Origin of the sequence: Bradyrhizobium sp. HKCCYLRH3099 (assembly GCF_051167855.1) — a bacterium.
GTDB lineage: Bacteria > Pseudomonadota > Alphaproteobacteria > Rhizobiales > Xanthobacteraceae > Bradyrhizobium.
Genome location: NZ_JBNPTW010000011.1, coordinates 115,344 through 171,771, shown reverse-complemented (window position 1 = coordinate 171,771; position 56,428 = coordinate 115,344). Strand labels below are relative to the sequence as shown.

The 56,428-nt window shown below is 66.6% G+C and carries 50 protein-coding genes (2 of these 50 only partly in view); 30 read left to right on the top strand and 20 right to left on the bottom strand.

The features are described 5' to 3' along the window. From ACQR1Y_RS21380 to ACQR1Y_RS21350, 7 genes are all read left to right on the top strand, one after another. Positions 1-1,489: the 3' end of an AAA family ATPase gene (locus ACQR1Y_RS21380; RefSeq protein ID WP_434875185.1), read on the top strand. It extends 3,827 nt beyond the left edge of the window; only the last 1,489 of its 5,316 coding nucleotides appear in the window; its start codon lies beyond the left edge, outside the window; the stop codon is at positions 1,487-1,489. 34 nt (positions 1,490-1,523) lie between these two features. Then, positions 1,524-2,984 carry an SUMF1/EgtB/PvdO family nonheme iron enzyme gene (locus tag ACQR1Y_RS21375; protein WP_434875186.1) on the top strand — a complete coding sequence of 487 codons (1,461 nt, stop codon included), beginning with the start codon at positions 1,524-1,526 and terminating at the stop codon, positions 2,982-2,984. A 9-nt stretch (positions 2,985-2,993) separates the two neighbouring features. Beyond that, positions 2,994-3,605 (top strand): DUF4399 domain-containing protein, encoded by a 612-nt coding sequence (locus ACQR1Y_RS21370; RefSeq protein WP_434875187.1) that lies wholly within the window; start codon positions 2,994-2,996, stop codon positions 3,603-3,605. 856 nt (positions 3,606-4,461) lie between these two features. Continuing rightward, entirely contained in the window at positions 4,462-4,740 is a 279-nt protein-coding gene (locus ACQR1Y_RS21365) for a PepSY domain-containing protein (RefSeq protein ID WP_434861099.1), read from the top strand. Positions 4,741-4,744: 4 nt separating this feature from the next. Beyond that, the gene (locus tag ACQR1Y_RS21360) at positions 4,745-5,530 is read left to right on the top strand and encodes a cytochrome b/b6 domain-containing protein (protein WP_434875188.1); all 786 of its coding nucleotides are present in this window, start codon (positions 4,745-4,747) and stop codon (positions 5,528-5,530) included. A gap of 558 nt (positions 5,531-6,088) precedes the next feature. Then, positions 6,089-6,430: a cupredoxin domain-containing protein gene (locus ACQR1Y_RS21355; protein ID WP_434875189.1), complete on the top strand. Its 342-nt coding sequence runs from the start codon at positions 6,089-6,091 to the stop codon at positions 6,428-6,430. A gap of 100 nt (positions 6,431-6,530) precedes the next feature. Next, a complete protein-coding gene (locus ACQR1Y_RS21350; protein WP_434875190.1) occupies positions 6,531-8,384 on the top strand; it encodes an outer membrane beta-barrel protein in 1,854 nt (617 codons plus the stop codon). Positions 8,385-8,798: 414 nt separating this feature from the next. On the opposite strand, the gene ACQR1Y_RS21345 is transcribed toward ACQR1Y_RS21350, so the two are convergent. The 7 genes from ACQR1Y_RS21345 to ACQR1Y_RS21315 all read right to left on the bottom strand — a co-directional run bounded on the left by ACQR1Y_RS21345 (position 8,799) and on the right by ACQR1Y_RS21315 (position 19,658). Beyond that, positions 8,799-9,587, bottom strand: a complete 789-nt coding sequence (locus ACQR1Y_RS21345) for an energy transducer TonB family protein (protein ID WP_434875191.1) — start codon at positions 9,585-9,587, stop codon at positions 8,799-8,801. Between the two features lie 25 nt (positions 9,588-9,612). Next, positions 9,613-10,062: a TonB system transport protein ExbD gene (exbD, locus tag ACQR1Y_RS21340; protein ID WP_434861094.1), complete on the bottom strand. Its 450-nt coding sequence runs from the start codon at positions 10,060-10,062 to the stop codon at positions 9,613-9,615. 5 nt (positions 10,063-10,067) lie between these two features. Continuing rightward, entirely contained in the window at positions 10,068-11,309 is a 1,242-nt protein-coding gene (exbB, locus tag ACQR1Y_RS21335) for a tonB-system energizer ExbB (RefSeq protein WP_434875192.1), read from the bottom strand. 666 nt (positions 11,310-11,975) lie between these two features. Continuing rightward, entirely contained in the window at positions 11,976-12,665 is a 690-nt protein-coding gene (locus tag ACQR1Y_RS21330; protein ID WP_434861092.1) for a Fe2+-dependent dioxygenase, read from the bottom strand. A gap of 42 nt (positions 12,666-12,707) precedes the next feature. Further along, positions 12,708-15,239, bottom strand: a complete 2,532-nt coding sequence (locus ACQR1Y_RS21325; protein WP_434861091.1) for a TonB-dependent receptor — start codon at positions 15,237-15,239, stop codon at positions 12,708-12,710. 427 nt (positions 15,240-15,666) lie between these two features. After that, positions 15,667-18,060 (bottom strand): TonB-dependent receptor, encoded by a 2,394-nt coding sequence (locus ACQR1Y_RS21320; protein WP_434875193.1) that lies wholly within the window; start codon positions 18,058-18,060, stop codon positions 15,667-15,669. 476 nt (positions 18,061-18,536) lie between these two features. Beyond that, entirely contained in the window at positions 18,537-19,658 is a 1,122-nt protein-coding gene (locus ACQR1Y_RS21315) for a ring-opening amidohydrolase (RefSeq protein ID WP_434875194.1), read from the bottom strand. 118 nt (positions 19,659-19,776) lie between these two features. Between ACQR1Y_RS21315 and ACQR1Y_RS21310 the strand changes: the two genes are divergently transcribed. The 4 genes from ACQR1Y_RS21310 to ACQR1Y_RS21295 all read left to right on the top strand — a co-directional run bounded on the left by ACQR1Y_RS21310 (position 19,777) and on the right by ACQR1Y_RS21295 (position 23,627). Beyond that, on the top strand, positions 19,777-20,580 hold the full coding sequence (locus tag ACQR1Y_RS21310) for an MBL fold metallo-hydrolase (protein ID WP_434875195.1): 804 nt from the start codon (positions 19,777-19,779) through the stop codon (positions 20,578-20,580). Between the two features lie 119 nt (positions 20,581-20,699). Next, complete coding sequence (locus ACQR1Y_RS21305; protein WP_434875196.1) at positions 20,700-22,406, top strand: hypothetical protein; 1,707 nt, start codon at positions 20,700-20,702, stop codon at positions 22,404-22,406. 90 nt (positions 22,407-22,496) lie between these two features. Then, complete coding sequence (locus ACQR1Y_RS21300) at positions 22,497-22,985, top strand: DUF427 domain-containing protein (protein WP_434875197.1); 489 nt, start codon at positions 22,497-22,499, stop codon at positions 22,983-22,985. Between the two features lie 159 nt (positions 22,986-23,144). Beyond that, entirely contained in the window at positions 23,145-23,627 is a 483-nt protein-coding gene (locus ACQR1Y_RS21295) for a hypothetical protein (RefSeq protein ID WP_434861085.1), read from the top strand. Positions 23,628-24,505: 878 nt separating this feature from the next. Here the strand turns inward: ACQR1Y_RS21295 and ACQR1Y_RS21290 are convergent. After that, positions 24,506-24,916 (bottom strand): hypothetical protein, encoded by a 411-nt coding sequence (locus ACQR1Y_RS21290; RefSeq protein ID WP_434875198.1) that lies wholly within the window; start codon positions 24,914-24,916, stop codon positions 24,506-24,508. A gap of 126 nt (positions 24,917-25,042) precedes the next feature. Next, positions 25,043-25,696, bottom strand: a complete 654-nt coding sequence (locus tag ACQR1Y_RS21285) for a hypothetical protein (protein WP_434875199.1) — start codon at positions 25,694-25,696, stop codon at positions 25,043-25,045. 622 nt (positions 25,697-26,318) lie between these two features. Between ACQR1Y_RS21285 and htpG the strand changes: the two genes are divergently transcribed. Further along, the gene (gene htpG, locus ACQR1Y_RS21280) at positions 26,319-28,196 is read left to right on the top strand and encodes a molecular chaperone HtpG (RefSeq protein WP_434875200.1); all 1,878 of its coding nucleotides are present in this window, start codon (positions 26,319-26,321) and stop codon (positions 28,194-28,196) included. 24 nt (positions 28,197-28,220) lie between these two features. Here the strand turns inward: htpG and ACQR1Y_RS21275 are convergent, their stop codons facing one another. Further along, the gene (locus ACQR1Y_RS21275) at positions 28,221-29,210 is read right to left on the bottom strand and encodes a tripartite tricarboxylate transporter substrate binding protein (protein ID WP_434875201.1); all 990 of its coding nucleotides are present in this window, start codon (positions 29,208-29,210) and stop codon (positions 28,221-28,223) included. A gap of 177 nt (positions 29,211-29,387) precedes the next feature. Between ACQR1Y_RS21275 and ACQR1Y_RS21270 the strand changes: the two genes are divergently transcribed. The 5 genes from ACQR1Y_RS21270 to ACQR1Y_RS21250 all read left to right on the top strand — a co-directional run bounded on the left by ACQR1Y_RS21270 (position 29,388) and on the right by ACQR1Y_RS21250 (position 36,030). Continuing rightward, positions 29,388-31,187, top strand: coding sequence for a long-chain-acyl-CoA synthetase (locus ACQR1Y_RS21270; RefSeq protein WP_434875202.1), 1,800 nt, complete (start codon positions 29,388-29,390; stop codon positions 31,185-31,187). Between the two features lie 128 nt (positions 31,188-31,315). Next, positions 31,316-31,561 (top strand): phosphopantetheine-binding protein, encoded by a 246-nt coding sequence (locus ACQR1Y_RS21265; protein ID WP_434861079.1) that lies wholly within the window; start codon positions 31,316-31,318, stop codon positions 31,559-31,561. Continuing rightward, positions 31,548-32,936: a class I adenylate-forming enzyme family protein gene (locus ACQR1Y_RS21260; protein ID WP_434875203.1), complete on the top strand. Its 1,389-nt coding sequence runs from the start codon at positions 31,548-31,550 to the stop codon at positions 32,934-32,936. Before ACQR1Y_RS21265 ends, ACQR1Y_RS21260 begins: the two co-directional genes overlap by 14 nt. After that, positions 32,929-33,660, top strand: coding sequence for an SDR family NAD(P)-dependent oxidoreductase (locus ACQR1Y_RS21255; protein ID WP_434875204.1), 732 nt, complete (start codon positions 32,929-32,931; stop codon positions 33,658-33,660). The genes ACQR1Y_RS21260 and ACQR1Y_RS21255 overlap by 8 nt, the downstream gene beginning before the upstream one ends. Positions 33,661-33,735: 75 nt before the next feature. Continuing rightward, positions 33,736-36,030 (top strand): heavy metal translocating P-type ATPase, encoded by a 2,295-nt coding sequence (locus ACQR1Y_RS21250; RefSeq protein ID WP_434875205.1) that lies wholly within the window; start codon positions 33,736-33,738, stop codon positions 36,028-36,030. A gap of 3 nt (positions 36,031-36,033) precedes the next feature. On the opposite strand, the gene ACQR1Y_RS21245 is transcribed toward ACQR1Y_RS21250, so the two are convergent. Beyond that, entirely contained in the window at positions 36,034-36,423 is a 390-nt protein-coding gene (locus ACQR1Y_RS21245; protein ID WP_434875206.1) for a hypothetical protein, read from the bottom strand. Between the two features lie 151 nt (positions 36,424-36,574). Between ACQR1Y_RS21245 and ACQR1Y_RS21240 the strand changes: the two genes are divergently transcribed. Continuing rightward, the gene (locus ACQR1Y_RS21240; protein WP_434861197.1) at positions 36,575-37,291 is read left to right on the top strand and encodes an MgtC/SapB family protein; all 717 of its coding nucleotides are present in this window, start codon (positions 36,575-36,577) and stop codon (positions 37,289-37,291) included. A gap of 164 nt (positions 37,292-37,455) precedes the next feature. Here ACQR1Y_RS21240 and ACQR1Y_RS21235 read toward each other — a convergent pair whose 3' ends face one another. Further along, positions 37,456-38,259 (bottom strand): RMD1 family protein, encoded by an 804-nt coding sequence (locus tag ACQR1Y_RS21235; RefSeq protein ID WP_434861074.1) that lies wholly within the window; start codon positions 38,257-38,259, stop codon positions 37,456-37,458. 128 nt (positions 38,260-38,387) lie between these two features. Here ACQR1Y_RS21235 and ACQR1Y_RS21230 point away from each other — a divergent pair, with 128 nt between their 5' ends. Then, a complete protein-coding gene (locus ACQR1Y_RS21230; protein WP_434875207.1) occupies positions 38,388-39,536 on the top strand; it encodes a DUF3095 domain-containing protein in 1,149 nt (382 codons plus the stop codon). A gap of 6 nt (positions 39,537-39,542) precedes the next feature. Here ACQR1Y_RS21230 and ACQR1Y_RS21225 read toward each other — a convergent pair whose 3' ends face one another. After that, positions 39,543-39,977, bottom strand: coding sequence for a DUF2147 domain-containing protein (locus tag ACQR1Y_RS21225; RefSeq protein ID WP_434875208.1), 435 nt, complete (start codon positions 39,975-39,977; stop codon positions 39,543-39,545). 1,171 nt (positions 39,978-41,148) lie between these two features. Then, complete coding sequence (locus ACQR1Y_RS21220; RefSeq protein WP_434879409.1) at positions 41,149-41,682, bottom strand: GNAT family N-acetyltransferase; 534 nt, start codon at positions 41,680-41,682, stop codon at positions 41,149-41,151. A gap of 105 nt (positions 41,683-41,787) precedes the next feature. Between ACQR1Y_RS21220 and ACQR1Y_RS21215 the strand changes: the two genes are divergently transcribed. The 9 genes from ACQR1Y_RS21215 to ACQR1Y_RS21175 all read left to right on the top strand — a co-directional run bounded on the left by ACQR1Y_RS21215 (position 41,788) and on the right by ACQR1Y_RS21175 (position 48,597). Then, positions 41,788-42,387 carry a superoxide dismutase gene (locus ACQR1Y_RS21215; RefSeq protein ID WP_172181129.1) on the top strand — a complete coding sequence of 200 codons (600 nt, stop codon included), beginning with the start codon at positions 41,788-41,790 and terminating at the stop codon, positions 42,385-42,387. Positions 42,388-42,590: 203 nt separating this feature from the next. Further along, the gene (gene crcB, locus ACQR1Y_RS21210; protein ID WP_434861611.1) at positions 42,591-42,977 is read left to right on the top strand and encodes a fluoride efflux transporter CrcB; all 387 of its coding nucleotides are present in this window, start codon (positions 42,591-42,593) and stop codon (positions 42,975-42,977) included. 282 nt (positions 42,978-43,259) lie between these two features. Next, a complete protein-coding gene (locus tag ACQR1Y_RS21205) occupies positions 43,260-43,487 on the top strand; it encodes a hypothetical protein (protein WP_434879408.1) in 228 nt (75 codons plus the stop codon). Between the two features lie 5 nt (positions 43,488-43,492). After that, positions 43,493-44,245: a metal ABC transporter ATP-binding protein gene (locus ACQR1Y_RS21200; RefSeq protein ID WP_434879407.1), complete on the top strand. Its 753-nt coding sequence runs from the start codon at positions 43,493-43,495 to the stop codon at positions 44,243-44,245. Next, a complete protein-coding gene (locus ACQR1Y_RS21195) occupies positions 44,245-45,114 on the top strand; it encodes a metal ABC transporter permease (protein WP_434879406.1) in 870 nt (289 codons plus the stop codon). Before ACQR1Y_RS21200 ends, ACQR1Y_RS21195 begins: the two co-directional genes overlap by 1 nt. Before the next feature lie 11 nt (positions 45,115-45,125). Further along, positions 45,126-45,995 (top strand): metal ABC transporter substrate-binding protein, encoded by an 870-nt coding sequence (locus tag ACQR1Y_RS21190; protein WP_434879405.1) that lies wholly within the window; start codon positions 45,126-45,128, stop codon positions 45,993-45,995. Positions 45,996-46,082: 87 nt separating this feature from the next. Further along, entirely contained in the window at positions 46,083-47,123 is a 1,041-nt protein-coding gene (locus ACQR1Y_RS21185) for a CobW family GTP-binding protein (protein WP_434879404.1), read from the top strand. Continuing rightward, positions 47,123-48,142 carry a WD40 repeat domain-containing protein gene (locus ACQR1Y_RS21180; protein ID WP_434879403.1) on the top strand — a complete coding sequence of 340 codons (1,020 nt, stop codon included), beginning with the start codon at positions 47,123-47,125 and terminating at the stop codon, positions 48,140-48,142. Before ACQR1Y_RS21185 ends, ACQR1Y_RS21180 begins: the two co-directional genes overlap by 1 nt. A gap of 146 nt (positions 48,143-48,288) precedes the next feature. Further along, a complete protein-coding gene (locus tag ACQR1Y_RS21175) occupies positions 48,289-48,597 on the top strand; it encodes a hypothetical protein (RefSeq protein WP_434861605.1) in 309 nt (102 codons plus the stop codon). Between the two features lie 315 nt (positions 48,598-48,912). Here the strand turns inward: ACQR1Y_RS21175 and ACQR1Y_RS21170 are convergent, their stop codons facing one another. The 6 genes from ACQR1Y_RS21170 to ACQR1Y_RS21145 form a co-directional block, all read right to left on the bottom strand. Continuing rightward, on the bottom strand, positions 48,913-50,337 hold the full coding sequence (locus ACQR1Y_RS21170) for a homospermidine synthase (RefSeq protein ID WP_434879402.1): 1,425 nt from the start codon (positions 50,335-50,337) through the stop codon (positions 48,913-48,915). 68 nt (positions 50,338-50,405) lie between these two features. Beyond that, positions 50,406-50,795, bottom strand: a complete 390-nt coding sequence (locus tag ACQR1Y_RS21165; RefSeq protein WP_434879401.1) for a RidA family protein — start codon at positions 50,793-50,795, stop codon at positions 50,406-50,408. 96 nt (positions 50,796-50,891) lie between these two features. Next, complete coding sequence (locus tag ACQR1Y_RS21160; protein WP_434879400.1) at positions 50,892-51,053, bottom strand: hypothetical protein; 162 nt, start codon at positions 51,051-51,053, stop codon at positions 50,892-50,894. Further along, positions 51,041-51,631: a GNAT family N-acetyltransferase gene (locus ACQR1Y_RS21155; protein WP_434879399.1), complete on the bottom strand. Its 591-nt coding sequence runs from the start codon at positions 51,629-51,631 to the stop codon at positions 51,041-51,043. The genes ACQR1Y_RS21160 and ACQR1Y_RS21155 overlap by 13 nt, the downstream gene beginning before the upstream one ends. A 177-nt stretch (positions 51,632-51,808) precedes the next feature. Then, entirely contained in the window at positions 51,809-52,951 is a 1,143-nt protein-coding gene (locus tag ACQR1Y_RS21150; protein WP_008962716.1) for a type III PLP-dependent enzyme, read from the bottom strand. Between the two features lie 677 nt (positions 52,952-53,628). Further along, positions 53,629-53,889, bottom strand: a complete 261-nt coding sequence (locus ACQR1Y_RS21145; protein WP_434861600.1) for a hypothetical protein — start codon at positions 53,887-53,889, stop codon at positions 53,629-53,631. Between the two features lie 125 nt (positions 53,890-54,014). On the opposite strand from ACQR1Y_RS21145, the gene ACQR1Y_RS21140 reads away from it, so the two are divergent. Both ACQR1Y_RS21140 and ACQR1Y_RS21135 read left to right on the top strand, forming a co-directional pair. Then, the gene (locus ACQR1Y_RS21140; RefSeq protein WP_434879398.1) at positions 54,015-56,096 is read left to right on the top strand and encodes a M3 family metallopeptidase; all 2,082 of its coding nucleotides are present in this window, start codon (positions 54,015-54,017) and stop codon (positions 56,094-56,096) included. Between the two features lie 10 nt (positions 56,097-56,106). After that, positions 56,107-56,428: the 5' portion of a DUF1007 family protein gene (locus tag ACQR1Y_RS21135; RefSeq protein WP_434879397.1), read on the top strand. Its footprint extends 314 nt past the window's final position; only the first 322 of its 636 coding nucleotides appear in the window; its start codon is at positions 56,107-56,109; its stop codon lies beyond the right edge, outside the window.

The following is a 56,428-nucleotide window of genomic DNA, read 5'->3' as shown; positions in this document are numbered from 1 at the left end:
CCTGATCGACGAGCCGGCGAAGCCGGCGGAGGCTTCCGTCGCCGAGCGGCCGCGGCCGGTGCGCGCGCCGGCGCCGGGGCCGGCACCGGCACCGAAGCGGCGCATGGCGCCGCGGCCGGTCAGCACGACGCATACGCTCGAAGAGGAGATCGCGACCGTCGCGAAATATCTCTCGATGGCCCGTCGTGGCGGCTCTGACAGCGCCGCGCCGCCAAGCCCTGCGCGCGACCGTGCGGCCCCGCAACCGAACGAGGATCGCGCGACAACCGCGAAGCCGTCTCCGGAGCTGCGCGTGTTGCGCCAGCGTCCGCGGCGTCCGTCGGCGGAGGAGATCAGGTCCGCGCCTGCGACGCCGCCGGCGTTGCCCGAGTTACCGATCGCCGTGAAGCCGGCGGCGAGCGAGCAGCGCGCGGTGGCCGCGGCCGAGGTGCCGATCGTGGAAGCCGCCCGCCCGTCGGAGCCCGCGCCGCGCGAGGTTGCGCCGGTGGTGATCGCCGCAGAGGGTGCAGTGACGCCCGCGGCCGCCGAGCCGGCGGAGCCCGTCAATGCAGGCAATGCGAGCGTCGCCAAGCCGATTGCCGTTGCTGTCGTGCCGGAGACCAAACAGCCCGAGGCGGCAGCTCCCGCGGCGCCGCCCGAAGAGATCAAGATCCATCCCTCGCTGCTCGAGACAGCCTTCAAGTCGGAGCAGAGCACCGCGGTCACGCGCCGTCGTCTGCCCAGCCGGCGTGTGCTGGCCGTGGCCGCGGCGGGGCTGCTCGCGATCATCGGTGCGGCGGTTTCCTGGGAGCGCGCGTCGGAATGGGTTCAGGTGTCGCTGAGCGGCGCGACGGCGGCTCTGCCCAACGAGCCCGGTCCGCGCAAGGTCAATGCCGAGCGGATCATGCCGGACGGCAAGCCTGTGGTCGCTGCGGCGGCCGAGGAGCCGACCACGGTCGGCATGAGCGTGCCGGTCAGCATGCCCGGTCAGGCATTCCTCTATCACGAGGATCCGCAGGATCCGAAAGGCAAGCGTTTCCCCGGCAAGGTGACCTGGTCCGTCGAACCCAGCAGGGGGCCGCGGCTCGATGCGGCGCCAGCGATCAAGGGAGAAATCGAGATCGAGAATGGCACCAAGGTCACGCTCTCGCTGCGGCGGAACGCCGACATGGAGATGCCGGCCAGCCATATCATGGAGCTCAAATTCGACGGACTGGATCAGTCGGTGAGCGGCCTGACGAGCCTGCGGGGCATCGGCCTCAAGGGTGAGGAGTCCGAGCGCGGCACGGCGCTGGTGACGCAGACCGCCCGGGTCACGCCGAAATTCTTCATGGTCGCGCTGTCCGCCAACGACGTCGACACCAAGCGCAATCTGATGCTGCTCAAGGCCAAGCAGTGGTTCGACATCCCGATCGTCTACGAGGGCGGCAATCGGGCGCTGCTGTCGATCGAGAAGGGGGCCGATGGCGACCGCGTGTTCAAGGACGCGTTCGCGAGCTGGGGTCAGTAAAGGGGCTGGGGGCCTCCACCAAGGCGAGGACAGCATGAGCGAGAGTTCAGCGTTGCAGTGGCTGCGGGCTCCCAGGCTCGCCGAGGATGCGCTCCCGCCGGATTCGCGCGCGGTCGCCTGCCGGCGCTGTGGCCGCACCGTGGAGGTCTCGCTCAGCCCGATGCGTCCGCCGAGCTTCCAGCGCGTCGAGGATCAGGTCGAGTGCCCCGAGGTGCAGGAACGCTGGACCGGTAACAGCCAGGGCGGGCTGTTGCTCATGATGTGCGGCGCGCTCGAGCAGTCGCTCGACGCCGAGTGGGGCGCCGGAGAGCCGGAGCGCGTTGTTCACGCCGAACCGTCGCCCGAGCTTGCGCCGGTGCGATCGCGCAGCCTGCCCGTGCCGGCGCCGTCTGTGAGCGATGGATGGGACGATGATCAGGACGACGCGGCCAGCGGCGGCTGGTGGCGGGCGCTGTTCGCACCGTTTGCGGGCACGCGCAAGAAGCTGGTCCGCGGCGCGATCGGCATCGTGGTTCTCGCCATCGTGTTTCTCGGCGGCGTGATGCTGCCGCTGCGTCAGATCAAGCTGCTGATCCAGCCGCCGCTGGGACTGACGGGATCGTCCACCGCGCCGCGCGAGGCGCAGTCGGCGGCGCCGCCGCCGTCCCCGCGTCGAATCCTGGTCGAGACCGCGCCGCAGGACTCCACGCGCTCGGCATCGAACTCATTCGCGCCGTCGCGGCAGGCTGCGACGGGCATGGAAACGGCGCCGGCGCAGCCGCCCGAGACGCTCGCCGCTCCGCGCGCGCTGCCGCTCTCCGAACCCGAGCCGAAGCTACGCGTGCCCGAACTCGTGACCGTGGCCGGCGGAAGCTTTGCGATGGGCGGTGACGACGAGTCCGAACAGCCCGTCCATCAGGTGAGCGTGCGGCCGTTCTCGCTCGGCAAGCACCCGGTGACGGTCGGTGAATGGAAGCAGTGCGTGGCGGCTGCGAGCTGTCCGGACATCGCCACCGGTGCGGATGATCGTCCCGTGACCAATGTGAGCTACGACGATACGCAGGCCTATCTCGCCTGGCTATCGAGGGCGACCGGCAAGTCGTTCCGGCTGCCGACCGAGGCCGAGTGGGAATATGCCGCGCGCGGCGGCCAGCGCACCCGCTACTGGTGGGGCGATCGCATGCGCCAGGGCATGGCGAACTGCAAAGGCTGCAACGGCCCGAGCGAGGCCGATCAGGATCAGCCGCCGAGGATCGGCAGCGTCCCGGCCAATCCTTACGGCCTGTTCGACATGGGCGGTGGTGTCGGCCAGTGGGTCGCGGACGCCTGGCACAAGAACTACAAGGGCGCGCCGAATGATGGATCAGCCTGGATGGAGGAGGGCAGCTATGCCCGCGTCATCCGCTCCGGCTCGTGGAAGAACGGCGCGTCCGACGCGCGCGCCGGGAGCCGCGACCGCTACGACGGGCGCATCCGGCATCCCTCCCTCGGCTTTCGTGTTGCGCTGTCACCATAGGAGATCCGCATGCTGCCGACGATGCCCGCGCGCCTCTGCCTGATCATGACCCTCGCCGCCGCACTCGCGCCGCCGCTGGTGGCGGCCAAGGGCACCAAATCCCCGAAGGATGCCCGCGTCTATCTGATTTCGCCGGCGGACGGCGAGACCGTCTCCGGGCCGTTCATCGCCCGCTTCGGGCTGCGCAACATGGGCATCACCCACGCCGGCGACGAGTTCGCCGGCAGCGGCCATCATCATCTGCTGATCGACGTCGACGACACGATGCAGGCCGGCGAGGAGATCCCGCGCGACAAGAAGCACATCCACTACGCGGCGGGCGAGACCGAGGCCCGGATCGAACTGTCGCCCGGCAAGCACACGCTGCAGCTCGTCATGGGCGACTCCAAGCATCTCAACTTCGATCCTCCCGTGGTCTCCGAGAAGATCATGATCACGGTGGCGCGCCCAAACGGTGAGCAGGAGGCGCGCACGACCCGCAGCGTCAACCCGCGCAGCCGCCTGCAGAGCCGTGCGGCGGCTCCGCTCGAGCTGCAGTCTGCGCCGGAGCCGACCGCGGACATGACCAAATCTCCGGAGAGCTCCGACTTCATCAGCCGCGTGCTGACCGGGGCGAAGTGACGGCGCCCGCGACCGGCTGTTTTCTCCCATGATGCGCGGCTGTCTGCCGCCCGCCTGATCGATGCCTGGCGCGCTGGCGGGAGACGTCGTTCTGACACGCGCGTCGCACGGCGTGACGCGGTCGCGTTGAGAGCAACGCGGCTCGCCTGGCAATGGCCGCGTGCCTCGCCAGGAAGCATGGGCGCCCGCCAATACAGGCGTGTGGTCGCCGGCCGATCCGGCAATTCGTGCCCTTGCTGAGATCCGTGATCCGGATTCTCGCTCCGCGCCGGCAAAGGACCCGGCAGCGGCGATTTGCGTCGCGTGCGCACATCCGTGCGACGATTGACGGATGTCGAGCGCGCGCATCTCTACTGTGATCATCGTCCGCGGAGCCCGTGCAATTGCCGGCTGATCAGCTCTGAGAAAAAATTTTTGAGGCGTAACGTCGCAGCGCTGCGGCGTTCGGCGCCCTTTTCGCCGCACCGTCGACACAGCCGCAATCCGGCAGCAGTGTGGTGCCGTCGGCGCCGCTGAACACGTCGTCTGTGCGCGTCGTGTGCACGCCTCCCGCGCGGCTCCTGATAGAGCCTTGCGATTCAATGTCAGTTGCAAGGCGCGGAGATTCGGACGGAGTGGTGCGGTCGGAACGATTGGCAATCCCCGATCATATCTCGAACTCAACTGCAGCATAGTTGGGTCCGCCGGCCAGCGACAATGCGGCCGCATGCGGACCGATTGCGGCCCGGCTCACGTCTTCGGCGTCAGCCGCGGCCGATCGCGGCGTCCAAGTTTCGTTGAAATCTCCCTCCCTTTGTAGGGCTGCGCATTGAGCGCTCCAGGCGCCGATGGCGCAGACTTCGAGGAGGATTTGATAATGAAGCTCATCAAGATCATGGTCGTTGCTGCGGTGGCAGGTCTCGCATCGGGCTCCGCTGCGCTCGCCGACGGCTACAAGGATTGCACCAAGCTCGACAAGGCGTCGTGGAAGACCACCGCCGAGGCCGAGGCGAAGGCGAAGGCCGCGGGCTACGAGGTTCGCCAGACCAAGATCGAGGGCTCCTGCTACGAGGTCTACGGGGTCAAGGGCGGCAAGCTGTTCGAGCTGTTCTACAGCCCCGAGGATCTGTCGCTGAAGCACACCAAGGCGAAGTGATCTGATGATCACGCGTGACGCAGGTCCGGCGCAGCGCAGCGTTGCCTCCGAGCGGCCGGCGAACCCACGTTCGGGGACCGTCGCGATCTGGGACCTTCCGCTCCGCGTCTGGCACTGGGCCCTTGCGGCCTTCGTGCTCGTCGCCTGCGTCACGCCCAATACGTTCGACCGTCTGCACCGGCTGGCGGGCTATGCCGTGATCGGCCTGCTCGCCTTCCGCCTGATCTGGGGCGTGATCGGCAGCCGCCATTCGCTGTTCGCGCGCATCAGCCTGAAGCTGCGCGCGGCGCCCAAATACATCGTCAACATCCTGCGCGGCGAGACAGGGCGCTATCTCGGTCTCAACCCCGCGGGCGCAGCGATGCTGGTCGCCATGCTCGCTCTCCTGATCGTCTCGACGGTCAGCGGCGTGATGCAGGTCTCGCAGCGCTTCTTCGGCGTCGGCTGGATCGAGCAGGCCCATGCGCTGTCGTCGAACGCGATCATCGCGCTGATCGCCGTGCATGTGCTCGGGACCGTGTGGATGAGCGTGCTGCAGCGGGAGAATCTCATGCGTGCCATGGTCACCGGACGCAAGCGCGTGCCGGGCATCGTGCGCGCCGATCCGGCCGCGGCCCGCAGCCGTAGCCCGGAGCTCACGCCGGTTGTTGCGCGCGAGGAGGAGATATCGGTCGTGCCCGATCTGCCGCCGCAGCGCGCGGCGCCGCCGCCTGTGACAGCAAAGCCGATCCCTGCGCGCATGCCTCGTACGCTCAGCGTCCACGACAAGCGGCTCGGAGTCGGCCGATGAGACGGCGCGCATCGGTGGTGTGCGCCCGCAGGCGTCCTGGCGGTGCAGGACGGCGTTTGATTTCGCTGCTGGTGCATGCGCGGCTCTCAGGCGCGCGTGCCGGCGATCGTCCGGTCCCGCAGGATGCGAACAGCCCGCGTGACCGCGAACGTCTTCGCGCATCCCGCGTGCCGCCGGTGCATTGATCGGGCCGAGGTCCTGGCTGAGCCGCGTGCGCCGAGCAGACGTCTGTTGAAGAGATCGTCGCGGTTGGGATCGACAGGCGATAGCGGTGTTTCGGACCAGCGCGGCCTGCACGCGCACGGACTCCGGCGCACGGCGCCTTCGTGCACATGACGGCCGTATGTCCCGCAACTGATCGGGGGCGCGTTCGCCATCACGCATCAACTAATAAAGATCGCGCGGTTTGTCGCACACAACGAGTTTGTCAAATTTCGACACGGTAAATTGCCGCATTCGGGAATTTATAGTCGTTCTACGATGTGTCGGAGGCGCGTGAAGATAGACGCGCCTTTGTGAGCTCCGCCACACGACGAATTCGGGACAAGGACATTCATCATGACGCTCTTCGAAAAAGCACAGGCTGCAGCCGCCGTTGCGCTGTTGGCGACCGCGTTCGCGCTGCCCGCCCGGGCGGCCGAGACGACGATCGAGATTTCCGTCAAGGACAACAAGTTTCAGCCGGCCGAGATGAAGGCGCCGGCGGACACGCCGATCGTCTTCAAGGTGAAGAACCTGGATGGTGCGCCCGTCGAGTTCGAGAGCGAGCCGCTGCAGTTCGAGACGGTGATCAAGCCGAACATGGAGGGGATCGTGAAGATCAAGGCGCAGAAGCCTGGCCGCTACGAATTCTTCGACGACTTCCATCAGGGCAACAAGGGCACGCTGATCATCGAGTGATCCGATTGTCGACGGCCGCGTCGTCGTGAGGCGAGAACGTCTCGCGCCGCCGCGGCCGCCGCCCTGCTCAGGTTGCCGGCCGCGACGGAGACGAAGCTTTTTGGAACGGAAAGCACGAGAGACGTCCGATTCCAGGCGTGGCATTGGTTGGGTCTCGCTGCGTCAGGAGGAGACGGCCGCGTTCGCTGTGCTGCTCGTGACGTTGGTCGGCGGGGCGCCCGCGCTCGGCCAGACCGTCGTTCCCGGCACGCAGGCCAGCGCCTATGCAGATCCAGGGACCACCGAGGGCGGACCGGTGGTGGTCATTCCCGGTCGTCGCCGCCAGCCGGCGCGGCCCGCCAACGGCAACGGTCCGCTGGTGATCCCACAGGTGATCGTCGCGCCGGGCGGCGCCGAGCCCGAGCCGAAGGCGGCGACGCAGGTCGAGGAGCGACCGCGACCGAAATCCCCGATCGATGCCGGCGCGGGCGCGCTTCCGCAGGCTGCACGCCGTGAGCCGCAGCCCCGCCTCGCTCCCGTGCGCAACGGATTCTTCGGCGCGCCATCGGCGGGTCTCTTGGTCGGCGGCTGCCTGTCGACGCCGGGCCGGCTGTCGATGACCAACGTTCCCAATCGCTGTCTCGATGCGCTGGCCTTCGCCGTGAGCCCTCCGCCCGCCACGCGAGGTGTGCTGCCGCGCAATCTTCCACCGATCCCGCGGCAGGATGCGCAACCGATTCCGCCCGTTCTCGCCGACAAGCCGAAGATGCGGCTGCCGCCGGTCAATCGAGGACAGAAGCCGCAGGAGCCGCAGCCGCAGGCACCGCCGATGATGGAGGAGGACCCTTTCGAGCCAAAGGGCATCACGGTCGGCAACTTCATCCTGAAGCCTGCCTTCGAGATGTCCTCCGGTTTCGACAGCAATCCCGGGCGTGTGCCGCAAGGCAAGGGCTCCGCCTTCGTCAGCGTTGCGCCGGTCCTGCTCGTGCGCTCTCAGTTCGAGAGGCATCTGCTCAACGCCGATGTGCGCGTCGGCTATATCGACTATGCCAAGCTCCGGCAGCTCTCGAGGCCCACCGTCGACGCGAAGGTGAATGGGCGCTACGACATCACCGATACGTTTGCGCTCAACGGCGAGGGCCACGTTGTCGTCGATGCCGATGATCCCGGCACGCCGCGCTTTGCCGGACGCTTCGCCAGGATTCCGCTGGCGTCGACCGTGGGCGGCTCCGCCGGTCTGACCAAGCGGTTCGAGGAGGTCGAGATCTCGACCAAGGCCGCCATCGACCGCGTGGCCTTCCAGAACGCGCCGCTGATGGACGGCCAGATCGTCAGCAATGCGGACCGCAACTTCGTGCAGTACGGCTCGCAGAGTCGCGTCACCTACAATCTCACCCCGGAGATCCGGCCCTTCGTCGACGTCGCCGTCGATCGCCGCGTGCACGACATCGCCGTCGACGCCGAAGGCTTTCGCCGCGACTCCACCGGCACCGCGGTGGAGGCAGGCGTCACCTTCAACTATGCCGACACGCTGACCGGCGACGTCGCCGTCGGCTATCTCATGCGCCGCTATCAGGATCCCATGCTGAAGCCGGTCAACGGCTTCATCGCCGACGCCAACCTCACCTGGCAGTATGCCAAGGAGACCGCGGTCATGCTCGGCGCCAAGTCGCAGGTCGTGGAGATCACCGAGCCCGGCATCTCCGGCGTGCTCAAGCGCGACGTCACCGTCGGCGTCGAGCACCAGTTCGAGCCCTGGCTGGTCGGCACGTTCCTCGCAGGTGTCGGCCAGGACGCCTTCACCGGCACCACCCGCGTCGACAACCGCTATCTCGTCGAAGTCGGCATGCTCTACAAGTTCTCCCGCCTGCTGCAGCTCCGCGCCAGCGTCCGCCGCGAGGAGACGCGCTCGAACTTCAAGGAGAACAATCTCTCGGCCACGGTGGTCCAGGTCGGCGCGAGGGTGCAGTACTAGTTGGCGGAGCCGGTGGGCTCGTCGTCTTTATCCAGCAAATCGGATCAGACCGAGGCCTCGCGCTTCGAGACGCCCGCCTTCGGCGTGCTCCTCAGCGTGAGGAGAACGAGTCCGGGCACGGCAACGCCAAAGTCGCTCCTCTCCATGAACACGCCGTGGCGTGCTTATGGTCGGCGTGCAGTGCCGTCCGGCTTTTGACCCTCATGGTGAGGAGCGCCGCGCCGAGTGCGCCGATGTGAGGTGCGATCGCCGCTCGCGGCGCGTCTCGAACCATGAGGCGACGATCGGAGCCTCCCGCCGAGACGCCCGCTCAGCGCTGGCTCTTAGCCCGCCGCAACCCCTCGCAATGAAAAAGCAGCGCCCGCGGAATCGCAAGCGCTGCCTAGTCTGCAGACGCGCGCACAGAGCGCGCGACTACTTCTTCTGATTGAAGTTCACGTCGAGGCTGAAGCTGAACTGATCGTCGGTCAGCCCCGCCGGCGGCGCCGGCACCGGGTCGGAGCGGCGGATCATCGACAGGGCCGCGTTGTCGAACATCGGATCACCGCAGGACTGCATCACGGAGGCCGACATCACCTTGCCGGCGCGGCTCAGCACCAGCGCGACCTTGACCGTTCCGTTGTGCTTCTTCCCGTCCGGATACTTCTTGTGCAGCTCGAAATAGGCGCTGATCTTGCGGCCCCAGTCATTGGTCAGCTTCTGCTTGTCCTTGCCCATGCCGGGATTCGGAGCCTTGGCGGTCTCGGCTGGCGGAGCCGCCTCGTCGAGGGATTTGCGCGCCGACTCCTCCTGTGCGGCCGACGCGACGGAGGCTTCCGCCTGCTGCTGCGCCTGTTGCTGCTCTTCCTTCTCCGGCTTCTTCGGCTCGTTCATCGTGACGACCCGATCGGCCTCCTCCTCGTTTTCGGTCGGCTTGTCCTTGACCGCATCGGACTCCTTGACCTCGGCGGTCTGCTGCATCTGCTCCGGCGCGGCCTCGGCCGCGTCGCTGTCGGGGCCGGGCGGAAGATCGTTGTCCTCGACCTGGGGCGACGCCATCTCGAGGGCGAACTCGGCGCCGGCGGCGCCGAGGCCGCCTTCTTGTTCATGGCCGCTGAGATGGACGACCGCGAGAGCGGCGCCGCCGCCGTGCAACATCACCGCGCCGATGGCGGCTGAGATCCACAAGCGGCGCGACGCTCCTTGATACTTGTGTTCGACCATTCTTCACTTCCGTCGTTACAGGGGGTCAGTGTGCAGCCTGCGCGGCTGCCTGTGAGACGCCTTCGACCGTGACCAGCTTGATCTTCGGATAGCCGCCGGTCCGCAGCAGTTCCATCACGTCCATCAGTTCGCCGTAGGCGACGCCGCGGTCCGCCCGGAGAAAGATGAACTTGTCCTTGGCGGCGTCGGGAATGTGCTCGAGCGTGCTCACCAGGCTCGCCCGCTTGACCTGCTCTTCGCCGACGAACAAGGTCAGGTCCGGCTTGATGCTGACATAGATCGGCTTGTCCGGCTTCTTCTGCGGCGTCGCCGACGAGGTCGGCAGATCGACGGGCACGTCGACCGTCGAGAGCGGCGCCGCCACCATGAAGATGATCAGCAGCACCAGGATCACGTCGATGAACGGCGTGACGTTGATGTCGCTGGATTCGCCGAGATCGTCGTCGCCATCGGCTTCCGAAAGAGAGACCGCCATTGCGCCTACTCCGCGGCCAGCGCCATCGGAGGCGCGGAGTGGACGTGGATCGGCTCGAAGCGGCTGGCATGCGGCGTGTGGTGGCTCTGGCCGCGATCGAGATCACGCGACAGCATGCGGGCCGTGGCGCCGGAGGACCGGTTGACGAGCTCCATGTAGCCCTTCGTCACCCGCGTGAAGTGGTTGTAGATGATGACGGCGGGGATTGCGGCCACGAGGCCGATGGCGGTCGCGAGCAGCGCCTCGGCAATGCCGGGAGCGACGACCGCGAGGTTCGTGGTCTGCGATTTCGAGATGCCGATGAAGCTGTTCATGATGCCCCAGACGGTGCCGAACAGACCGACGAAGGGGGAGATCGAACCGATGGTGGCGAGCAGTCCCATGCCGGTCCGGCAGCGGCGGCCTTCGGCGCGCACGATCTCCGAGAAGCTCGACGCAGCGCGTTCGTTCACGCCGTGAGACGGCAGCTCGGACGACAATCTGATCTCATGCATGGCGGCGTCGATCAACGCGTTCAGCACGGTCTGGCGCGAGCCCAAAGCGAGCTTCGCTTCGGACAGCCAGCGGACGTTGTCCACCTTCCGCAGCGCGCTGCCCAGCTTGCGGCGCAGGATGCCGAACTCGATGGTCTTGGCGATGAAGACGGTCCAGGTCGCGAGCGAGGCGAGCGCAAGGCCCATCATCACCGACTTCACGAGGATGTCGGCGGCGAGGAACATCGACCACGGCGACAGGTCGTGGGGCACGTGCGTGGCCGCCTGCGTCGTGGTCTGGGCCGGCTTGTCGGCCTGCTCCTTTGCCTTGTCGGCCGGCGACGCGTCGGTGACGGCCTCGGTCGCGGTCGGCGCGTGTGCGTCGGCTGCAGCCGACGGGGCCGCGGGCGGCGTCGTCGCCGCCGGCGCGACGGCTGCGGCTGGCGCTGCCGCGGTCGTTGCGGGCTGTGTCGCGGCGGCTGCCGGAGTCGCCGCCGGTGCCTGACCGGTGGTCACGGGCTTCGCTGCGGCGGGCTGTGCCTGCGCCGTGCTGTTAGCTGTGGCGGCACTGACGGGCGCCTGGGCTTGCGCGACCGTCGCTGCCGGTGCTGGTGTGCTCGGGGTGCTTCGCGCTGCGGGCGCCGTCGCAGCAGTCTGTGGCGCAACGGCAGCCTGGCCAGGTCTCGGCGAGGTGGACGGCTGCTCGGCGTGCGCCATGGCGCCGGCCGAAACGGCTGCGATCACCGCTCCGACATGAAGAACGATCCTGAACATGTTGCTGCACACCCCTAGTAGTTAAACTTGCGGTAATGTTTCACGGCGCAACGGGGCTGATTTGAGACGCTGCCTTGACTCAAAGCGGGTTCATCAATGTCGGCAATCAAGTCCGTGCGTGCGATGCGATGTGCGAGAGCATGCCGTGCGGCTAGCGGATCGTCGCTTGAAGGCGCTCCTCGTGCACTAACTATCTGAAGTTTCTAATCTGGAACGATTCGAAGGATGCCGGTTGCCACCAATGCGGCCTGCCGATCACGCAATTGCCGCCGTTCGGACTTCCATCAATTCTAATTAGTCGTGGCCGCGGAAAACGATCAGCGTCAGCTTAGCAGCGGTCCGGCGGCGAGATCGGCGCGGATGCGACCGATGTGGATGATTCGGTGCGCAAGTGATCGAAGCGGGTGACCGCGCTCACTGTTGCATGCGGGCGGGCGACCGACGATGCGACACATCGACTGAAGCGCTGAAGGACAATCGCGCGCGGTGCGGTTCGGAGGGATGCGCAGATGATCGACGGCCGTGCTGATGATCGACCCGATGAGGACAGGGGCTCGGCTGCCGAAGCGGCAGGGCCGCGCGCGAAAGGAACACGGATCGGCGAGCCGAGGCTCCTGAGCCGCGGCTCGCTCGCAGAGGATCCTGACGCGCCGGTGAGAGCCGGGCTCAGACCTCGGCCCAGTAGCGGATCAGGTTGTGATAGAGGCCGGTCAGGCGAACCATCTCCGGATCGTCACGTCCCAGACGCTGCGACAGGCCCTGGATGGTCGTATCGAGATCGAAGATCATGCTGCGGGCGAGCGGATCCCTGATCATGCTCTGCAGCCAGAAGAACGAGGCGACGCGGACGCCGCGCGTCACCGGCGTCACCATGTGCAGGCTCGAGGCGGGATATAGCACGAGGTCGCCGGCCGGCAGCTTCACCTCATGCGAGCCGTAGAGATCCTCGATGACGAGTTCGCCGCCATCGTAATCCTCGGGCTCGGAGAGAAACAGCGTGACCGAGAGATCCGTGCGGATGCGCAGGCCGGTGAGCTTGTCGCCGCGCACGGCGTTGTCGACGTGAATGCCGAAATGATGTCCCGACTCGGCGCTGTAGCGGTTGAACAGCGGCGGGAAGATCTGCTGCGGGATGGCGGCGGCGAGAAAGCGCGGATTGGCGGTCATCGCCGAGATGATGCGGTGGCCAAGCTTGCGCGCCACCTCGCTGTCGGGCGGCAGCTGCTCGTTGCGCTTGACCATGGCCGACTGGGCGCCGGCGGTCGAACGGCCGTCCTCCCAGTCGCTTTGGTCCATGATGCGGCGGAACTCCGCCACATCGTCTTTGCTCAAAATACCGGGGACACAGATCAGCATGAACTCAACTCGATGATGTGCCCCGGCTCGCTTGCGCTGAGGTCAGAACCGTCCCGAAACGACGATCGATGCGCTTCGTCCCGGACCGACCAGCGAGAACGGCGTGGCACTCTGATAGAATGCGTCGTAGTAGAGCTTGTCGAAGATGTTGGCAACAAACACCTTCGCGGTCCAGTTCTTGTTGATCTTGGCTTCCGCAAAGGCATCGAAGCGCCAGTAGCTCGGCAGCTCCGTGCCCTGGTTGGCCGCGAGCCATGTGCCGCCATAGATCTTGGAGCGGTACACGGCCTGGCCGCCGATTTCCCAGGTGTCGTTGAGCTGGTACTTCGTCAGCAGGCTGAACGACTGGTGCGCGGTGTTGGCGAGCTGCAGGCCGACATTGCTCGTGAACAGCGCCGTGTTGGCCGGCGGGATGTTCGACTTCGTCACCTCGGATTCCATCAGCACGAGGCCGCCGAAGATGCTCCATTTGTCGGTCAGCTTGCCGCCCGCCTGCAGGTCGATGCCGCGGATGCGGTAGGCTGCGCCTGCCGACAGACACGGCACGTTGCCGGTGGTCCCGACCGGATAGGGGCAGTCGGCCGTGGCCTGGGCCCTGTTGGCGATGTTGCGCGACTCGCGGGCGTTCTCCTTCTCGGTCTGGAACAGCGCGCCGGTGACCAGCAGGCGGCCGTCGAGCAGCTCCCATTTGGTGCCGATCTCGATCGAGGTGTTCTTCTCGGGCCCGAACACCTGGTTGGCGCCGCCATTGGTGACCGCCGAGAGGCCGCCATACGCGGCGTTGAGGCCGTCGAACTCGGCGCCGACCGGATTGGACGACGTCGCATAGGCCGCATAGACGCTGGCATAGGGCAGCGGCTTCAAAGTGAGGCCGACGTTGAAGTTCGGCAGGCCGCTGGAGGCCGCGGTCGAGCCCGGCGTGTTGGCGACGCCGTTGACGGTGCCGAAGCCGTCGACGCGGACGTCGTATTTGTCGTAGCGGACGCCGCCATTGAGGATGACGAAGTCACGATAGTTGACGCTGTCGAGCGCGTAGACGCTCGCGGTGTCGATCTTGATGTTGGTCGGGAACTGGCCGAGCGAGGGAATTCCGAACGGCAGGTTGGTGAACTGCGGGTTGAACACGCTGACGTTCGAGAGCGATCCGTTGCCCGCGAAGGCGAGGCCCTGCTGCTCGGATGTCAGACCGGTGTAGCTGTTGATGATGGCCTTTTCCTGCGAGACCTCGAGGCCCGCGACCAGCGTGTGCTTGAACGGGCCGGTGTCGAACTTGTAGGTCGCATCCAGCTGGTTGGCGAGCACGTCGGTCTGCTGGAAGCGGCTCTGCGGATTGGCCCGGATCACCGAGTTCTGGATCGGATTGGTGATCGTGGGCCCTTCCGGCAAGGTGCCGATGTAGTTCAGGGTCGAGCGCGACACCCGGACCTTGTCGGAGATGGTCAGGTCGGGGGTGATCTTCACCTCGGCATTGAACGAGCCGATGTCCTGGCCGATGCGCTGGAAGTCGCGGTTGACGAAGCCGTACCAGGCGGTGCGCGGCGCGCCGACCTCGGGGAACGGTGCGCCGGCGACCAGATTGCTCGGCCGGTAATACGGAACGCCGAAATCCGGACGGCCCGAGACCTCGCTGTGGATGTAGTTGGCAGCCAGGGTGACGGTGTCGAGCGGCGTCCACTTGGTGGCGATGAAGCCGCCATTGCGGTTGTCGGTGACGTAGTCGCGTCCCGCCACGCCGGCGTCCTGGAACAGGCCGCCGACGCGGGCGGCGAAGGTCGGCGTGATCTTCTGGTTGACGTCGATCACCACGCGCTTGGTCTGGTCGGTGCCGAGCGTCGTGTCCATGTTGTAGAAGCTGTTCTCGGTCGTGGCCTGCTTGGTCACGATGTTGATCGCGCCGCCGGTGGTGCCGCGGCCGGCGAAGGACGACGCCGGGCCGCGCAGGATCTCGACCTGCTCGGTGAAGAAGTTCTCGCGCACCGAGACGCCGGCATCACGCACGCCGTCGATGAAGACGTCGTTGCGGGCGTCGAAGCCGCGGATGAAGAAGCGGTCGCCGAACGCGTTGCCGCCTTCGCCGGTGCCGAGCGTCACGCCCGCGGTGGAGAGCACGGCGGATTTTAGGCTGGTGGAGTTCTTGTCGGCCAGGATCTCCTTGCTGAGGACCGTGACGGTCTTCGGCGTGTTCAGGAGTTTCTCGGGGAATTTGCCCGAGGCCTGCAGCCGCTCGCCCTTGTAGTCGGAGGCGGGGCTCGAATAGGGGTTGCGGTCGGGCGGCAGGTTGCTGACGGGAGCCGCGACCTGCTGCTGCTGTTGCTGGCGGGCGGCGCGACGCATCGCGTCGCGGGCGCGGATCTGCTCCGTGGATGGGCGCGAGGCCGCCGGCTTCGGACGCGCCACCGGCGCTTCGACGTTGACGGACGGCAGCGGCGCCTGCTGGGCTTCGGCACTGGAGAACGACGCGACCGCGATCAGGCCAGCCACTGCCGAGACCGTCACGCCCGACACGTCAGCCGGTGATTCCCATTCGTGCCCGCCGGCTCCTCTTAAGCTCCTTGGAAAGACTGCCTTACCCATCTTCGACCACCCCATTCGTTACGCAACTTGACTTGGGTTTTGTGAACCTTGGTCCGCGAGAACCTGGTTCGTTGAACGCCCGCAACGGGCGCGTGCCTGTTGCGAATGCAAGTCAAGAAGCGAGGGAAAGCGGTCCAAAGCTGGTTCCGCTCGTGGCCGGAATGCGAAAAGTTTCCATCCATTTCCGAAAATGGGAGTTGATCCCCGCACTGTCGCCTCACGGCAACAATTGAAACCTCCTGGTTGCGCTGATGTTCGTCATTCAATTCGAGATGGGAGAGTGACGCTGATGTCGAGCCCTCTCTCCGGTTGATTGGGCCTCCGGCGCTCTGTTCGGTCGATCAGTTCGTCGGTCCGTCTCCCGCCGCGCCCGAAGGATGCGGCGGGAGTTTGGCGAAACTGTTTCTGGATCGGGACGATGTCCGGCTCAGAACTTCGCGGTGGTGATCAGATAGAACGCGCGGCCGGGAGCGACCTGCGTGAACGGCACGGCGCTGCGGTAGAACGTGTCGTAATAGAGCTGGTTGGTGATGTTCTGGGCATACACCTTCATGCTCCAGTTCTTGTCGATCTGCTTCTCCACGAAGGCATCGAAGCGCCAGTAGCTCGGCAGCTCGTTGCCGGTGTTGGCCGCGAAGGTGCCGCCGAACACTTTCGACCGGTATACGGCCTGGCCGCCGATCTCCCAGCCGTCGTCGAACTTGTACTTGGACAGCACGCTGAGCGACTGGTGCGCGATGTTGGCGAGCTGCAGGCCGTTGTTGGAGGCGATGCCGCTCTGCGTCACCTTCGACTGCATCAGCACCAGGCCGCCGAAGATGCTCCAGCGATCGGTGATCTTGCCCTCGGCCTCGATGTCGATGCCCTGGATGCGGTAGGCGGCACCCGAGGTCAGCAGTCCGTTGACGGTCTCGCGGGCGTTCTCCTTCTCGGTCTGGAACAGCGCGCCGGTCACCAGGAGATGGCGGTCGACCAGCTCCCATTTGGTGCCGATCTCGGCGCCCTTGTTGCGCTCCGGCCCGAGGATGATGGTGCTGTTCGGCGGAATGCCGCCGTAATCGGTCGCGGTGCCGTCGAGCTCCGAGCCGAACGGATTGGCCGAGGTCGCATAGGCCGCATAGAGGCTGCCGATGGGCAGCGGCTTGAAGACGAGGCCGACATTGTAGTTGATCAGGTCGGAATCGACCGTCGCCGACGCCGTGTTGTTCGACGAGCGCATCGCGTAGCCGTCATAGCGGATGCCGCTGGAGAGGATCAGCGTGTCGCGCCAGTTGGCGGTGTCGATGACATAGGCGCTCTTGCTGTCGACGTCGTAGCGCGTCGGATTGCCGGTCAGATAGGGCACGGTGGTGAACGGCAGGTTGGTATAGGCGGGACTGAACATGTTCTGGTTCTGCAGTCCGCCGCCGGTGGTGCCCTGCGAGCCGAACGCCTCCGAGGTCAGGCCGGCATAGCGGTCGATCGAGATCTTCTCCTTGGAAAACTCGGTGCCCATCACCGTGGTGTGCTTGATCGGACCGGTGTCGTATTTGAACGTCAAATCGTTCTGGTTGGCCCAGTTGTCGACCAGCTGATAGCGGCTCTGCGCGCTGGCGTTGAAGAACCACTTGGTCGGATCGGCGTTGGCCGTTCCGGCCACGCTCGCATTCGGCAGGGTGCCGATGTAGTTGAGCTCGGAATGCTCGCCGCGCAGCTTGCTGGTGAAGGTGACGCTGTCGCTGAGCTTCAGCTCGCCCGCCAGCGTGCCGAAATCCTGCCGCGCCGCCTGGAAGTCGCGGTTGAGGAAGCCGTACCAGTTGGTGCGCGGGATACCGGCCGAGGTCGCCGGGATGTTGCCCTGCTTGTAGAACGGCACGCCGAAATCCGGATAGCCGGAGAGATCGGTGTGGACGTAGTTCGTGGTCACCTTCACCGAATCGTTCGGCGTCCATTTGGTCGAGATGAAGCCGCCCCAGCGGTCGTCGGTGACGTGGTCGCGCCCGGCGACATTGGCGTCCTGGAACAGGCCGCCGGTGCGCACCGCGAAGGTCGGCGAGATCGTCTGGTTGACGTCGAGCGTGACGCGCTTGGTCTGGTCGGTGCCAACAGTCGATTCGGCATTGTAGAAATTGCGGTCGCCGGCCTGCTTGGTGATGATGTTGATGGCGCCGCCGGCCGTGCCGCGGCCGGCATAGGCGGATGCGGGCCCGCGCAGGATCTCGACCTGCTCGGTGAAGAAGTTCTCGCGCACCGACACCGCGGGATCGCGGATGCCGTCGATGAAGATGTCGTTGCGCGCGTCGAAGCCGCGGATGAAGAAGCGGTCGCCGAACGCGTTGCCGCCCTCGCCGGAGCCGAGCGTGACGCCGGCGGTGGAGCGGCCGACCTCCTTCAGGGTGGTGATGCGCTTGTCCTCCATCACCTCCTTGCTCATCACCGTGATGGTCTTCGGCGTATTGACGAGCTTCTCGGTGAACTTGCCGGAGGCGACGCGGTCGACCTTGTAGGGCGCGGCGGCGTCCGCGTAAGGATTGGCGTCGGGCGGCGTCTGCGGCCCGGTCTGCTGTGGCGGCTGCTGCGGCTGCCGCGCGGCGCGGCGCAAGGCGCTGCGGGCGCGGACCTGCTCGGCTGACGGCCGCGACGGCGCGGGCTTGGCGCGGGCGGTCGGCGCCTCGACGGTGACGGAGGGCAGGGGCGCCTGCTGCGCCTCGGCGCCGGAGAACGAGGCGACGGCGATCAGTCCCGCGACCGCCGACACCTTGACTCCGGATACGTCAGAGGAGGGTTCCCCCCGAAGCGCGGGGCCTCCGCGCAAGCTCGCTGGAAAGACAGCTCGACCCATACTCACCACCCCAATGGTTGCTCAAGGACTGAATTGTTGTTCGTGAGGTCTGCAACTGGCTTGTTCCAATTGCGAACCTCTCTCAACAAGGCCGTGAATTTGGGTGAAAGGTCGTTACATCCGTGACTGCACTAGGACGATATTGCCTGGTGCAGGTGAGAATTATTCGCAATCCTTCGTGCCGCCTCATTCCACGGTTTTTTGTTACCGTTCGTCGCTGAGAGGCGCATTATGTCGCAGGCCGGCGTCCATCGAGTCCGAACTGCCGCCACGGTACCGGTGCGCTCCCCTCCCCCTTGCGGGGAGGGGTTGGGGGTGGGGGTCCGCGGGCGATGAGCTTTGTTCGAGGCAGGAGCCCGTCGACCTCACTGAGAGACTTCCCGCGGGGACCCCCACCGCCGACCCCTCCCCGCAAGGGGGAGGGGAGCGGAGGCACCGGTGTTTGTGCAGGGGTTCCTGGGGGATCCAGACGGCGCTCAGCATCGCTCCGCGATGACCGCGACCGGCCCGCCGCCATCCGGCCCCTGGTGCTCGGCGCCGCCGGACACGAACAGATCGGTGAAGCCGAACAGGCCGGCGAGTGCGCCGCCGACAAAGGCCCGGGCATGCCGGGTCGAGGAGACGTCGCTGTCGTCCAGCATGGTGTGCCGCTGGCCGCGGACCCGGCCGCCTTGCGCCGCTTCTGCCTTGGCGAGCACCGCTGCGATGCGGCCGCGCTCGGCGGCCGGCACCTGGCCGGCCACCTCGAAGCCGAGCCGCGCGAGCGCCTGCCGCGCCGGCTCGATGTCGATCGCGTCGCTCATCACGCCATGATCGATCGCGAGCGGCCCGCGCCAGTCGGCCGACATGCCGGCGACCATGATCTCGTGGTCGAGCAGCTCGACGCCGCCGGAGGTCGCAGCGCGCCGGCTGAAGCGCGAGAAATCGGAACAGATCATGGCGTCGGAGAGATCGGCCGCAGCGAGCTCGCCGAGCGCGACGGCCACGCCCAGCGCCGAGGCGCCGCGGGAAAATCCCATCGACTTCAGCGTGTCGCGCACGGCGGTGCGGGCGCCGCGCGCCTCCGTCGCCTCGATGCGCTCCATCGTCAGCAGCGGGCACTTGACTTGCACGTAGTGGACGTCGGCGGGATCGCGGATCCCGGCGTCGGCCATTGCCGCGCGCACGCCCTCGGCGACCAGCTCCACCTGCCGCATGCGGCCGAGATGCTCGCTCGCCAGCACGCTTGTCCGCGCGCGCCCGAGCGCGAGCGAGGTCGCAAACCGCCGCGGCTCGTCGGACGCGCGGCTGTGCCGGCGCGCCTCGAACACGATCATGTGCGGCGACAGCGCGCCCTCGGTGCCGCCGGACATCACCATGGCGATCTCGCGCAGCGCGTCGGCGGCGAGATATCGGCCAAGCAGCGCCTCGAGCGAGCGCACGGCGAAGGCGCGGGTGAAATCGTTGACGCAGCCGTTGCCCTCGGTCTTGCCGAGAATGGCGACGATGCCGGCGGGATCGATCGTGCCTTGCGCAATGGCAGATTCGAGCGCGCCGACATCATCGGGGCTGCGCATTGGCAGGCGGTGAACGAAGGCGCGGCGCGGCGTGGTCGGCATGTCCCGGGGCTCCTGGTCTGAACGGGCGGACGATAGGCCATCAGGAACCGGTGCGCGACCATGCCGACGCGCGGCCGCCATGCTATGCTTCACTCCTTGCAACCTCACGAGGTGATCGATGCCGCTCTGGACCTGCTTTCAATGCGGCGCGCAGTTCGCCGATACGCCAGCGCCGCCGCAGGCCTGCGTCGTCTGCGAGGACGAACGGCAATATGTGAACTGGAACGGCCAGCGCTTCCTCAGCCGGGACGAGCTCGCCGCGAAACATCATCTCGTCTGGCGCGACGATGACGGCCTGACCGGCCTCGCTCTGGACCCCGGCTTTGCGATCGGCCAGCGCGCGCTGCTGATCCCCGAGCGCGACGGCTGCGTGATGTGGGATTGCATCCCGCTGGCGACCGATGCGGCCATTGCGCATGTCCGCAGCCTCGGCGGCCTCAAGGCCATCGCGGTGTCGCATCCGCACTACTATGGCGCCGTCGCCGATTGGAGCGAGGCGTTCGGCAACATCCCGATCTATCTTCATGGCGACGACCGCGCCTTCGTCACCCGGCCGCATCCGGCGATCGTGCCGTGGACCGGCGACCGCCTCGCCATTTCCGATGATGTGCTGCTGCTGCGCACCGGCGGGCATTTCGCCGGCGCCACCATGCTGCATTGGCGCGCGGGCGCGGCAGGCAAGGGGGCGCTATTCGCCGGCGACATCGCGATGGTCGCGATGGACCGCCGCCACGTCAGCTTCATGTATTCCTATCCGAACTACATTCCGCTCGGCGCCGCCGCCGTGCGCCGCATCGCCGACGCGGTCGCGCCGCTCGCCTTTGATCGCATCTATGGCGCGTGGTGGCAGAAGAACGTGGCCAGCGACGGCAAGGCGGCCTTCGACCGCTCGGTGGCGCGCTATCTCCAGGCCATCGCCTGAGTGGCTCAGCCCCCGTAATTTAACGGGGCATTAGGTACAACCATAAGGCGGCGTCGTCGCTACCTTGCAGTCTGAGATCGGATGGTATCGAAGTATCCCGGTGGGAGTGGGGTACCTCGATGCGTCTGCAACCGTTCTGGTCGTTCGCCGGCCTTTCCGCGCAGGATCGACCCGGGCTGCCTGTCGAAGCCAGCGCGGCTCCGCAGCCTCCGTCAACTGCCACGACGCGCTCCCTTCCTCGCCTCTGGCTCGTCCTGGCGCTCCTGCTCGCAATCGTGCTCGCGACCCCGTTCCTGCTGGTCGACGTGCCGCCGGTGCTCGACTATCCCAATCACCTCGCGCGCCTGTTCGTGCTGGCGCATCCCGATGATCCCGTGCTGTCGCAGATGTACCAGCCGAACTGGCGCATCCTGCCCAATCTCGGCATGGACCTGATCGGCACGGCGCTGTTGCGTTTCACCGACGTTCATGTCGGCGGCCGCATTCTGCTTGCGTTCAGCCTGTTCGCGCCGCTCGCCGGCGTCGTGGCCTATCATCGCGCCGCGTTCGGTCGCTTGTCCTTGTGGCCGTTGGCCGCCGGCGTCATCGCCTATAACGGCGTCTTCCTGCTCGGCTTCATGAACTTCCAGATGTCGCTCGGGCTGGCGCTCGGCGGCGCCGCCGGCTGGCTGGTGCTGCGCCGACGTGGCGATTGGTGGCTGCTGACGGCCTGGGGCATGCTCGCTGCGACGGCGACCTTCCTGTCGCACATCCTCGGCCTCGTCTTCTTCGCCGTGATCGTCGGCGCGGCCGAAGCCGAGCGGCTGTGGCGGCTGCGCGGGTCGACGGGCCTGCCGCGAGAGATCGGACTCACAGCCGCGGCGCTCGCGCTGTCAGTCATGCCCGCGCTGACGCTCTATGCGCTCGGCCCGCTCGGCGAAGCCGGCGCGCGGCCCGGCCCCTGGCTGTGGCAGCCGAAGCTGTGGTGGATCTTTGCTCCGTTCATGACCACCAGCACCGGGCTGACGCTTCTCACCGCCGGCGCCGTGCTGTCGCTGCTGGTCCTGATCCGCCGACAGATCGAACTCGCTCCCGGTCTCTTGCTCGCGCTTTGCGCGCTGCTGCTGGGCTTCGTCATCGCCCCCGCGAAGGCCATCAACGGCGTCTATATCGATTTCCGGATTGCCACGATGATGGGCCTGCTGCTGTTCGCCGGGCTGCAACCGCGGCTCAGCCGACGCGGCGCCGCGTATGCCGGGCTCGTGCTGGGGGCGCTTACGATCCTGCGCTGTGTCGATGTCGGCGAAGGCTGGATCGATCATCGTGATGATCTCGCCGAATTGCGTGCGGCGATCGCGCAAGTGCAGCCGGGAACGCGCGTGCTCGCGACCAATGGCGAGCTGGAGGGGATCGACGATGGCAGCCGAACCGAGCGGACCTTGCCCGGTGTCCATCGGGTCGATACGCATCTGGCGGCCCTGCTCGTGATCGAGCGCCGCGCCTTCTGGCCCCTGATGTTCGCGCATCCGGCGATGCAGCCGGTCATCGTGCGCGCGCCGTTCGATCAACTCGCCGAGCCGCTGGGAGAGCCGGTCGAATGGCGATGGCTGCGCGCGCCGGATCTGGTGTCCGACGGGCCGCCGCCATCCTATCTGGATCGCTGGCGGTCTGATTTCGACGATGTGCTTCTCATCGGTCCGCCGCGACGCCAGCCGACGGTCGCGGGATTGTCGCCCCTGTATCGCGGCAGCTATGTCCAGCTCTACCGGATCGAGCGCGCGCCGGAAGCCGGTCTGAACTCGAAGAGCGCCGAGCCCGAGCCGGTTCGATCCAGGTCCAGCAGCTGAGGCACGCTGATCCCTGCTGACGCCCGCGTCGTTCTGATCCCGATGTCGCCGGCCGGCCATGCGGCCGCGTCCGCATGCGGAGGGATGGGAATGCAGCGTATCGCGCCAGGACCAGGACAGGAATCGGTGTGGGACTATCCGCGGCCGCCGCGACTGGAGCGTTGCACGGCGCGGCTGCGCGTCGAATTCGCCGGCGTCACCATCGCCGATACGCAAGACGGCTATCGCGTGCTCGAGACCAGCCACCCGCCGGTCTACTACATCCCGCCGCAGCACGTTGCGATGCAGTGGCTGCGCCGCGCGCCTGGCCGCTCCTTCTGCGAGTTCAAGGGCTTTGCCGGATATTGGACGCTGGAGGTCGATAGCCGCATCTCCGAGCAGGCGGCGTGGAGTTACGAGCAGCCGACCGCATCCTTCATGCCGATCGCGGGACACCTGGCGTTCTACGCGTCCCGCGTCGATGCCTGCTTCGTCGACGAGGAACGTGTTGCGGCGCAAGAAGGCGACTTCTATGGCGGCTGGATCACGTCGCGCGTGGTCGGTCCGTTCAAGGGCGCGCCGGGCACGCGGCATTGGTAGCTGCTGCGAATTGATCCGCGGTTTCGCGCCGTTCGTTTAAGCTGCTGGGATTCGCCCGGCGCGCTCCGGCTGACGCGGACACCCAGGCAGGGCGCGCGATGCGTGCTCTCCGCCGGCAGTCCACATGCATTCGGTCCACGCCGCTCCAGGGGGAACGCCATGCGACGGCTGATGAAGTTCCTGCATACGATGGGCGCGATCGGCATGATGGGCGCCATGGCCTGCCTGGTCGTGCTGCTCGGCCTGATCCCGCAGCCCTCGGTGTCGCTGTCGCATTATGCCGAAATGCGCGCGGCGATGGGGGCCATCGTCAACTACGTGTTCTTCCCCTCGCTTGGCCTCACTTTGGTCGCGGGCCTGCTCGCCATCGCCATCAACCGCGCCCTGCACAGCGCCGGCTGGGCGCTGGCCAAGCTCGCCTCCGGCATCCTCGTCTTCGAATGGGGCTTCGCCGCCGTGCAGGGCCCGATGCAGGAAGCCGCCGAGGAGGCCGCCCGCGCCGTCGCCGGCCAGATCGACCCAGCGACGCTGGCGCCGAATTTCGGCACCGAGCAGGGCGCCATCTGGGTGATGCTCGGCGTCGCCACGGTCAACGTCATCCTCGGCGTCTGGCGCCCGAAGTTCACCAATCTGCCGGACTAGGGCCACGCCCGCCGCTCCCTCCGCTCCCCTCCCCCTTGCGGGGAGGGGTCGGGGGTGGGGGTCCCCACCGGCAGTCTGTCGATAAAGCGCGATCGCTTTTGAGCCGGTGCGTCCCAACAAAGCTCATCGCCCGGAGACCCCCACCCCCAACCCCTCCCCGCAAGGGGGAGGGGAGCGCACCGCCCTCCGGGGGCGCACCTCGCGCAACATCGGCGTCGAATACGACGCGGATCAAATTCGTCCTTACCGAAATTCTTCTTGCTTCTTTTCCGAAATCATGTTTATCTCCCTCCATCCCGCCTCGAGCAGAGGGACGGACGCGTCGTCACGAACGTGAGGTGGGCTGCGATGGACGTGACGGCTGTGCCAGACGAGCACAGGCCGACGCGGACGGCGAAGTCGTGTGGTCCTGGCCTCTCGACGCTGAGGTCAAGTCCGCGGTCGTTGCTTGACGGCACACGCGGGCGATGGGGGCAAGAACGCCGATCCCCAGGGAGAGCACGAAGGACACCGTAAAACCATTGCGCGGGGGAGGCCGCTTGGTGGCCCGACCTGTGGTGACTGCCGCCTGCTTTCCTTGTTGCAGGCGGGCCATGGGCCGTGGTCAGCACCCGGCCTTCCCCGCGCCCTCTGCATCTGAGAGGGATGACGGCCGCACCACCCGGGCATCGCATGTGCCGCGGGAACGCGCCTACGCATGCGGATCAGTTCTGATGATGACGATGTTCGGAGCAGCGCATGCGGAGCACAGCGCGCGCGGATGCGACGTGGGCAAGCTTTCGGCCAGCAACCGAATGGCTGTCAGCGAGCGGTTCGGTTCTCGGCTGCCGATCGGCAACGGCGGCGCCGTGGCGCAGCCGTCGACGATGTCCGGGCTTTCAGAGCTGCGTCGCGCGCAGTTCGATCGTGACCGGCGTCGCCGTCCGCTTGCTGGCGGGATCGGCCGGCATCTGCAGCACGCGGGCGCGCTGGCCGGTGGCGAGGTCGGTGACCTTGACGATGCGGCCGTTGGCGAATTCGAGCGCGTCGTGATGCTCGGTCGGCTTGTTGGTGTCGACCTGGCGGAAGCGGGCGAGCTGCGCGCCGACCTTGCGGCGGAAGAAGATGCCCTTGATGCGGACGTCGCCTTCGAAGGCCAGCTCGGTGCCGGGCCGCAGGCAGACAGCGGTCAACGGATCGTTCTTGGTGCAGAAGCCGCGGGTTTCCGTGCCGGGAAAGCGACAGGAGACCAGCACGTCGTCGATCTTGGCATCACGGGAAGCGACAGTATGGAGGCTGTAGTCACACATGGAAAGCTCCTGAAGGCCACCAGCACTGAGGCCGCAACGGCGCAGCGGAAGAGTCGTTCCATGTTGTTGATGGTCGCAGCTGGTTCCACCGCCCGCGCGGCGGGCGGTGGAAGCGCGAGAGGCACATCAGGTGAGATGCGCGGCCTCCTCGGCGTCGTCGTCCTCCGCCGCGCCCCAATGCGAGGCGTCCTTGATGGTCGGGTCGATCAGTTCGCCGCGCAGCAGCGCCAGCGGCGACTTCCAGTACAGCGCGATGTTGTGGAACGGGTCGGTCAGCACCTTGAACGCCCAGATCAGGCCGGTCGAGACGTCCTGCGTCGCGAACAGCTGGATCACGCGAAACAGGCCGCCGCCGATGCCGACGGCGAGCCACAGCACGCCGACGTGGCGGATGAAGTCCGTGCGGGTCACCGGCGGGTCGAACAGGCCGAACAGCGTGGGGAAGGCGAACAGCGCGACCGGCACCAGGCCCCACACCGTCAGCAGCGCGATCTTGCGGCTCTGATTGTAGCCGACCTTGACCGCTTCCTTGTAGTCGTTGGTGACGTCGTTGACGTGGTCGTAGCCGTTCGGCTCGAAGAAGAAGTGCCCGGTCTGGCGCGTCAGCATCGCCAGCCAGCCGACCAGCCCGGCCATCGCCGGGTCCTTGAACAGCAGCGCGTAGGCGACGAGGAAGATCACGGCGCTGATCAGGTGCAGCGTCTGATTGATCCGGCTCTGATGATAGTAGCGATAGTCGTCGAAGCGCTGCGTCTGCAGGACTTTGTAGTAGCGCGGCATGCGAATCCCCGTGGCTTGGTGGAACGGGATCGAGCCGTAGAGGGCTTCAGTGAAGCTGAGGTGACATTATGATGTTGTCACAATGAATGTGCCCAGTGCGGTGATAAATTTGTTGCAGATGCAACAAATAAGAAGCCCGGCGTATCAGGCGTATCGGACAACATGCGCCGGCCCGACGAGCCCGGTCATTGATCCATGTCAACTGCTCTGCCTTCGCCGCCAGCCGCCCGTCTGGTGCGCTCCCTCTCCCCGTTCTTCACGGGGAGAGGGCGGGGTGAGGGGCAGCCGCACGGGAGGTCTAAGCGGAAGAGACGTGCCCCCCTTCCTGCGCATTTCTGTTGGGGACCTCGCACTTCTCTCTTCGGCAACGGGGAAGCATCCGAGCTCGGCGGCAAGCACCACCCGCGGAGCTGCCCCTCACCCCAACCCTCTCCCCGTGAAGAACGGGGAGAGGGAGCGCACCGCTCGTGCCGATGGAGCCGGGCACAAGCTCTCCCCCAGGGAGGCCAAGCGTGCCGCTCGGCCTCCGATCCGACCACCCCTCTCCCAAACTCTTGATCACGGCGACGTCAACGCTATATCGACGGTCTCTCCTCAACCGCGATTGCTTCCGGGAAGACGCATGACGATGACCGACACCGCCACCGTATCCCATTCATTTCAAGCCGAGGTCTCCGAGCTGCTCCATCTGATGGTGCACTCGGTCTATTCCGAGACCGATATTTTCCTTCGCGAGCTGATCTCCAATGCCTCCGACGCCTGTGACAAGCTCCGCTATGAGGCGATCGCCAGGCCCGAGCTGATCGGCGAGGGCGAGCCGCCGCAGATCCGCATCATTCCGAACAAGGACGCCAGCACGCTCACGATCGCCGACAGCGGCATCGGCATGGACCGGCAGGAGCTGATCGACCATCTCGGCACCATCGCCCGCTCCGGCACCAAGGCGTTCGTGCAGAAGCTGTCGGAGGCCAAGGACGGCACCGGCCTGATCGGCCAGTTCGGCGTCGGCTTCTACTCGGCCTTCATGGTCGCCGACCGCATCACCGTGATCAGCCGCCGTGCCGGCGGCAGCGAGGTCTGGACCTGGACCTCGACCGGCGGCGCCGGCTTCGAGGTCGCGCCGGCCTCCGAGGAGGAGGCTAGCCGCGTGGCGCGCGGCACCGAGATCGTGCTGCACCTCAAGGACGACGCCAAGAAATATCTCGAGACCTACGAGATCGAGCGCATCGTCACCGCGTACTCCGACAACATCCAGTTTCCGATTATGCTGGTCGCCGCCGAGGGCGAGCCGCGCCAGATCAATTCGGCCAGCGCGCTGTGGCAGCGCTCCAAGTCGGAGCTGACGCCTGAGGACTACAAGACCGCCTACAAGTCGATCGCCAACGCCTTCGACGACCCCGCGATGACGCTGCACTATCGCGCGGAAGGGCGCTATTCCTACGCCGTGCTGCTATTCGCGCCTTCGACCAAGCCGTTCGACCTGTTCGAGCCGGCGCGCAAGGGCAAGGTCAAGCTCTATGTCCGCCGGGTCTTCATCACCGACGATGCCGACCTGCTGCCGGCTTACTTGCGCTTCATCCGCGGCGTGATCGACAGCGAGGACCTGCCGCTCAACATCTCGCGCGAGATGCTGCAGAACAATCCGCAACTGGCGCAGATCCGGAAAGCCGTGACCACGCGCGTGATCAGCGAGCTGGAGCAGCTCGCCGAGAAGGACGCGGAGAATTTCGACAAGATCTGGGACGCGTTTGCGGCCGTGATCAAGGAAGGGCTCTACGAGGACTTCGAGCGCCGCGACAAGCTGCTGGCGCTGTCGCGTTTCACCACGACCACGGGCGAGCGGCGCTCGCTGAAACAGTATGTCGAAGGCCTCAAAGAGAACCAGACCGAAATCTACTTCCTGGTCGGCGACAGCCTGGAGCGGCTGAAGTCCAACCCGCGGCTTGAGGCCGCCAAGGCGCGCGGCATTGAGGTGTTGCTGCTGACCGATCCAGTCGATGCGTTCTGGACCTCGGCGCGGCTGGAGTTCGACGGCAAGCCGCTGAAGTCGCTGAGCCAGGGCGACATCAACTTCGAGTCCATCCCAGTCACCGAGGAGCAGAAGGCCGAGGAGGCGGAGAAGCCTCAGGCGGACGAGGCCAACACGGTGGCGCTGATCAAGGCGAGCCTCGGCGATCGCGTCACAGACGTGAAGGTCTCGACCCGGCTCACCACCAGCGCCTCGTGCCTGGTCGCCGGCAGCCATGGGCCGGACCGCGAACTGGAGCGGATCCTGTCGCAGCAGGCGCGCGGCGCCCGCACCAAGCCGATCCTGGAGATCAACCTGCGCCATCCGCTGGTGGTGGCGATCGCCAAGGCGGCGGCCGACAAGGACAAGGTCGACGACATGTCGTTCCTGCTCCTGGAGCAGGCGCAGATCCTCGACGGCGAGCTGCCTGAAGATCCCGCCGCCTTCGCCGCCCGGCTCAACCGGCTGGTGCTGCAAGGCGTGGCGGGCTGAGGAGGAGAGATGCGGGCGCGAAGATCAGTTCTTCGCGCTCGCCTGCGGCATCAGCTTGCGCCAGTGCATGATCTCGGCGTGGTAGGTCGCAGCATAGACACCGGTGTCGCCGGCGATCGGCGTCGCGCCGATCTCGGCGAAGTGCTGGATGATCTCGGGATCGGCCAGCGCGTCGTTGATCTCGCGGTTAAGCAGGTCGACGATCGGCTTCGGCGTGCCGCGCGGCACCGCGACGCCGTAGAAGCCGGAGGTCTCGAACGCCGGCAGCACGTCGGCGACCGGCGGCAGGTCGGGGAAGGCCGCGGCGCGTTCGCGCGTCGACACCGCCAGCGCCCGGACCTTGCCGCTGCGCAGCAGGTCGACGGCGGAGGCGGTGTTGTCGAACATCGCGTGGATGTGGCCGGAGGCGAGGTCCAGCAGCGCCGGTCCCGAGCCGCGATAGTGCACGATGGACCAGCTGACGCCCGCCAGCGTCCGGAACAGCTCGGCCGACAGCATCTGGATCGTGCTCGGTCCGGCCGAGCCGACGCTGAGCTTGCCGGGATTGGCGCGGGCATAGGCGAGGAATTCGGGCAGCGTCTTCACCGGCAGCTGCTTGCTGACCAGCAGCAGCAGCGGCATGCGGGCCATGCCGGCGACCGGAATGAGATCCTCGTCGGGGGCGGGCGGGGCGCCGCTGGAGGCGGTGATGATGTTGGCGGTGGAGGTGGCGAGGATCGTGTAGCCGTCAGGGGCGGCAGTCGCGACGCTCTTGGTCGCCACGGCGCCGCCAGCACCGGGCCGGTGGTCGAGCACGAAGGGCTGGCCGAGCCGGCGCGACAGCCGATCGCAGATCAGCAGCGACAGCCGGCCGGTGGCCCCGCCGGGCGCGAACGGAATGACCCAGGTGACCGGGCGCGCGGGATAGGGCGCCTCGGGCCCGGCGATCGCCGCCGCCGGAGAGATGGCCGCAGCGCTGCTCCAGGCGATGCAGCGCAGCAGTGCACGTCGTGTGATCGTCGTGTCCTTGGGCATGCCGGCCTTCGCGTTGGCATGGTTTGGGAGTGGGAGACTAACCGGTATTTCCGAGAACTTCGTAAAGGATCGCATTCGCATCAACCACGCCCGACTCTTCGGAGGTTAACCCTGCTGCTTAACACCTGGTCAGTCCTGGCGACCTATAAGGACCGGGGATCTGAGGCGGTGGCAGGCATGAACTCCGAGCGCGCGAGCAACTCTGCGGAACTCACGACGCCCGTCCGGCGTCCGTCGCCGGCGAAGATCTGGCTGAAGGCGATCGAGCTGACCGCACGGATCGAGGCGGAGCCCGCGCGGCTGTTTGCCGATATCGTCGACGACTGGGCCGCCAAGCAGCCCGAGCAGCCGGGGCTGATCTCCGACCGCGAGACCTTCACCTACGGCCAGCTCGCGGCCCGCATCAACCAATACGCCCGCTGGGCGCTGGCGCAGCGCATCCGGTCCGGCGACACGGTCGCGCTGATGATGCCGAGCCGGCCGGACTATCTCGCGGCGTGGCTCGGCATCAGCCGCGTCGGCGGCGTGGTCGCGCTGATCAACACCAACTTGGTGGGATCATCGCTCGCCCATTGCATCAATGTCGCGAGGCCAGCGCAGATCATCGTCGCCGACGAATTTCGCGAGACCTTCGCCGGTGCGCAGCCGGAGATCGGAGCATCGCCGCGGGTCTGGACCGAGGATGAGCTGACGGCCGTTCTTGCCGAAACGGACGGCCATCCGCTTCCGTCCGCCGCGCGTCCGGCCGTCACCATCAACGACCGTGCGCTGCTGATCTACACCTCCGGCACGACCGGCCTGCCCAAGGCCGCCAGCATCAGCCATCGCCGCATCATGAACTGGGGCGGCTGGTTCGCCGGTCTGACCGGCGCCACTTCGGATGACCGGCTTTATGATTGCCTGCCGGTCCATCATTCCGTCGGCGGCATCGTCGCGCCGTGCAGCATGTTGCGCGCGGGCGGTGCGGCCGTACTCGCGGAAAAGTTCTCGGCGCGAAACTTCTGGCGCGACATCGTCCGCACCGACTGCACGCTGGTGCAATATATTGGCGAACTCTGTCGCTATCTGCTGGCGGCCGAGCCGTCCGAGTTCGAGCGCGCGCATCGGCTGCGGCTTGCGTGCGGCAACGGCCTGCGCGGCGATGTCTGGGAGGCCTTCCAGTCGCGCTTCGCAATCCCTGAGGTGCTGGAGTTCTACGCCGCCACGGAAGGCAATTTCTCGCTCTACAATGTCGAGGGACGGGTGGGATCGATCGGCCGGGTGCCGTCGCTGCTCGCGCATCGCTTTCCGGCTGACATCATCAAGCTCGATGCCGACCAGCGCACGCCGCTGCGCGGACCCGACGGGCTGTGCATCCCATGCGCGCGTGGCGAGATCGGCGAAGCCGTGGGGCGCATCGGCACCGCGGATGAAGGCGGCGGCCGCTTCGAGGGCTACACCGACACGGCCGAGACCGAGAAGAAGGTCCTCCGCGGCGTGCGGGCCAAGGGCGATGCGTGGTTCCGCACCGGCGATCTGATGCGCCAGGACGAGCAAGGCTTCTTCTACTTCGTCGACCGCGTCGGCGACACCTATCGTTGGAAAGGCGAGAACGTCGCGACCAGCGAGGTGAACGAAGCGATCCTGCAATGCCCTGGTGTTGTGGAAGCCTCGACCTATGGAATTGTCGTACCCGGTACCGACGGGCGCGCCGGTATGGCAGCGCTCGTGGTCAACGAGAATTTTGATCTCGATGCGCTCTCCGTGGAGCTCGCGCGCCGGCTGCCGGCCTATGCGCAGCCCGTCGCGCTGCGCCTCACGCCGTCGCTGCAGGCGACCGAGACATTCAAGCAAAAGAAGCAGGATCTGATGCGCGACGGATTCGATCCGTCGCGTGTGTCCGATCCGATCTATCTACGTGAGGCCGCGACCGGTGCCTATCGCGCGCTCGACTCCGAAGGTTATGCGCGGATCGTTGCCGGCGATGTCCGTTTGTAGACAAGTTTAATCACATGCGACGATGTGCATTTACCAACGCCCTCAAAACATCCGGGCAAATACCGGGTTCCTTCACCATCGCCCCGTATCGTCGGTTGCATCGTTTTGAACAGCAAGTGGATTGATCCATGTCGGTACGGTTGAGGATCATTGCAGCCATCAAGCAGATCGCGGAGGAGCAGAAGGTCAAGCTGCCGCCGCTGACGGATGAACTGAGCCTGCATGAGACCGGCTTCGACTCGCTCGCCTTTGCCATTCTCGTGGCGCGGCTCGAGGATGATCTCGGCGTCGATCCCTTCACGCTGTCCGAAGAGGTCACCTTCCCCAACACGATCGGCGACTTCATTGCGGCTTACGAGAATGTCCCCGCGTGAACTCTTCGCGCTGCGCGATCATCTTGGGACGGCGCTGACGGAACGGACGATCTCCGATCCGCGCCACGTCATCGCGCTCGCGCAGCTCACGACGCAGAGTTGCGTCGGCGGCCGCAGCGGCGAACTCGATGGTCGCTCCGTCCTGCTCGCGACCTCGGGCCAGCTGCTGGCAGGGCTCGCGCTGATCGACATCGACGGCGTGGCCCGGCGCATGCTGCTGTGCCCGCCCGATCTCAAGAGCGAGCATCTCCCGAGCCTGATCGCCGATGCGGAGATCGATGCTGTCGTGACCGATGAGCCGGCGCGTTTCACCGGATGCGGCATCGATCTCATCATCCCCGTGGCTCTGCCGCGGCCTGCCTCGCGTCTCGCGCAGACCGTGCGTGCCACCGAATGGCTGATGCTGACCTCCGGCACATCAGGCGTGCCCAAGATCGTTGGCCATACGCTCGAGGGCCTGTGTGGCGCCATCATCGGCGACCGCCCTGTTCCCGGTGATGCGCTGCCGGTCTGGGCCACGTTCTACGACATCCGGCGCTATGGCGGCCTGCAGATCTTCCTGCGCGCGATCGTCGGCGGGGGCTCCATGGTGCTGTCCGACCCGGGCGAGGCGCTGGCTGACCATGTCGCGCGTCTCAACGCGCGCGGCGTCACCCACATCTCAGGTACGCCGTCGCATTGGCGCAAGCTGCTGATGAGCGGCTCGGTCGCAAGCTTTGCGCCGCGTTATGTGCGGCTCTCAGGTGAGATCGCCGACCAGGCCGTGCTCGACGGCTTGAAGCAGGCGTTTCCGAATGCCTCGGTCGGTCACGCCTATGCCTCGACCGAAGCCGGCGTCGGCTTTGCTGTCAATGACGGGCTGGAAGGATTTCCGGCCGCGCTGTTGGGCGAGGGACGCGGTGCGGTCGACATGAAGGTGGTCGACGGCTCGCTGCGCATCCGTTCGCGCCGCGCGGCACATGCCTATGTCGGGCGTGCGGCCGCCGCGCTCACCGACGGCGACGGCTATGTCGACACCGGGGACATGGTCGAGCTGCGCGGCGATCGCTACTACTTCGTCGGCCGGCGCAACGGCATCATCAATGTCGGCGGGCTCAAGGTGCATCCCGAGGAGATCGAGGCGGTGATCAACGGTCATCCGGAGGTGCGGATGTCGCGGGCCAAGTCGCGGCGCAGCCCGATTACCGGCGGCATCGTCGTCGCCGAGGTCGTGCTGACGGCGGAGGCCGATTCCGCGCGGGTAGATGTCGTTCGTCACGAGATCCTCAGCCAGTGCCGCGAGCGCCTCGCCGCGCACAAGGTGCCCGCGATGATCCGCTTCGTGCCGGCGCTCGACGTCACCCCCGCGGGCAAACTGGCGCGTACCGATGCGTAACGTTCTCGTCACCGGCGGAAGCCGCGGCATCGGACTGGCCATCGCGCGCAGGCTGGCCGGCGCCGGCTACGATGTCATCGCCGTGGCGCGTCGCGAGAGCGAGGAACTGCGCGCGGCCATGGCCGAGGTCAGCGCCAGCAGCGGCGGCATTCATTTCCAGGCCTGCGACCTCAGCGCCACCGATGCGATCCCGGCGTTCGTGAAGTCGGTCCGCGATGCCTTCGGTCCGATCTACGGCCTGGTCAACAATGCCGGCATCGGCACCGAGGGCCTGCTCGCGACCATGCACAATTCAGAGATCGAGGCGCTCGTGCGGCTCAATGTGCTGGCGCCGATGATCCTCACCAAATACGTGGTGCGCCACATGATGGCGGCGGGCGAGGGGCGCGTGATCAACATTTCCTCGATCATCGCCTCGACCGGCTACAACGGCCTCTCCGTGTATGGCGCGACGAAGGCGGCCGCGAATGGCTTCACCCGCTCGCTGGCTCGCGAGGTCGGCAAGGTCGGCATCACCGTGAACGCGATCGCGCCGGGATTCATCGCGACCGAGCTGACCCAGAGCATGGACGCGGAGCAGCAGAAGCGCATCGCCGGGCGTAGCGCGCTGCGCCGGCTGCCGGAGACCGAGGACGTCGCCGCGATGGTCGAGTATCTGCTCGGCAACGGCGGTCGCAACGTGACCGGCACGGTGCTGACGGTGGACGCCGGCAATACCGCCTGAGCGGGTTGATTTCGCTCAAGCGCACCGGGGGCGGCAGCGGCGATAGTGGCGCCGCAATCCGGAAACCGGCATCCCATGTTCGAGCGCATCCTGCGGTGGACCCTCGTTGCAATCGCGGTGAGCGGCCTCGCCGCGGGCGGCGTCGCGTATCTGCTCGGCCGCTCCGACCTCGCCGGGATCGCCTTCACGGCCTCAACCGTTCCCGTCATCGCCGGCCTCATCGTCTCGATCATCCGCGACGTTCTCGCCGGCCGCATCGGGGTCGACGCCATCGCCCTGGTCTCCATGAGCGCGGCGATTGTGCTTGGCGAGCCATTGGCCGGCGCGGTGGTGGCGCTGATGTATTCCGGCGGCAATGTGCTCGAGGATATCGCGGTCGCCCGCGCCGAGCATGATCTGCGCGCGCTGGTCGATCGCGCGCCGCGCGAGGCGCATCGCCGTCGCGGCGACGACATCGACAACGTTCCCATCGCTGCCGTGCTCATCGGCGATCGCCTGATGGTCCGGGCCGGCGAGATCGTGCCGGTCGATGGCGTGGTCGAGGCGGCGCTCGCGGTGGTCGATGAATCCGCGCTGACCGGCGAGCCGATCCCGGTGACGAAGACGCGCGGCATGGCGATCCTGTCCGGCTCGGTGAATGCGGGCGACACGTTCGAGATGTCGGTCACGGCGACGGCGGGCGAAAGCACCTATGCGGGCATCGTCAAGCTGGTGACGGCCGCGCAGACCGCCAAGGCGCCGTTCGTGCGGCTGGCCGACCGTTACGCGCTGATCTTCCTGCCGGTCAGTCTCATCATCGCGGGCGCGGCCTATGTCGCCTCGGGCGATCTGATCCGCAGCCTCGCCGTGCTCGTCGCCGCGACGCCCTGTCCGCTGATCCTGGCGGCGCCCGTCGCCTTCATCGCCGGGGTGGCCCAGGCCGCCCGCAGCGGCATCCTCGTCAAGGGCGGTGGCAAGCTCGAGGCGCTCGCGCGGGCGCACACCGTGCTGTTCGACAAGACGGGCACGCTGACTGTCGGCGGCGCGCGGCTGCTGTCGGTCGATGCGGCGCCGGGCGAGGATGCGGACGCCGTGCTGCTGCTCTGCGCGTCGCTGGAGCAGGCCTCGCATCACGTGGTGGCCCACGCGATCGTGCAGGCCGGCCAGGCGCGGGGGCTGAAGCTGAAGGTGCCGGCGCAGGTCCGGGAGACCATGGGCTCCGGCCTGGAAGGTCTCATCGATGGTCGCGCCGTCATCGCCGGCTCGCGTGATCTCGTGCTTGGCTCCCGCACGCCGCCGCCCTGGGCCGCCCGCGCCATCCGCCGCGCCTCCTGGCGCTCGGCACTGATCGTGTTCGTCGCGGTGGAGGGGCGGCTGATCGGCGCGCTGCTGCTGGCGGACGAACTGCGCGCCGACACCCCGCGCGCAATCCGCTGGCTGCGCCAGGCCGGCATCGCCCGCATGGTGATGGTGACCGGCGACCGCGCCGCGGCTGCGCAGGCGATCGGCGCCGCGCTCGACCTCGATGCCGTGCTCGCCGACCGCGTTCCGGCCGACAAGGTGGAGGCGGTCAAGAGCGAGCAGCGGCTGCATCCGACGATCATGGTCGGCGACGGCATCAACGATGCGCCCGCACTGGCCTCGGCCGACGTCGGCATCGCGCTCGGAGCCCGTGGCGCCAGCGCCTCGTCGGAAGCCGCCGACGTCGTCATCCTGGCCGATCGTCTCGACCGCGTCGGCGAGGCGATCGTCATCGCACAGCGCGCGCGGCGGATCGCGCTGGAGAGCATCTTCGCCGGCATGGGGCTGTCGTTCATCGCGATGGGCGCGGCGGCGTTCGGACTGCTGCAGCCGGTGCCGGCCGCCCTGGTGCAGGAGGCGATCGACGTCGCCGTGATCCTCAACGCGCTGCGCGTGCTGCTGCCGGCCGGCCGCGGCAAGGCCGGGCAGATCACGGCCGAGGACGGTCGCGGGCTGCGGCATGACCACCAGGCGCTGCTGCGCGGCCTCGACCGGCTGCGCGGGATCGTCGATGCGCTCGACGAGGCCTCGCCCGAGAACGCGGTGGCGCTGATCATGGAGGCGAACGGCCTGGTCCAGGACAAGGTCGTTGCCCATGAGCGCGACGACGAGGGCTCGGTCTATCCCAAGCTCGCGCGGCTGCTGCAGGAGAGCCACGGCCTGTCGGCGATGAGCCGGGCGCATCGCGAGATCCTGCATCTGGCGCGGCTGCTCGGCCGCCTCGTCGAGGACCTGCCCTCCGAGCACGTCGACCGCTATCTGATCCGCGACGCGCAGCGCGTCATCGAGGCGATCGAGACGCTGGTGCGCATGCATACCGCGCAAGAGGACGACATCTACGAGGCGGTGGCGGCGCACGCCGCGGCCTGATCGTCACTTGGCTGGCTTGGGCAGGTCGATGCGCTCGCTGGCAAACTCCGGCGGCCCTTCGATCAGCCGGCGAATGCGGCGTTCGCGCTCGTCCGGGGGCAACGCCGGATCCAGCATCTGGTCGATCAGGCTGATGGTGCGTTGCTCGATGGCCGCCGGATCATCCATTCGCAGACGGCGCGGTCGTGGCGGCGGAGCGACGCCGAGGCCCAGCTCAAGCAACCGGCTGATGGCATCGGAGCGCGTGATCTGGTGGGTCTCCGCCCACGCATCGATCTCGGCGGTGAGCTCCTGGGACAGCTTCACCGCGCTCACGGCATCATGCCCCAGCCTGACGGCGGGACTATAGTCCCTTCGCGTGTCGGACAATGACGTCATCTGCCTGTTGATCATGTCAGCCTAAAAGATGCAGGAGGGATTGGGATTTGATTTCGATCAAGGACGGCCTAAGAAAGCGGCTGTCGCGCGGTGGTCCGACTGCCCGATACCATTCTTGTCCGCGGTCGAGACGGCCGCGCGCGTGATTCCGAACGGCCCGTTGCCCATGCGATTCCTGCACACCTTCCAGCTCTATGATTTCCTCGACACCATCGTCAGCCTGTTCACGGCCTTCGTGCTGGGCACGCTGATCGGCGCCGAGCGGCAATACCGGCAGCGCAGCGCCGGCCTGCGCACCAACGTGCTGGTCGCCGTCGGCGCGGCCGCCTTCGTCGACATCGGCAATCGTCTCACCGGCGCCGACGGCGCGGTGCGGATCATCGCCTATGTGGTCTCGGGCATCGGCTTTCTCGGTGCCGGGACCATCATGAAGGAGGGGATGAACGTCCGCGGCCTCAACACGGCGGCAACGCTGTGGGCTTCCGCCGCGGTTGGCGCCTGCGCGGGGGCCGACCTGATCGCTCAGTCGCTGGCGCTGACGCTGTTCGTGCTCGCCGGCAACACGCTGCTGCGGCCGCTGGTCAACGCCATCGATCGCATCCCGCTGAATGCCAAGACCTCGGAGGCTCACTACAAGATCGTGGTGACCACCGACGTGCTGCATGCGGCCGAGCTGCGTGAGGCCGTCGATGAGCGGCTGGAGGCGGCGAGCTATCCGGTGCGGGAGACCGATGTCGTCTACCGGTCCGAGGACATTGTCGAGATCACCGCGGCGCTGGTGCCGCTCGCCGTGGAGAGCGCAGAGCTCGACCGGATCGTCTTGGAGCTGGGCAGACTGCCCGGCGTCCGTCATGCGACCTGGAGCGTCAGCGCGCTGGAGTGATGCGACGGCCGTCATGCGCCCCGCATCCAACAACGACGACGGTCTGCCCTCGTCATCCAACTCGCTCCCCGTGCTCCTCGTCGAGCATGACCGCAATGTTCCATCCGGCGGCTGAACCCGAGCTGAATGCCCCGGACTCGCGCGCCGTAGACCAACGCCTGGCGTCAATGGCCGGCGCGGGCGAAGATCTCGTAGAAGCCGAGCACGATCTCGCAGGCGATCAGGATGACGACGATGACCTCGAGCCGCAGCGAGCGCTTGGTGTCGATGATGTCGGCCAGCGCGGTCGCGGTCTCCGCGATCACCGCGAGCTTGCGGTTGAGCGTCTCCTCGCGCTCTTTCAACTCGTACTCGTCCTCGAGCCGCGCATAGAGCCGTTCGAGATCGGGCCGGTCCCACAGCACGTCGGGCTTCTCGCCGACGGCGACGCGGCCGGAGACGCGGTGCTGCACCAGCAGCGCCGCGCCGAGCAGCTTGAGCATCGCCACCCGGCTCTTTGAGGTCCTGCCCAGCGAGGCCAGCTCGCGCGCGAACGGCTCGATCGTGTCGAACACGGCTGCGATCTCGCGCTCGCTGCGGCCGAGCACCACGCTCTTGGCCAGCGCATCGGCGACGATCAGCAGCCGCTCGATCGACAGCTCCTTGACCAGGATCGGACCGCCGACCGGGATCGGCTCCTCGGATTCGCGGGCAACCTGGACCTTCGCCAATTCCTCCTCGGGCGGCGAAATCGGACCGAACAGCCGTGGACTCAACTGGTCCAGGACGTTGATCTCCTCGGCGACTGTCAGACCGATGAAGACGACCACGCCATAGCGGAACACCACCGCGATGCCGGTCTCGCCGATGCGCACCGCGAGCGGCGTGGCCGACAGCACCTGGCCTTCGAAACCGGCGGTATTGATGCGGTCCGCGATCTGCACGGCGCGGGCGGCGAGTTGGGGGACAGGCGGGGAGTCGGCACTCATGAGGCAAGGCTAGCACGTCGATGCCGACGGAACGATAACACGTGCCGCCTGACGCTTCCGGTCTGAACCCGCTTGACAGGGATGATCGTAGCTCCGCATGGAAGGCGCATTCCGACGGATGACCTCGCATGTCGAAGATCAGCTCTGCAGACTATTACGCTTCGATCCCGGTCTTTCGCGGCTTCTCGAGGCTGATGGATCCCGGGCTCTACAAGCCGGTGCCGGACGATTGGCTGATCGGCACCGCCGATATCGTCGATTCGACCAAGGCGATTGCCGACAAGCGCTACAAGGCGGTCAACATGGCCGGAGCGGCGGTCATCGCCGCGGTGACCAATGCGCTGGAGGGGCGCGAATTCCCGTTCGTGTTCGGCGGCGATGGCGCAAGCTTCGCGGTGGGCCCGGAGGATGCCGCCGCGGCGCGCGAGGCGCTGTCTGCGACGGCGACCTGGGTGCGGGAGGATCTCGATCTTTCGATGCGTGTCGCGCTGGTGCCCGTGACGGCCATCCGTGCGCAGGGCCTCGACGTGCGCGTCGCGCGCTACGGGCCGTCGGCCAATTTGTCCTATGCGATGTTCGCCGGCGGCGGGTTGGGCTGGGCCGAGGCGGCGATGAAGCGCGGCGAGTTCGCGGTCTCCCCGGCGCCATCGGGTGCGCAGCCCGATCTGTCGGGCCTGTCGTGCCGCTTCGAGGAGATGCCTTCGGCGCGCGGCTTGATCCTGTCAGTGCTGGTGCTGCCGGGCGCCAATGCGGATCCGCAGGCGTATCGCAAAGCCATCGAGGACATCATCACGCTCACCGAGCGGAGCCCCGACGCCGGGCGGCCGGTGCCGGCCGGCGGGCCCGCCCTGCGGTGGCCGCCGCAGGGGCTGGGCTACGAGGTGCGCGCCACGCGCGGCTCGGCCGTCTCGCGCTGGGTCCGCGTGATCGGGCGCACGCTGTTCGTCTATGCCGTCATGCGCTTCGGCATCAACATGGGTGGCTTCGTGCCTGTTCTCTACAGGCAGCAGGTCGTCGAGAATTCCGACTTCCGAAAATATGACGATGCGCTGCGCATGATCCTCGACTGCTCCGAGGATCTCGCCAAGGAGCTGGAGCGGCGTCTCAGCGAGGCCGCCGCCCATGGCATCGTGCGATACGGGCTGCATCGGCAGGATACGGCGATGATGACCTGCTTCACGCCATCGGCCATTCGTCCCGACCACGTGCACTTCGTCGACGGTGCGCAAGGCGGCTACGCCTCCGCGGCGACCGCGCTCAAGACCGCGGCCGCCTGAGGTCGCTCAGCGCGCGCGGGTCCAGGTCTCGCCGCCGCACATCGCGCCGACGCAGCCCTCGACCTTCAGCGTGTCCGGGCCGGAGACCGAGATGTGGCTGGTGTAGCTCTGGCCGTCATCGGCGTTGTAGATCTTGCCGGACCATTTGTTCGGCCCCTCGGGGTGCACGCCTTCGAACAACTGCAGCCCGATGATCGGACGGTTGGCCAGCGCGCGATTGGGATTCTTGTTGTCGACCGCCGGCTTGCCGGTGTCGGTGTCCATCGGCTCCTTCAGCCACACCACCGTGCCGCACAGATTGGCGCCGCACTTGGCGACCTTGATCTTGGCATCGCCCGCCTGGGTCAGCCAGGTGCCGGACGGATCGTCGGCGGCGAAGGCCGGCTGCGCGATCACGAGCGACGCGAGTGCCAGACCGGCCAGACGCAATTTCCAAATCATCTTAACCCCCGTTGAATCCGCGTCTCCATAACAGCAAACGGCGGAGTTGCAATCGGGAGAGGCGCGGTTGTCCAAAGCGCCGTCATCACGATCGGGTGCATTGCTGGCGGGTTGTCTCAATTCCTTGCGCGGTTGTCTCATAGCCCTCGGATCAGGTTTGGCTGGCGCGACGATCACCGCCGTCGTCCCGGCCTTGAGCCGGGACCCAGACCCACAGGAGCGGTTTGAGGCAGGCTGGTCGTTGGCTTCTGTGCCCATCACGTCTGCTGAGGAGTACGGATCCCGGATCGGCGCCATGCCGCGCTTGCGCGCGTCATGGCTTGTCCGGGACGACAGCAATGGGTGGAGCGGACTTTACGAGTCAAACAGCGATCGACTTGAAGACATGAAGGCGTGGTCTCGCGGCGAAACTCGCCCGAGTGTTGCATCGAACACGTCCCTTGCAAACCGTGCAGAGGGCGCAGGGAATGCCGGGTGACAGCCTCACCCATGGCCCGCCTGCGGAAAAAAATGCAGGCGGCAGGTACCACAGGCAAAGCCGGAACACGCCGGCATTCCCTGCGCGATGGTCTTCACGCTTATACGCAGTCTCCCTGGTGCGCCGGGCTTGTTGGCCACCATCACCACGCGGCACATCGGTGCCATCGCGGCTTGACACCAGCATCGGGGTATCAGGACGCTGCGACTTCACGTCCGCGAAGAATCGTTCGTCCACGCCCTCGTAGCCGAGGACGCTGCGATCTCTCGCGGCCACCGCATCCCCGCCTCGCGTGTCGTGACGATCGCGCGCTACGCCCCTTCTGCTTGAGGCGGGATGCGCGGAGATAATCATGATTTTCGGAAATACGCAAGGGGATTAATTTTTTTTCGAATTCACGTTTCGCGAGCAGACCGGCAGAGAGAGCCCGGCCGGCACGGCAGCGGCGGTGCGCTCCCTCTCCCCGTCCTTCACGGGGGGAGGGCTGGGGTGAGGGGCAGCGGCACGGGTGGTGTGTGTGAAGAAGTCTCAGGCTCTCCTTCTGAGCGAATTTGAAAGAGTGGGGCAGGGCTTGCTGCATGCACCTCCCGTGTGGCTGCCCCTCACCCCGACCCTCTCCCCGTGAAGAACGGGGAGAGGGAGAGCACTGCCCGTGCCGCGTGCTGACGGGAACAACAGTCGGAAGGTGATGCCTCACCACGGCAGTCCGCACAGATCGATCGTGCCTCGCGTCGGCGCGGTGCGCTTCACGTCGTGCACCATGGCCGACAGCGTGTCGAAGCGGATGCGGCCTTTGTCCGGCTGCTCGGCATAGACGTCGCCGTCGAATGGAATGAAGCCGCGCGCGCCGTAGAAGGCGAGGCGATCGGGCGCGCAGAACAGCAGGGCGTAGTTGATGGAATCTTCGTGCCGCAACGTCTGAATCGCGGCGTTCAACCCGACCGTGGCGAGGCCGCGATTGCGCATGTCGGCGCGCGTCAAAACGCCGCCGATGCCGGCGATGTTGACGTTCTGCCCGTTCCACTTGACGAGGCGGCGATAGATCCCGACATGACAGAGCAGATCGCCGGCCTCGTCCAGCACCAGCACGCGCAGGTCGGCATGCGCAAAGCTGATACCGGCCCAGGGTAACGTGGCGACGACCTCTGGGGGCCAGATCGCATCATAGAGCGGCTTGGCCTGCGGCCAGGACGCGTCGCCATTCAGGACCTCGATTTCGATGCTCATCAAAACGGCTCGCTTTTTCCAGAATCACAGTGTTTAGGAGTCCGGAACCTTCTATAAGGAGGTCCCGTTTAATCCCGTCTTCCCACAAGTTGCGGAACCGACCCCATGACCTTTACGCTTCCCCCCCTGCCTTACGCCTATGACGCCCTCGGCGCCTACATGTCCAAGGAGACGCTGGAGTATCATCACGACAAGCATCACCAGGCCTATGTGACCAACGGCAACAATCTGATCAAGGGGACCGAATTCGAAGGCAAGTCCCTCGAGGAGATCGTCAAGGGCTCGTTCGGCAAGAACGCCCCGATTTTCAACAATGCCGGCCAGCACTACAATCACATCCACTTCTGGTCCTGGATGAAGCCGAATGGCGGTGGCACCAAGCTGCCGGGCGCGCTGGAGAAGAAGATCGACGAGGACCTCGGCGGCTACGAGAAGTTCAAGGCGGACTTCATCGCCGCCGGCGTCGGCCAGTTCGGCTCCGGCTGGGCCTGGCTGTCGGTCAAGAACGGCAAGCTCGAGATCTCCAAGACGGCCAATGGCGAGAGCCCGCTGGTGCACGGCGCGACCCCGATCCTCGGCGTCGACGTCTGGGAGCACTCCTACTACATCGACTATCGCAACCGCCGTCCCGACTATCTCAAGGCGTTCGTCGAGAACCTCATCAACTGGGAATATGTCGAACAGCTCTACAGCAAGGCTGTCTGATCTGACGTGATCGACAGGGAAGGGCGGTGAGCGAAGAGCTCGCCGCCCTTTTTCTTTGACGCATTCTTTGACCCTCGGGGTGTTTGACGCTGATGTGACGTGGGCGGTTCTTGCAGCCATGCGATCGCTGCGGCAAAAGTCTTGCATCATTTGAGACGAAGGCAGGCATTCATTCTGTCGATGCCATGCGAGGTGGTGCTCCCGTGAATCAGCTGTTCGGCTATTTTCTCGTCTTCTTCGGCGGCGGCTGCGGCGCCTCGATCCGGCATGCGGTCAACATGGCGAGCGCCCGCGCACTCGGCACCGATTTTCCGTGGGGCACCTTCATCATCAACATCACGGGCTCCACCGTGATGGGCCTGATCGCCGGCTATCTCACCTTCAAGGGCGGCGCCACCCAGCACTGGCGGCTGTTCCTGATGACCGGCATCCTCGGTGGCTACACCACGTTCTCGGCGTTCTCGCTGGATACGGCGCTGCTGTATGAACGCGGGGCGGTGGGACTGGCGGCGGCTTACGTGCTCGGCTCCGTCGGCATCTCGATCGCGGGGCTGTTCGCCGGGCTGGCGCTGGTCAGGGTGTTGAGCTGAGGTGCGTCGCTCCCGCGTGAAGAAGCTCGACTGTTAACTTGGCCCCTGGATCGCTTCGCTGCGCTCGCGATGACGGAGCAACGTTCCGGCAGAATGCTCGCCATGACCGGTGAGGCGGCACCGGGCATGACCACGACATCCGTCATCGCGAGCGCAGCGAAGCGATCCAGGGGCCGAGGAAAATACCTAGCCGGATGTGGGCCAATATCCCTCGGTGGAAGGTCAAGGCGCCATTTGCCCTCGGTGGACAGGCGTGACGTTATAATGTAACATTATGACGAAATGACCCAGTCCGCCTTCCCGAGTCATGGCCACAGCCATGCGCATGACGCGCAGGGGCATGGCCACGGCCACAATCACGGCCATGCCCACAGCCACGGTCCCGCCGCGCCGCATCCGGCGCAGCCGGCGCCGTGGTCGATCCTGCGGATGCCGGTGACGGTGCGGCTCGGTGCGGCGCTGGCGGCCAGCGCGGTGCTGTGGGTGATCGTCATCCTGGCGATGCGGTGAGGACGATGGCGCAGTTGCAGTTTCGCGATGTCACGCTGGGCTATGACCGCCACCCAGCCGTGCACCACCTCTCCGGCGAGGTCTCCGAGGGCGCGCTGCTGGCCGTGATCGGGCCGAACGGCGCCGGCAAGTCCACGCTGTTTCGCGGCATCGTCGGGCTGCTGAAGCCGCTCGCCGGCAGCATCTCCGCCGCCGGGCTGAAGCCGCGCGAGATCGCCTATCTGCCGCAGATCGCCGACATCGACCGCAGCTTCCCGATCTCGGTGTTCGACTTCGTCAGCACCGGGCTGTGGCGCAGCACCGGCATCTTCGGCGGCATCGGCGCCGCCGCGCGCGACAAGATCGCCCACGCCATCGCCGCGGTCGGCCTCACCGGCTTCGAGGGCCGCGGCATCGGCACGCTCTCCGGCGGCCAGATGCAGCGCATGCTGTTCGCGCGCGTGCTGCTGCAGGACGCCCGGGTGATCGTGCTCGACGAACCCTTCAACGCGATGGACTCCAAGACCTCGGCCGACCTGCTGCAACTGATCGAGCACTGGCATGGCGAGCGCCGCACCGTGCTGGCGGCGCTGCACGACATGGACATGGTGCGCGCGCACTTCCCGCAGACCCTGCTGCTGGCGCGCGAGGCGGTGGCCTGGGGCCCGACCGCCGAGGTGCTGACGACGGACAATCTCTCGCAGGCGCGCCGGATGTGCGAGGCCTTTGACGACACCGCCGCCCCCTGCGTGCCCGCGCAAGCCTCGCGGGCGGCGTGATGTTGCGCGAGGTCCTGTTCGCTCCGTTCTCGGATTTCGAGTTCATGCGCCGCGCGCTCGCGGCCGTGATCGCGCTGTCGCTCGGCTCCGGTCCGATCGGCGTGTTCCTGATGCTCCGGCGCATGAGCCTGGTCGGCGACGCCATGGCGCATGCCATCCTGCCGGGGGCGGCGATCGGTTTCCTGCTGTCGGGACTCAATCTGTTTGCGATGACCACCGGCGGCCTCGTCGCCGGCTTCGCGGTGGCGCTGCTGTCCGGCCTGGTCTCGCGCTCCACCGGGCTGAAGGAGGACGCCTCGATGGCGACCTTCTATCTCGCGTCGCTGGCGATCGGCGTCACCATCGTCTCGGTCAAGGGCACCAATATCGACCTGCTGCACGTGCTGTTCGGCAACATCCTGGCGATGGACGACCCGACCCTGCTGATGGTCGCCACCAACGCCACGATCACGCTGGTCGTGCTCGCGGTGATCTATCGACCGCTCGTCGTCGAAAGCGTCGATCCGCTTTTCCTGCGCACGGTAAGCCGCGCCGGCGCGCCGGCGCATCTGATCTTTCTCGGCCTGATCGTGGTCAATCTGGTCAACGGCTTCCAGGCGCTCGGCACACTGCTCGCGGTCGGGCTGATGATCCTGCCCGCCGGCATCGCGCGGTTCTGGTCGCGCGACGTTACGTCGATGATCTGCATCGCGGTCGGAGCCGCGATCGTGTCCGGCTATATCGGGTTGGTGCTGTCGTTCCAGACCCGCATTCCCTCCGGCCCGGCCATCATCCTGGTCGCGTCCGTTCTCTATCTCGGCTCGGTTCTGTTCGGACGCGTGGGCGGCGTGCTTCCGCAACTGTTTCCGGGACGCCACCTCGAAGCCTGAAGTTGATGCCCATGACACGTCTGCTCCCCGTCCTCGCCCTGCTGCTCTCGCTCACGGTCCCTGCATCGGCCGAGACCAAACTGCCCGTCATCACCAGCTTCTCGATCCTGGCCGACTTCGTCCGCCAGGTCGGCGGCGACAAGGTCGGCGTGACCTCGCTGGTCGGGCCCGACAGCGACGTGCACGTCTATACGCCGACGCCGCATGACGCGAAGGAGGTCGGCGCGGCGAAGCTCCTGATCGTCAACGGTCTCGGTCTCGAAGGCTGGCTGCCACGGCTGCAGCAGGCTTCGGGCAGCAAGGCGCCGATCATCACGGCGACGGCCGGCATCACGCCGCGCAAGCGCGGTTCGGAGGCCGATCCGCATGCCTGGCAGTCGGTCGGCAATGCCCAGGTCTATGTGAAGAACATCCGTGATGCGCTCGTCGCGGTCGATCCCGCCGACGCCGAGACGTTCAAGGCCAACGCCGAGCGCTACCTGGCCGAGCTGACCGCCCTCGACCGCGAGGTTCGCGCCGAGATCGACAAGATCCCGGCCGAGCGGCGCAAGGTGATCTCGACCCATGACGCCTTCGGCTATTTCGCCGACGCCTATGGTGTCGCCTTCATCGCCCCGCTCGGCGTCTCCACCGAGACCGAGCCCTCGGCCCGCGACGTTGCCGAGATCATCCGCCAGGTGAAAAAAACCGGGATTCCGGCGGTCTTTCTCGAGAATTTCAACGATGACCGGCTGGTCGGGCGGATCGCGGCCGAGACCGGCGCCAAGATCGGCGGCACGCTGTATTCGGATGCTCTGAGCGCGGAAAACGGCCCTGTTCCCACTTACATTGCCCTGGTCAGGCACAATATAAGGGCCCTGACGAGCGCGCTTGTCCGTTAGGGTTTTGGCCCTCGCGGCTTTCTGCGCTTTCGAGCCATTTTCGACGCGATCCCCAGTCGACGCGATCTTAAAGTTTTCGGAGTGCGCATGTCCGACGCGAGCAAGACCCCTGTTACGGTGCTGACCGGCTATCTCGGCGCCGGCAAGACCACGCTTCTCAACCGTATCCTGTCCGAAGACCACGGCAAGAAGTACGCCGTCATCGTCAACGAGTTCGGCGAGATCGGCATCGACAACGACCTCATCGTCGGCGCCGACGAGGAAGTGTTCGAGATGAACAATGGCTGCATCTGCTGCACCGTGCGCGGCGACCTCGTCCGCATCATCTCCGGCCTGATGCGCCGCAAGGGCAAGTTCGACGCCATCATCGTCGAGACCACCGGCCTCGCCGATCCGGCGCCGGTGGCGCAGACCTTCTTCGTCGACGAGGACGTGCAGAAGAACGCGCGACTCGATGCCGTCGTCACGGTCGCCGACGCCAAGTGGCTGTCGGACCGGCTCAAGGACGCGCCGGAGGCCAAGAACCAGATTGCGTTCGCCGACGTCATCGTGCTGAACAAGACCGATCTCGTCACCAAGCCGGAGCTGGCCGAAGTCGAGGCGCGCATCCGCGCCATCAACCCGTACGCCCGGCTGCATCGCACCGAGCGCTGCCAGGTGGCGATCGCTGACGTGCTCGAGCGCGGCGCGTTCGATCTCGATCGTATTCTCGAGATCGAGCCGGAATTCCTGAACGCGGGCGACGATCACGATCATCACCACCATGATCACGGCCACGGCCATGATCATCACCACCATCATGACCATGGCCTGAAGCACTATCACGACGAGGAGATGCAGTCGCTGTCGCTGCGCTCCGACAAGCCGCTCGATCCGTCGAAATTCATGCCGTGGCTGCAGAACCTGGTGCAGACCGAGGGCGGCAAGATCCTGCGCTCCAAGGGCATCCTGGCGTTCCAGGACGATGACGACCGCTACGTCTTCCAGGGCGTGCACATGATGCTGGAGGGCGATCACCAGCGGAAGTGGAAGCCGGACGAGGCGCGGCAGAGCCGCGTCGTCTTCATCGGCCGCGAGCTGCCGGAAGACGCCATCCGCGAAGGCTTCGAGCGCTGCATCGTCTCCTGATGAGCTCGTTCGATCAGAGCGGCGAGGCCGCATCCATCGTCTCCGTCACCGACAAGGTGAAGCCGGTCTCGCTCGGCATGGCCGTGACGGCTGTGCACTATCTCGGCGACCGCGCCGCCTTCGTCGGCACCGAGGAGAGCGTCGCCGTCGTCGATACCGAAGGCGAGATCAGCAAGGTCGAGGTCACCAGTGGTGGCATCCTGTCGGCGGTGTCCGACGGCTCGCGCATCGTGTTCGGCGGCGATGACGGCAAGGTCTCCTCGCTCGACAAGGCGGGCCAGGTGAGCGTGCTCGCCACCGATCCGAAGCGGCGCTGGATCGACAATGTCGCGCTGCATGCCGACGGCGCCATCGCCTGGTCGATCGGCAAGACCGCCTTCGTGCGTCAGCCCAAGGGCGAGGAGAAGTCGCTCGAGGTGCCCTCGACCGTCGGTGGACTCGCGTTTGCGCCGAAGGGTCTGCGGCTGGCGATCGCGCATTACAACGGCGCGACCCTGTGGTTTCCCAACATGGCCGGCGAGCCGGAATTCCTCGCCTGGGCCGGCTCGCATCTCGGCGTCACCTTCAGCCCGGACAACAAGTTCCTGGTGACATCGATGCACGAGGCGGCGCTGCATGGCTGGCGGCTTGCGGACTCCAGGCACATGCGCATGACCGGCTATCCGTCGCGGGTGAAGTCGATGTCGTGGGGCAGCGGCGGGCGCTTCCTCGCGACCTCGGGCGCCGACATGGTCATCCTCTGGCCGTTCGTCGGCAAGGATGGCCCGATGGGCAAGGAGCCGGCGATGCTCGCGCCAATGAAGGCCAAGGTCACCGCTGTCGCCTGCCATCCCAAGCAGGACATCCTGGCCTGCGGCTACGAGGACGGCACCGTGCTGATGGTGCGGATGCAGGACGGCGCCGAGATCCTGGTGCGCCGGAACGAGACACCGCCGATTGCGGCGCTCGGCTGGAATGCCGCGGGAACCTGGCTGGCGTTCTCGGACGAGAGCGGCGAGGCGGGTCTGCTGCGGCTCTGAGGGACCGTTCCAGTGGTTAATGGGGCATAGCGGCGCAGGCCCGAATGGGAACCTCGCCGCTAGCAATCCGTTGTTCCCGCGCATGATCCGATGCGAGCGCCACATGAGGTGGCGTGATGCGCGTCGGACGATGCGGAGGATGACGGATGGCCCCGATCAACAGCAAACGCACTCTGCGCCGCGACCTATGGCTTGCAGCCGGTCTGCTCGGCCTCGGCGCGCTGGTGGCGATCATCTCATTCACCGAGATCAAGGCCGGCCATCTCGACCAGATGGCGCAGGCGACGCCCGAGCCGTCGGCGACGCCAGCCGAATCCAAGCCCGGCGGCACCCGCCCGACCACGCCGGCGCCTGAACCTGCGCGTCCGGATCCGGCTGCCGTCCAGGAAGGTGCAAAGCCGGCTTTGCCGCCGGCCCCGGCCGAGAAGGTCGCGCCGCCGATGGAGAAGAAGTAGTTCGCTGCAGCGAAACTGCTCGCTGTCTCGCACTCTGCCTCAACGTCGTCATGCCCGGGCTTGTCCCGGGCATCCACGTCTTTCGAGTGTGCGGCTGCGTGGATGGCCGGGTCAAGCCCGGCCATGACGGAGGAGAGAGCGGGGCCTGAAAGCGGCTACACACTCCATGCTTCTGCACACGCTGCTGTCGTCCCGGCGAACGCCGGGACCCATAACCATCGTGCGTGGCTTGAGGCAGGCTGTTAGCTCCACCTCCCGCCTCATGGGCGTCACGGAGTCCGGGTCCCGGCTCGAGGCCGGGACGACAGCGGGGGCTTACCGCACCAGGATGTTGCGGAACTGCCAGGGATCGGAGGTGTCGATATCCTCCGGGAACAGGCCCGGGCGATCGTTCAGCGGCGTCCAGTCGGTGTAATAGCCCTTCACCGGGCCGAGATACGGCGTCTGGATCTCCAGGCAGCGGCGGAAGTCCATCTCGTCGGCCTCGACGATGCCGGCGGTCGGGTTCTCCAGCGCCCACACCATGCCGGCGAGCACGGCTGACGACACCTGCATGCCGGTCGCGTTCTGGTACGGCGCGACGCGGCGGGTTTCCTCGATCGAGAGCTGCGAGCCGTACCAATAGGCGTTCTTGCCGTGGCCGTAGAGCAGCACGCCGAGCTCGTCGATGCCGTCGACGATCTCATTCTCGTCCAGAATGTGCCACTTCTCCTGCATCTTGCCGGTGGCGCCGAAGATCTCGTGCAGCGACAGCACCGCGTCGTTGGCCGGGTGATAGGCGTAGTGGCAGGTCGGGCGGTAGACGACCTTGTCGCCGTCGCGCACGGTGTAGTAGTCGGCGATCGAGATCGACTCGTTGTGCGTCACCAGGAAGCCGTATTGCGCGCCCGGGGTCGGGCACCACGAGCGCACGCGGGTGTTGGCGCCCGGCTGCAGCAGATAGATCGCAGCGCCGCAGCCGGCGGTGTGGCAGCGGCCGTTCTCCGGCATCCACTTCTCATGCGTGCCCCAGCCGAGCTCGGCCGGCTGCATGCCCTCGGACACGAAACCCTCGACCGACCAGGTGTTGACGAACACGTCCATCGGCTTCGGGTTCTTGGAGCGCTGGGTGTCGCGCTCGGCAATGTGCACGCCCTTGACGCCGAGCTTCTGCATCAGCTGCGCCCAGCCTTCGCGGCTCTTCGGCTCGACGATCTCGGTCTTGGTATCCCGGGCGATGTCGAGCAGCGCCTGCTTGACGAACCAGGAGACCATGCCGGGATTGGCGCCGCAGGTCGACACGGCGGTGGTGCCGCCCGGGCTCTTGCGGCGCGCGGCGAGCAGGGTCTCGCGCAGCGCGTAGTTGGAGCGCTGCTCGACGCCCATCTGCTTGTCGAAATAGAAGCCGGCCCACGGCTCGACAACGGTGTCGATGTAGAGCGCGCCGATCTCCCGGCACAAGGTCATGATGTCGACCGAGGAGGTGTCGACCGAGAGGTTGACGCAGAAACCCTGGCCGCCGCCTTCGGTGAGCAGCGGCACCAGCAGCTCGCGGTAATTGTCGCGGGTCACGCCCTGCTGGATGAAGCGCACGCCGTGCTTCTTCGCGAGCTCACCGTCGTCATGCGGATCGATGATGACGAAGCGGCTCTTGTCGTAGTCGAAATGGCGTTCGATCAAAGGCAGGGTGCCCTTGCCGATCGAGCCGAAGCCGATCATGACGATGGGGCCGGTGATTTTCGCGTGGATCTGCGAGCTCATGAGGGGATGGTCTCCGGACAGGTGCTTTCGCGTTCGTGGATTGGATGCGTCAGGCGCTACGCCGCTCTTTAGGAGCCGCGGCGCTTGGCGGTGACTTCGATCTCGACCTTCATCTCGGGCTTGAGCAGCGCGGCGACGACCACCATCGTGGCGGCGGGGCGGATGTCGCCGAGGACCTCGCCGCAGACGGCGAAATGCGCATCCGCATCGTTGACGTCGGTCAGATAGTAGGTCGCGCGGACGATGTCGGCCATCTCGAACCCGCCCTCCTGCAGGGCGGCCGCGATGGTCTTGAAGCAGTTGCGTGACTGGCTCGTGACATCGGCCGGCATCGTCATCGTGGTGTAGTCATAGCCGGTGGTCCCGGCGACGAAGGCGAAGTCGCCGTCGATCACCGCGCGGCTGTAGCCGGCGGTCTTCTCGAACGGTGATCCGGTAGAGATCAAGCGGCGCGCCATGGGACACCTCGTCGGGGGATTTTCGGGGGTTAAAGAGCTTTTGCTGCACCTGCGCAACCCCTGGCGGGACGGCCGCGGCGCGCAGTGCCGGCATGCCTAACGCAGCCGCGTGATATCGGGTCCGGCCGGCGGGCCGCTCGACCAGCGCCGGACCACGATGTCGCGGACGATCATGATGCCGAGCAGGATCAGCACCAGCGTGGGCAGCCACGTCCGTCGCGGCGGCTGCGCCGCCGCCTTGGCCCTCACGCCGCGCATGGCAGCGGCCGCTCCTTGCGGCGGCGGGCTCTGCGTTCGGGCGCGCCGGTCGCGACGATCATGCCGGATGCGCCGTCCAGCGCGCCGTCGACCAGCTCGAGCCCGAGCAGGCGCGCGCGCTCGAACGCGCCGGGCAGCTCCAGCGCGGCGGCCTTGGCGGCCTCGAAGCCGAAGCGGGCGTAGTAGGGCGCATCACCGAGCAGGATCACCGCGCCATGGCCGCGCGACGCCGCGATCATCAGCGCGGCATTCATCAGCGCAGCGCCCACGCCGAGGCTGCGCGCCTCCGCCGCCACCGCCAGCGGCCCGAGCATCAGCGCATCGCGTCCGCCGGCGCTGACGTGCCACAACCGCAGCGTTCCCACGAGCTTGCCGCCGCGAACCGCCGTCAGGGCGAGGCCTGCGGCAGGCGCGCGTCCGTCGCGCAGGCGCTGGCAGGTGCGCTCATGGCGGTTGTCGCCAAAGCAGGCATCGAGCAGCGTCTCGCGCGCCGCGACGTCGGAGGCACGTTCCGCGCGGATCACGAACGGAGATGCAGTCCGAAGGGGCGCAGTCGTTGGGATGCGAAAAGCGGTCATGGCACGTCAGTCCCCGGCCTGCGCCGCGAGCTGTCGCCCGCGCGCAAACACGTGATGTCAGGTTGATGAGGACGGTCTGTCGCTCCCTCCCCCGCTTGCGGGGGAGGGTCGGGGCGGGGGAACGCCCCACCCGGGGCTCTTGCCTAACTCACCCGCGAACGGGCGACGGCAGCCGGATCAGATGTGATACGTCTTCAGCGGCGGGATGCCGTTGAAGGCGACCGACGAGTAGGTCGAGGTATACGCCCCGGTCCCCTCGATCAGCACCTTGTCGCCGATCGAGAGCGTCACCGGCAGCGGATACGGCAGCTTCTCGTACATCACGTCGGCCGAATCGCAGGTCGGGCCGGCGAGCACGCACGGGGTCATGTCCGCGCCGTCATGCGGGGTGCGGATGGCGTAGCGGATCGATTCGTCCATCGTCTCGGCGAGACCGCCGAACTTGCCGATGTCGAGATAGACCCAGCGCAGCTCGTCCTCGTCGCTCTTCTTCGAGATCAGCACCACTTCCGACTCGATGATCCCGGCATTGCCGACCATGCCGCGGCCCGGCTCGATGATCGTCTCCGGGATCTGGTTGCCGAAATGCTTGCGCAGCGCACGGAAGATCGAGCGGCCGTACTGCACGACCGGCGGCACGTCCTTGAGGTACTTGGTCGGGAAGCCCCCGCCCATGTTGACCATCGAGAGGTTGATGCCGCGCTCGGCGCAGTCGCGGAACACCGTCGAGGCCATCGCCAGCGCGCGGTCCCACGCCTTCACCTTGCGCTGCTGCGAGCCGACATGGAACGAGATGCCGCACGGCTCGAGGCCGAGGCGCTTCGCCAGGTCCAGCACTTCGACAGCCATCTCCGGATCGCAGCCGAACTTGCGCGACAGCGGCCACTCGGCGCCGGCGCAATCGTACAGGATGCGGCAGAACACCTTCGCGCCGGGAGCAGCGCGCGAGATCTTCTCGACCTCGGCGGCGCAGTCCACGGCAAAGAGGCGGATGCCGAGCGCATAGGCGCGCGCGATGTCCCGCTCCTTCTTGATGGTGTTGCCATAGGAGATGCGGTCCGGCGTCGCACCGGCGGCCAGCGCCATCTCGATCTCGGCGACGGTCGCCGTGTCGAAGGAGGAGCCGAGCGAGGCGAGCAGCGACAGCACTTCCGGCGCCGGGTTGGCCTTGACCGCGTAGAACACGCGGCTGTCCGGCAAGGCGCGGGCGAAGTTCGTGTAGTTGTCGCGCACGACATCGAGATCGACGACGAGACAGGGCTCGTGGTCCAGACCTTCCTCGCGGCGGTTGCGCAGGAATTCCCGGATACGTTCGGTCATAGCACCCTCCAAACGGCCCGTTTGCGACGTGGCCCGTTCAAAATGATCCCGACACGGGTGCCTTGGCCTTGCTGCCCGATGGAAAGGCGACAAGACCTCGAACCCGAAGCCGAATTGTGCTGCCGTGGATTGGTTGGGAATTTCCCGCCCGCACACCTGGCAATGAAGGACAAGCCTTTTCAGTAGCCCGCGCCGGCGTTGGACTGCCGGTAGAGACCAAAAAAGCCCGATCCGTCGTTGCTTTAAGTCGCGTCCCCCGTTGAGAGCGGGGTGCGCCGGTTCGCCTCCGGCTGCCAGTCACGGTTGCAAAAGAGGAGGTGACCTTCAGCGGCATCTCTTGAGAGAGATGCTGGGCTCCTGGAGCATGACGATCTCGATCGAACTGATCTTGATCGCAACGATCCGAGAACCCCTCGGTTCCTCATCCCTTGGCGGCTGTCCGGCCTCTTGTCCGGATACCTACCGACTGACACACGACCACAGGCACGTGCGAAATTGGGCAGAACGGGAAATATGCGTTTTGAATTTCGTTCGCAAGGAGTTTTTCGGCGCCGGGAAAGATTTCCCTAACCTGTGCTTACGCGACACAGGAAGCGACGTCGCGAGCTGAACGAACGTTAAGCGAGCTTAAAGATTTGTAACGCGTTCACGCTTGCAGGACAGTGTTTTTGCAGCACTCACGCGCGCTTGGTGAAAGGCTCGATGCGCTGTGCGCCGCGGATGAAGCCGATCATCACGAACACGCCGATCGCGAACAGCACCGCCTGCAGGATGTGCGCGCCCTGGTCGCCGAGCCCGAACAGAATCGCCAGCGCCCAGCCGCCGGCGAAGGCCGCGCCGAACACTTCCGCGCCGATCAGGATCGCCGCCGAGATGACGGTGATCACGCTCTGCCAGGCGATCTGGCGGGCGGGCTTCGAGGTCGTGTCTGCGCTCATGGTCCGGGGTCCTTTTGAGGGGCGCAATCTCTCCGATATGGCCCCGGCCTTCAAGGGGAAATGACCCAAAAAGGACCGGCTCCGTGGTAAGAGGGGCGCGTTCGAGATCCGGGGAGCATGAACCGATGTCAGAGACGACCGCCACGATCGACGCCCACAGCAATCCGCTGCTCGTGGCCTGGGACACCCCGCACCAGACACCGCCCTTCGACGCGATCAGGCCCGATCATTTCCTGCCGGCCTTCGAGCGCGCCTTCGCCGACCACAGCGCTGAAATCACCGCGATCACGCACGATCCGGCCGAGCCCGACTTCGCCAACACCATCACGGCGCTGGAGCGCTCGGGCAAGCTGCTGTCGAAGGTCGCGGCGGTGTTCTACGACCTCGTCTCGGCGCATTCCAACGCGGCCATTCTGGAGATCGACAAGGAGGTGTCGCTGCGCATGGCCCGGCACTGGAACCCGATCATGATGAACGCCGTGCTGTTCGGCCGCATCGCGCTGCTCTACGACAACCGTAAGACGCTGAAGCTGACGGGCGAGGAGCAACGCCTGCTGGAGCGGACCTATACCCGTTTCCGTCGCGCCGGCGCCGGCCTCAAGGACGACGCCAAGGCGCGCATGGCCGAGATCAACGAGCAGCTCGCCCAGCTCGGCACCACCTTCAGCCACCACGTGCTCGGCGACGAGCAGGACTGGTTCCTGGAGCTCGGCGAGGACGACCGCGCCGGCCTCTCGGACAGCTTCGTTGCCGCCGCCAAGGCTGCGGCCGAACAGCGCGGCATGCCCGGCAAGGCGATCGTGACCCTGTCGCGCTCCTCGGTCGAGCCGTTCCTGCAGAGCTCCGCCCGCCGCGACCTGCGCGAGAAGGTGTTCAAGGCCTTCACCGCCCGCGGCGACAATGGCAACGCCAACGACAACAACGCGGTCATCGGCCAGATCCTGGCGCTGCGCGAGGAGTCCGCCAAGATCATGGGCTTCCCGAACTTCGCGGCCTATCGCCTGGAGGATTCCATGGCGAAGACGCCGGAGGCGGTGCGCGGCCTGTTGGAGCGGGTGTGGAAGCCGGCGCGCGCCAAGGCGCTGGCCGACCGCGACCAGCTACAGGCATTGATCGCGGAGGAGGGCGGCAACTTTAAGCTCGAGGCCTGGGACTGGCGCTATTACGCCGAGAAGCTGCGCCAGGCGAAGGCGAATTTCGACGACGCCGCCATCAAGCCGTATCTCGCGCTCGACAACATGGTCGCGGCCGCCTTCGACTGCGCCACGCGGCTGTTCGGCATCACCTTCGCCGAGCGCAAGGACATTCCGGTCTGGCACCCGGACGTGCGGGTGTGGGAGATCAAGGCAGCCGACGGCAGCCACAAGGCACTGTTCTATGGCGACTACTTCGCGCGCCCCTCGAAGCGCTCCGGCGCCTGGATGACCTCGCTGCGCGACCAGCAGAAGCTCGACGGCGACACTGCGCCCTTGATCATCAACGTCTGCAACTTCGCCAAGGGCGCCGACGGCCAGCCCTCGCTGCTGTCGCCGGACGACGCCCGCACGCTGTTCCACGAGTTCGGCCACGGCCTGCACGGCATCCTCTCCAACGTCACCTATCCGTCGCTGTCGGGCACCTCGGTGTTCACCGACTTCGTCGAGCTGCCGTCGCAGCTCTATGAGCACTGGCAGGAGCGGCCCGAGGTGCTGCAGACCTTCGCGAAGCACTACCAGACCGGCGAGTCCTTGCCGCAGGACCTGCTGGAGCGTTTCCTCGCCGCACGCCGCTTCAACCAGGGCTTTGCGACCGTGGAGTTCGTCTCCTCGGCGCTGATCGATCTGGAGTTCCACACCCAGCCAGCGTCGGCGTCGAAGGATGTGCGTGCCTTCGAAAAGGCCGAGATGGAGAAGATCGGCATGCCGCAGGAGATCGCGCTGCGCCACCGGCCGACTCAATTCGGCCACATCTTCTCGGGAGACCACTACGCGGCGGGCTATTACAGCTACATGTGGTCGGAGGTGATGGATGCAGATGCCTTCGGTGCCTTCGAGGAAGCCGGCAACATCTTCGATCCCGCCGTCGCCAAGCGGCTGCACGACAACGTCTACTCCTCGGGTGGCTCGCTCGATCCGGAGGCGGCCTACGTGGCGTTCCGCGGCCGCGAGCCCGAGCCCGACGCGCTGCTGCGCCGGCGCGGTCTGCTCGACGTCCCCAAGGCGGCTTGAGGTGAAGGTGATGGCGGTCGTTCGTGTCATTCTCGCTGCGCTGACGCTCGTGCTCGGCGCGAGCGCGGCGAGCGCCCATCCGCATGTCTGGGTCACCGCGACCAGCGAGCTGCTCTACGCGGCCGACGGCACGGTGACCGGCGTGCGCCACGCCTGGACCTTCGACGACATGTTCGCGACCTATGCGCTGCAGGGTCTGGAGACCAAGCAGAAGGGCGTCTACACCCGCGAGGAGCTGGCGCCGCTGGCGCAGACCAACGCCGAGTCGCTGAAGGAATATGCCTACTTCACCTTCGTGAAGGCCGACGGCCGCAAGCAGAAGCTCGTCGATC

Coding starts and splice junctions, on each gene's coding strand:
- ACQR1Y_RS21375 (WP_434875186.1), top strand. CDS start 1,524: ATGAGCGAGAGTTCAGCGTTGCAGTGGCTGCGGGCTCCCAGGCTCGCC.
- ACQR1Y_RS21370 (WP_434875187.1), top strand. CDS start 2,994: ATGCTGCCGACGATGCCCGCGCGCCTCTGCCTGATCATGACCCTCGCC.
- ACQR1Y_RS21365 (WP_434861099.1), top strand. CDS start 4,462: ATGAAGCTCATCAAGATCATGGTCGTTGCTGCGGTGGCAGGTCTCGCA.
- ACQR1Y_RS21360 (WP_434875188.1), top strand. CDS start 4,745: ATGATCACGCGTGACGCAGGTCCGGCGCAGCGCAGCGTTGCCTCCGAG.
- ACQR1Y_RS21355 (WP_434875189.1), top strand. CDS start 6,089: ATGACGCTCTTCGAAAAAGCACAGGCTGCAGCCGCCGTTGCGCTGTTG.
- ACQR1Y_RS21345 (WP_434875191.1), bottom strand. CDS start 9,587: ATGGTCGAACACAAGTATCAAGGAGCGTCGCGCCGCTTGTGGATCTCA.
- exbD (WP_434861094.1), bottom strand. CDS start 10,062: ATGGCGGTCTCTCTTTCGGAAGCCGATGGCGACGACGATCTCGGCGAA.
- exbB (WP_434875192.1), bottom strand. CDS start 11,309: ATGTTCAGGATCGTTCTTCATGTCGGAGCGGTGATCGCAGCCGTTTCG.
- ACQR1Y_RS21330 (WP_434861092.1), bottom strand. CDS start 12,665: ATGCTGATCTGTGTCCCCGGTATTTTGAGCAAAGACGATGTGGCGGAG.
- ACQR1Y_RS21325 (WP_434861091.1), bottom strand. CDS start 15,239: ATGGGTAAGGCAGTCTTTCCAAGGAGCTTAAGAGGAGCCGGCGGGCAC.
- ACQR1Y_RS21320 (WP_434875193.1), bottom strand. CDS start 18,060: ATGGGTCGAGCTGTCTTTCCAGCGAGCTTGCGCGGAGGCCCCGCGCTT.
- ACQR1Y_RS21315 (WP_434875194.1), bottom strand. CDS start 19,658: ATGCCGACCACGCCGCGCCGCGCCTTCGTTCACCGCCTGCCAATGCGC.
- ACQR1Y_RS21310 (WP_434875195.1), top strand. CDS start 19,777: ATGCCGCTCTGGACCTGCTTTCAATGCGGCGCGCAGTTCGCCGATACG.
- ACQR1Y_RS21305 (WP_434875196.1), top strand. CDS start 20,700: ATGCGTCTGCAACCGTTCTGGTCGTTCGCCGGCCTTTCCGCGCAGGAT.
- ACQR1Y_RS21300 (WP_434875197.1), top strand. CDS start 22,497: ATGCAGCGTATCGCGCCAGGACCAGGACAGGAATCGGTGTGGGACTAT.
- ACQR1Y_RS21295 (WP_434861085.1), top strand. CDS start 23,145: ATGCGACGGCTGATGAAGTTCCTGCATACGATGGGCGCGATCGGCATG.
- ACQR1Y_RS21290 (WP_434875198.1), bottom strand. CDS start 24,916: ATGTGTGACTACAGCCTCCATACTGTCGCTTCCCGTGATGCCAAGATC.
- ACQR1Y_RS21285 (WP_434875199.1), bottom strand. CDS start 25,696: ATGCCGCGCTACTACAAAGTCCTGCAGACGCAGCGCTTCGACGACTAT.
- htpG (WP_434875200.1), top strand. CDS start 26,319: ATGACGATGACCGACACCGCCACCGTATCCCATTCATTTCAAGCCGAG.
- ACQR1Y_RS21275 (WP_434875201.1), bottom strand. CDS start 29,210: ATGCCCAAGGACACGACGATCACACGACGTGCACTGCTGCGCTGCATC.
- ACQR1Y_RS21270 (WP_434875202.1), top strand. CDS start 29,388: ATGAACTCCGAGCGCGCGAGCAACTCTGCGGAACTCACGACGCCCGTC.
- ACQR1Y_RS21265 (WP_434861079.1), top strand. CDS start 31,316: ATGTCGGTACGGTTGAGGATCATTGCAGCCATCAAGCAGATCGCGGAG.
- ACQR1Y_RS21260 (WP_434875203.1), top strand. CDS start 31,548: ATGTCCCCGCGTGAACTCTTCGCGCTGCGCGATCATCTTGGGACGGCG.
- ACQR1Y_RS21255 (WP_434875204.1), top strand. CDS start 32,929: ATGCGTAACGTTCTCGTCACCGGCGGAAGCCGCGGCATCGGACTGGCC.
- ACQR1Y_RS21250 (WP_434875205.1), top strand. CDS start 33,736: ATGTTCGAGCGCATCCTGCGGTGGACCCTCGTTGCAATCGCGGTGAGC.
- ACQR1Y_RS21245 (WP_434875206.1), bottom strand. CDS start 36,423: ATGATCAACAGGCAGATGACGTCATTGTCCGACACGCGAAGGGACTAT.
- ACQR1Y_RS21240 (WP_434861197.1), top strand. CDS start 36,575: ATGCGATTCCTGCACACCTTCCAGCTCTATGATTTCCTCGACACCATC.
- ACQR1Y_RS21235 (WP_434861074.1), bottom strand. CDS start 38,259: ATGAGTGCCGACTCCCCGCCTGTCCCCCAACTCGCCGCCCGCGCCGTG.
- ACQR1Y_RS21230 (WP_434875207.1), top strand. CDS start 38,388: ATGTCGAAGATCAGCTCTGCAGACTATTACGCTTCGATCCCGGTCTTT.
- ACQR1Y_RS21225 (WP_434875208.1), bottom strand. CDS start 39,977: ATGATTTGGAAATTGCGTCTGGCCGGTCTGGCACTCGCGTCGCTCGTG.
- ACQR1Y_RS21220 (WP_434879409.1), bottom strand. CDS start 41,682: ATGAGCATCGAAATCGAGGTCCTGAATGGCGACGCGTCCTGGCCGCAG.
- ACQR1Y_RS21215 (WP_172181129.1), top strand. CDS start 41,788: ATGACCTTTACGCTTCCCCCCCTGCCTTACGCCTATGACGCCCTCGGC.
- ACQR1Y_RS21205 (WP_434879408.1), top strand. CDS start 43,260: ATGACCCAGTCCGCCTTCCCGAGTCATGGCCACAGCCATGCGCATGAC.
- ACQR1Y_RS21200 (WP_434879407.1), top strand. CDS start 43,493: ATGGCGCAGTTGCAGTTTCGCGATGTCACGCTGGGCTATGACCGCCAC.
- ACQR1Y_RS21195 (WP_434879406.1), top strand. CDS start 44,245: ATGTTGCGCGAGGTCCTGTTCGCTCCGTTCTCGGATTTCGAGTTCATG.
- ACQR1Y_RS21190 (WP_434879405.1), top strand. CDS start 45,126: ATGACACGTCTGCTCCCCGTCCTCGCCCTGCTGCTCTCGCTCACGGTC.
- ACQR1Y_RS21185 (WP_434879404.1), top strand. CDS start 46,083: ATGTCCGACGCGAGCAAGACCCCTGTTACGGTGCTGACCGGCTATCTC.
- ACQR1Y_RS21180 (WP_434879403.1), top strand. CDS start 47,123: ATGAGCTCGTTCGATCAGAGCGGCGAGGCCGCATCCATCGTCTCCGTC.
- ACQR1Y_RS21175 (WP_434861605.1), top strand. CDS start 48,289: ATGGCCCCGATCAACAGCAAACGCACTCTGCGCCGCGACCTATGGCTT.
- ACQR1Y_RS21170 (WP_434879402.1), bottom strand. CDS start 50,337: ATGAGCTCGCAGATCCACGCGAAAATCACCGGCCCCATCGTCATGATC.
- ACQR1Y_RS21165 (WP_434879401.1), bottom strand. CDS start 50,795: ATGGCGCGCCGCTTGATCTCTACCGGATCACCGTTCGAGAAGACCGCC.
- ACQR1Y_RS21160 (WP_434879400.1), bottom strand. CDS start 51,053: ATGCGCGGCGTGAGGGCCAAGGCGGCGGCGCAGCCGCCGCGACGGACG.
- ACQR1Y_RS21155 (WP_434879399.1), bottom strand. CDS start 51,631: ATGACCGCTTTTCGCATCCCAACGACTGCGCCCCTTCGGACTGCATCT.
- ACQR1Y_RS21150 (WP_008962716.1), bottom strand. CDS start 52,951: ATGACCGAACGTATCCGGGAATTCCTGCGCAACCGCCGCGAGGAAGGT.
- ACQR1Y_RS21145 (WP_434861600.1), bottom strand. CDS start 53,889: ATGAGCGCAGACACGACCTCGAAGCCCGCCCGCCAGATCGCCTGGCAG.
- ACQR1Y_RS21140 (WP_434879398.1), top strand. CDS start 54,015: ATGTCAGAGACGACCGCCACGATCGACGCCCACAGCAATCCGCTGCTC.